Origin of the sequence: Tardiphaga sp., from assembly GCF_044336785.1 — a bacterium.
GTDB lineage: Bacteria > Pseudomonadota > Alphaproteobacteria > Rhizobiales > Xanthobacteraceae > Tardiphaga.
In genome coordinates, this window is sequence record NZ_JBIIOT010000019.1 from 1 (window position 1) to 57,378 (window position 57,378).

Here is a 57,378-nt window from a genome sequence, read left to right on the forward strand (position 1 = left end):
CGCGAGCCAGCCCTTGAGGCCGTTATGGTCGGGGACGTAGTTGTACTTTTTCACGAACTTTTCGCGGAAGGCCTTGATGAGATCCACCGGGGCATCAGTGGTGAGGCCGACATGGCCGCGGGCGCCGTTGGCCGCATCGCCGGCGAGCTCGACCACCTTCTGGCCGACCAGCGTGGTCTCGCCGACCAGCGGCACAGTGATGCCCTGGCGCTTCAGCTCTTTCAGGATACGCGCGCTCTCTTCCTCGTTGACATAGACGAAGACCGCATCGGGCGCCGCTGACTTGATCTTTGTGACGTCGGCAGCAAAGTCGGCCTGGCCCGCTTCGGTGGAGAGATCGGCCGCGACCTTGATATTGTACTTGGCGAATTCCTTGCTGATGGAATCGCGCCCGCCTTTGCCGAAGTCGTTGTTGACCCAGACGATGGCGACCGACTTCGCCTTCAGTTCATCGTTGATATACTTGGCGACCTTCGGCATCGACGACTGCTGGCCGAACGAGGTGCGGAACAGATACTTGTTGCCGGCCTGGGTTAGTTCGGCCGCTTCGCCGCCCATGATCTGCGCGATACCGGCTTCCGCTGCGAGCGGCGCCGTGACCTTCACCGAGCCGGAATAGCCGGGCCCGAGCAGGACATAGGGCTCGGCGTCGAGCGCCTTCTGCACCTGCGCGCGGGCGACGCCGGGATTGGACTGTGAGTCCGCATGGGTCACTTCCAGCTTGCGGCCGAGCACGCCGCCCTTGCCGTTGATCTCCTCGATGGCGAGGTCGATGCCGTTCTTCCAGTTATTGCCGACGGTGGCGCCGCCGCCGGAGAGTTCGGCGACATTGGCGAGCTTGATGCTTTGCGCGGATGCTGGGATGGCGAGAACGGTGGCGAGCAGGACGCTCGCCAAAAATACTGGCTTCATGATTTCCTCCTGTGTGTTTTGTTCGTTGCTGGTGCGGTCTTATGAATGACCGCTTGTTATTGGTCAGGCAGCGTTAGGCGCATACCTTTTCCTCATGACGTCGTCGAAAGCAATTCCCATTTCGGTGGCGGACGGCGCCATGCCGGTGAACAGCTCGAAGGCGTCCGCCGCCTGATAGATTGCGAGATCGCGCCCTGTCATCACCTGTGCGCCGCTGGCCTTGGCGGCATTAAGCAGCGGCGTCCACAGCGGCGAATAGACGGCGTCGGCAACCCACAATCCGGCATGGAGCAAGGCATCCGGCACCGGCGTGCCGCGGTCCGGCAGCATGCCGATGGGGGTGCCATTGACGAGGCCGGAGGCGCCGGTGAGCGCATCCTCGACGCTGTCGGCGCGACGGATGGATTGGCGATGCTGCAGTTGCGCGACGAGCTGGTCCGCCTTGGCGATATCGGTATCGACGAGGCGGATGTCGGAGACACCGAGATCGGCCAGCGCAAAAGCGATCGCCTTACCGACGCCGCCGGTGCCGATCACGGCGACGGGGCCGTGGTCCGAGCGGGAGACGAATTCTTTCGCAGCGCGGGCGAAGCCGGACGTGTCGGTGTTGTGGCCGGTGAGTTTGCCATGGCGCGCGACCACGGTGTTGACCGCGCCGATGGCGCGGGCGCCGGGGGACAGATCGTCGAGCAGTGCGACCACGGCTTCCTTGTAGGGGAAGGTGACATTGATGCCGGCAAAGCCGAGCCGGCGGATGCCGTCGAGGATGGCGTGCAGCTGGTCGTGCCCGGCGCCGGCCACTTCGATCAGGTGATAGTGGCAGCGCACGCCCAGCGCATCGGCCGCGCGCTCGTGCATCGCAGGCGATGCCGAGTGGGCGATGGGGGCGCCGAGCAGGCCGGTGAGAAAATGGCCGGCGATGGGCGAGGGCGTCAGGATGGCGGTCATGCGAGACGTCTTGAATGAGGGCTGGTTGATCAATCAACCGGCCTGAGGATAGCGCGGCAGCGATCTAACACAATTACCACTTTATGCCACAAACATATGATGATGTTACGTCTTGCGGGCGCGCCCTGAGGGCCTGGCGCCCGCATTGCGGGCCGGATTGATCCCCTGCATCTCGGAGCGCAGGCAGGCGATGAAGTGATCCACATGCAGCGACAGCGGCACGCCGCGCTTCACCGCGACATAGGTATCGAACTTGGTGGGCTCGACGATCTTGATAATGGACACGCCGGGATAGCCGCCATGGGCGACGGTGAACTGGTCGATCACGGCGATGCCGAGGCCGGCCTTCACCAGCGCGCAGACCGTGGTGCCGAAACGCGCGCGGATGGTGATGTCGTAGGTGAGTTTGTTGCGCGCAAAGATCTCGGCCATGATGCGGCCATAGGGATCGTTGGGATCGATGCCGATCAGCGGATAGTTGATGATCTCCTTCGCGGAGACCTGTTTGCGGCCGGCGAGCTCATGGCCCTCGGGCACGATGCAGAACAATTCGCCCGAGGCCAGCGGCAGGAAATCGAGGCCGGGATGTTCAAGCCGGTAGCTCATGGCGACGCATTCGCCGCGATCGAGCAGGAGATAGTCGATGGCTTCCTCGAGCTTGAGGATGTTGATGTCGATGCGCAGCTTGGGATAGCGCCGCCGTACCTGTTCGATGGCGCGGGGCACCATGATCTGCGAGATCGATGGCACCGAGCCGATGCGTAGCTCCGACAATGCGCCGCGCCCGATATTGGAGATGGTCTCGCTGAGATCGTCGACCTTCTTGTAGACGCCGTTGATCTGCTCAAAGATGTTCTGCGCTTCCGGCGTCGGAAAGTAGCGCCCGTTCTGGCGCTGGAAGAAGCGGATGCCGAGGGATTTTTCGGTATATTTCACCAGCCGGCTGATGCCCGGCGCAGAGACATTGAGCAGCTTTGCGGCGCCGCCGATGGTGCCTGTCACCATCACGGCGCGAATGACTTCAACCTGTCGCAGCGTCATCATGATGATCGGGCCCCGGCGCGAGGCATCCCTTATGCCGGAACATCTTCGCTCAGCGCAACTCCGCGAGGCTGTCGCGGTCGATCCAGACATGGGTGTCGTCGATACGCAGGCGGAACCGGCGCAGCGGGCGGCTCGGCCAGCCCGGCGAGATGTCGCCGGTCGTGAGGCTGAACGAGGCGCGGTGATGCGGGCAATGCAGCCGGCCTCCGGCGACATGGCCGCGGGAGAGATCCGCCTGCTCATGCGGGCAGGCGCGCTCGCAGGCGACGATCCCGTCGCCGTCTTGGATGATGAGGATGCCGATGCCGGCGACCTTGGCACAGACGATCGCTTGCTCCGCCAGCCGCGCGCGCGGACAGACGGCGATCCAGCGGTCGCCGCTATCCGCCGAGATAGGCGCGTCGCACATGTTCATTGGCAATCAGCTCGGCACCGCCGCCGGACAACACCACGCGACCGGATTCCAGCAGATAGGCATGGTCGCACATCTCCAATGCGGCGAAGGCATTCTGCTCGACGAGCAGCACCGTGGTGCCGGAGTCGCGGATGGCCCGGATGATCGCAAAGGTGCGCTCGACGATATTTGGCGCGAGGCCGAGGGAGGGTTCGTCGAACATCACAAGGCGCGGGCGCGACATCAGCGCGCGGCCGATGGCCAGCATCTGCTGTTCACCGCCGGAGAGGGTGCCCGCCGTCTGCTTGCGGCGTTCGGCGAGGCGCGGAAATTCAGTGTAGATGCGCTCGCGGTCGACCGCGACCTCGCCGGCGTCCTTGCGCAGATAGGCGCCCATGTCGAGATTTTCCGCCACTGTCATATGCGGGAAGACGCGGCGGCCCTCGGGGCAATGGGCGATGCCCTTGGTGAGCACGCGCTGGGTGCCGATGCCGGTGATGTCCTCGCCCTCGAACATCATCTGTCCGGAGCGCGCCGGGACCAGGCCGGAAATGGCGCGCAGCGTGGTGCTCTTGCCGGCGCCATTGGCGCCGATCAGCGCCACGAGCTGTCCGGCCTTGACCGACAGCGAGATGCCCTTGAGGGCAGTGACCTGCCCATAGGCGCAGACCATGTCGCGGATCTCAAGCATGGGCTGTGACTTCCTTGACGACGTCCTTGGCGCTCTGGCCGAGATAGGCTTCGATCACTGCGGGATTCCTGCGGATCTCGTCGGGCGGGCCTTCGGCGATGATGCGGCCGTAATTCAGCACGACGATGCGATCGGATACGCTCATCACCATCGGCATGTCGTGCTCGACGAGAAGAATGGTGATGCCGCTGTCGCGGATGCGGCGGATCAGTTGCACGAAGGTGTGCGTCTCCGAAGCATTCATGCCGGAAACGGGCTCGTCCATCAGCAGCATTTTTGGCTGTGCGGCGAGGGCAAGGGCCACGCCGACCAGGCGCTGCTCACCGTAGGACAGCGAGCCCGCCATTTCATTGGCGCGGGCCTCCAGCCCGACCAGGCGTACCAGTTCGCCCGCGCGCTCGCGCATGGCCTGCTCCGATGCGCGGGCGCGGGGCAGGCGGAGGATGGCTTCAAGCAGGCCGAGCTTGCCCTGACGGTGCAGGCCGATCAGCACATTGTCGAACACGGTGTCGTTGGGAAACACGCTGGTGCGCTGGAAGGTGCGGATCAGGCCGAGATCGGCGATCTCGTGGGGCTTCAAGCCGCGCAAATCCTGGCCGCAATATTTCACGGCGCCCTTGGTGGGCGTGAGAAAGCCGGTCATGACATTGAAGGCGGTGGTCTTGCCGGCGCCATTGGGGCCGATCAGGCTGACGATCTCGCCCTGGCCGACCTGGAAATTCATGTCGGAGATGGCGACAAGGCCGCCGAACTGCACGCCGACATGTTCGATGCTGAGAACGGTTTCGGTCATCAGGCATGCTCCTCGGCGGTCCGCTCGGTTATCGCTACCGGCCTGGGCTTGGCGGGCTTGCGGCCGAAGCCGAGCTTTGGCGCCAGCGCCGGCACGATGCCGCGCGGCAGCACGAACAGGATGGCGATCAGCACCAGGCCGTAGGTGATCCACTGCGCCTCCGGCGCCATGACCGGGCGCAGCAGCACCGGCAGCAGGCCGAAGATGACGCCGCCGACCACCGGGCCGGCCAGCGAGCCCTTGCCGCCCGAGACGACCATGATCACCATGGTGACCGTGGAGATGAAGGCAAACACTTCGGGATCGATGATGCGGATGTAATGCGCATAGAGGCTGCCGGCGGCACCGGCGATGGCGGCGGAGATCACGGCGGTGAGGGTGAGCGCCTTGGTGACGTCGATGCCGACGGAGACGGCGAGTGTTTCGTTCTCCATCAAGCCGCGCATGGCGCGGCCGTAGTGCGAATGGACGAGGCGCGAGATCAGGAAATAGGAGATCGCCGCCACCGTCAGCACCAGATAGTAATTCTGCAGTTTGGTCTTGAGGGTGAGATAGCCGAGATAGGGCAGGCCGATGGTGATCGAGGGAATGTTGGTGAGCGCCAGCGGGCCCTGGGTCAGTTCGACCCAGTTCAGCGCCACCAGCCGCACGACTTCCGCGAAGGAAATCGTGACGATCACGAAATAGGCGCCGCGCACGCGGAACGACAGTTTGCCGACCAGATAGCCGCAGAAGCCGGAGATCACGACAGCGAGCGCAAAGCCCGCGATCGGCGGCCATGGCGTGTGGACGATGTGAAAATCGCCGATGATCGGGACATCATAGCCGAGTGATGTCAGCGCGCTGACGTAGGCGCCGATGCCGAAGAAAGCGATATGGCCGAGGCTGAGCTGTCCGGTGAAGCCGAGCAGCAGGTTCATGCTCATGGCGCCGATGATGAAGATGCCGGTCGTGATCAGCGCATTGAGCAGATATGGATCCTTCAGCCACAGCGGAACGGAGATGAAGAAGGCCAGCGTGATGAGAGAAAAGACCCGGGTCATCCGACGCGCTCCGCACGGGCAAACAGGCCGGTGGGTTTGAACACCAGCACGGCGATGATGATGAGGAAGCCCATGGCGTCGCGATAGCCGGACGACACGTAGCCGGCGCCGAGCTCTTCAGCCAGCGCAAGGATGAAGCCGCCGATCACGGCGCCGGTGATGTTGCCGAGGCCCCCGAGAATCACGATGGCGAAAGCTTTCACCGCGGCGAGATCGCCCATTTGCGGGAATACGACATAGACGGGGCCGAGCAGCGCGCCGGCTGCAGCCGCGAGGCTGGAGCCGATGGCGAAAGTCGAGGTGTAGATCCAGCCGACATTGACACCCATCAGGGCGGCGGTGTCGTGATCCTGGAAGGTCGCACGCATCGCCTTGCCGAGCTTGGTGAGGTTGATCAGCGAATAGGCGATCACGATCAGGAGCGCCGCGGCGACCAGCACGAACAGGCGGAGCCAGGATACCGAGACAGGTCCGATCACCAGCGGCGCGTCGGGGAAGGGATTGTCGATGGATTTGGCGACGCCACCCCAGATCCACAACGCGCCGGACTGCATGGCGATCCAGGCGCCGATCATCACCAGCATGGTGGTGTCGATATCGGCGCCGCGGAGCGGGCGCAGCAGCGTGATCTCGATGGCGGCGCCAAGCAGCCAGCCGGCGAGAATGGCAATGGGCAGCGCGAGAAAGAAATTCACGCCGAGCTGATGCACGACGATGAACATCATATAGGCGCCGAATGTGTAGAGAATGCCGTGGGTGAAGTTCACCACATTCATGATGCCGAAGATCAGCGTCAGCCCGATGCCGAGCAGCGCATAGGTGCCGCCGAGCACGAGCATGTTGACGAGGTGTTGGAGGAGCTGGTCCACGGGTTCTTTCCGATTTCAGTTGGGTTGCTAACCTCTCCCCGCTTGCGGGGAGAGGTCGGATTGCGGAGCAATCCGGGTGAGGGGGCTATCCACGCGCTCCGAGCGTGCGGTGAGTCCCCTCACCCCGACCCTCTCCCCGTAAGAACGGGGAGAGGGCGACGCTCACAGATCCTTCATGTGGATTTTGCCGTCGGCGATCTCGACCAGGTAGACGTTCGGGAAGCTCTGGCCGCTTTCCGATCCGGCAGGGCCGGATTTCTTGAAGATGATGTCGCCGTTCAGACCCTTGACGTCGATCTTCCAGAGCGCGTCCTTGATCGCCGCCGGCTCGGCCTTGCCGGCCTTCTCGATGGCCGCCGCGATGGTGCGGATGCCGTCATAGCCACGGAAGCTCTCGGTGCAGCCGGCGAAGTCGAAGCCGCGCTTTTTCCACTCGCTGATGAAATAGGTCGTGGCTTCCGGATTTGGCGTCTTTTCCGGCATCCAGGGCAAGAAGGTGGTCAGATGCATCGTGTTGTTCGCAGCAGCGCCGGCCTGGGCGATGATTTGGTCCGGATTCTGCGAGCCGCCGGTGGTGATGATGCGCTTCTTCAGGCCGAGGGCTGCGGCCTGCTTGAAGATCAGCGTCAGCTGATCGACGGCAGCGGTGATGATCACGGTCTCGGAATCCGTGGCCTTGATCTTGGCGAGCTGGGCGCTCATGTCCTGCGCGGACTGGTCCATGGTCTCGGTAAGGCCGATGGTGATGCCCTTTTCCTTCATCATCTTGCTGAAGTCCTCGGCGGTGCCGCGGCCCCAGTCATTGTTGATGACGAGGAAATCCACCTTCTTCAGTGCCAGCTTGTCGACGATGCCCTTGAACGCCGCGGCTTCGACGAAAGACGGCGGCGAGATACGGAACACGTAGGGATTGCCCGACGTGGTGATCTTCGAGGCCGACGAGGTCTCAACGACCATCGCGGTTTCGTATTCCACCAGCTTCGGCATCACGGCCAGCGTAAGGCTCGACCCCCAGGCGCCGAGCAGAACCGGCGTCTTGTCGCGGGTGATCAGCTTCTCGGCAACGGCAGCCGCTTCGGTCGGGTTGCTCTTGTTGTCTTCGATGACGAGCTCGATCTTCTTGCCGAGCAGGCCGCCCTTGGCATTGATCTCGTCGGCGGCGATCTTGGCGCCGTTGACGACATAGGTGCCCGATGCGGCGAACGCGCCGGTCAGCGGCTCATTGACGCCGATCTTGATGGTTTGCGCGAAAGAAGCGCTGCCGAGCATGGCGAGCGCGAAGGCGGTCGCGGTGGCTGCCTTGAATGTCCGTATCATGTGGTCCTCCAGTGAAACGCTGATGAAACTTGCGCCGTCCAAACCTCGTCGCCGCGCGTGATGCGTGAGCGCCGATCCCTCATGTCGCGTCTCCGCGTCCGCTGATCCGGCGCAGCAATCGTGCCGCACGCGCGCGCAGAAGACCGAAGAGAAGCGAGATTCCGTTCAGGTCCGCAGCCGTGGACGGCGCGGATGTCGTATCGCCGGACAGGCGCCGGTCGAGATTGCCGGCGAACTCGGCCACCAGCCGTGCGGCCAGGTCGCGCACGAGACCGCTGCGTCCGACCTGCGCCAGCATGCCGGTGAGGCTGTAGCCGATGGCGAGTTCGACGCGTGTGGCCGTGCCGTCATGTTCGGGCAGCAGGCGATAGCGAATTTCGCCCTGGGTGGTGGAGCGGCTGCGCTGGTCGTTACCGATACCGATGATGCGGCCGGCAAGACTGGCGTCGTTGCGCTCGACGCGCGCGGCGCCGTTGAAGTTCGCAGAGATCGGTCCGATCTTGACCCGGATGGCTCCCTCGACGCGCTCCGGACGCGGGGTGCCAGTGAGTGCTGCACCGGGCAGGCAAGAGGCGACGGCAGCGATATCGTCGAACAGCGCGAACACCTTTGCGGGCGGATGCGCGACGGTGAAGTTCTGCTCCATCACGGTGGATGGCGTGAAGTCAGGAATGACGAGCGGCGCAATGGCCGCAGTTTCGGTGACGATCGCTGCCGCCGGCGCGAGCTTCTGCGACACGGTGCAGGATTTGTGGCCGGATCCCGCCGGGCCAAGCACGGTCCGCCCGGCATTCGGCTCCGATACGATGTCGCGCGCTCGCCGCGCCTCGATCACCGCCTTCACCGCGCGGACGATGCCGACATAGCCGGTGCAGCGGCACAGATTGCCGCTCATGCCGACACGGATGGCTTTGTCATCGGCTTCGGGCAGGCGCAGCACGAGGTCACGGGCCGAGACCAGCATGCCCGGCGTGCAGTAGCCGCATTGCAGGGCGTGTTCGCGCGTGAAGGCGGCGCGCAGCTCGGTGGCGATCTCGTCGTCGTCCAGGCCTTCGATGGTGGTGACAGCCGCGCCGTTGCAGGAGGTTGCGAAGGTGATGCAGGACCGGGTTGGCACGCCATCGACAAGAATGGTGCAGGCGCCACAGACGCCATGCTCGCAGCCGAGATGCGTGCCGGTGAGATCCAGCGTGTCGCGCATCATGTCGGCGAGGCTGGTGCGCGGCTCGATGGCACGCTGCACGCTGCGCTTGTTGACCGTGAGTTCGATCGTATTCATGCGGCCTCCGCGACGGCTTTGTGGAGCACGGCGACATGGATGTGCCGGTCGGCAGCATCGGCCATACCGCTATCGGCGAGCAGCCGGTCGGCGATGCGTGAATCGAAGCGCGATGCGAATGAGGAGTCGATTTTGCCGCCGAACAATTCGCTGGCGTCGTCCACGACAATGGGGGCCGCTTCCACGGCACCGATGACGACGCGTGCCTTGCCGGCATCCGGATCGATCAGCACCGCGCCGATCGCGTGGGCGAATTCGCCGGTCTTGCGGCAGCTCTTGACATAGCCCCAGCGCGCGGTCCCCGACATGACTGGCACATGCACGGCTTCCAGCATCTCGCCCGATGCAATCACGCTTTCCAGCGCGCCGAGGATGAAATCCTTCATGGCCACGCGACGCGTGCCGGTGACGCTGCGCAGCGACAGTGATGCGCCGAGCGCCGTGAGCGACGACACCCAGTCGGCCGAGGGATCGGCATGGCTGAGCGAGCCGCCAATGGTGCCGCGATTGCGCACGGCGCGATAGGCTATGTTCGCTGCCACGCGCTGCATGGCGCCGCGGGTAACGTCAGGCACGCGACCATCCTCGACGTCCGCATGAGTGACGCAGGCGCCGAGGGTGAGTTCGCCGCCGCTGACATCCGCGCGCTTGAGTTCGGTGATGGCGGTGATGTCGAGAATCGTGTCGGGCGCGACGAGACGCAGATTGAGCATCGGGCCGAGCGATTGTCCGCCGGCGATGATCTTCACCATGCCGTCTGCGCCGGTCATGACGGACAGCGCCGACGCAATGTCGCGTGGTCGTTCATAGCTGAAAGGTGCGGGCTTCATGCTGCTGGCCTTTCCGCTTCGCGCGCGGCGAGGAGGGCTTCGACGATGCGCTTCGGCGTGATCGGCGAATGCAGCATCTCGGCGCCGAGGCCGCGCAGCGCATCGTTGACGGCATTGCCGATGGCTGCCGGCGGCGCGATGGCGCCGCCTTCGCCGATGCCCTTGACGCCGAACTTGGTGTAAGGCGACGGCGTCTCCATGTGGTCGAGCCAGGGCTCGGGCACTTCGGTGGGGCCAGGCAGCAGATAGTCGGCAAGCGTCGTGTTGAGCGGCTGGCCGGCGCGATCAAACGGCATCTCTTCATAGAGCGCGGTGCCGATGCCCTGTGCGAGGCCACCGTAAATCTGGCCATCCACGATCATCGGATTGACCAGCACGCCGCCGTCCTCGACGATGACGTAGTCGAGGATTTCCACATCGCCGAGATAGGGATCGATGGCGACGGTCACCGCGTGGGCGGCATAGCTGAATGTGCCGGTGTCGCGTTTCGGCTTGTAGCCGGATGTCGCTTCCAGTCCGGCAGGATCGACATCGCCCGGCAGATCCTGCGGGCGACGATACCAGGTGTGGGCAATTTCCTTCAGCGTGACGCTGCCATTCGGTCCACGGATCTCGCCATCCACCAGCACGACGCTGGCCTCGTCCACCTGCAGCAGTTTGGCGCCGATCTTCTTGGCGCGTTCGGCGAGCTCGTGGCAGGCGGTCGCCACAGCGCCGCCAGCCATCACCATGGAGCGCGAACCCCAGGTGCCGGTGGAGTAGGGCGTCATCGCGGTATCGCCGTGAATGAGGCGGATCTTGCTGACGTCGATGCCGAGCAACTCGTTCGCGACCTGGGCCATGGTGGTTTCCATGCCCTGGCCATGCGAATGCACGCCGACGCGGAGTTCAAGACCGCCATCGGGCGTCATGCGCGCCGTGGCCTGTTCGTGGCCGGGCACCATGGGAATGCCCCAGCCGGAGTAGACCGAGGTGCCATGCGCGGCCTGCTCGCAATAGATGGACAGGCCGACGCCGATCAGGCGGCCATCGTCCTCGCCTTTGCGCTGGCGGGCGCGGATGCTGTCGATATCGATCTGCTTCAGCGCGCGGCGCATCGCTTCGGGATAGTCGCCGCTGTCGAAGTGCTTTTTGGTGATGTTGTCGAACGGCATCTGCTCCGGGCCGGGCAGGTTGCGCAGGCGAACCTCGCCGGGTTCGAGGCCGGCTTCCACGGCGACGAGATCGAGCATCAGTTCAAGCGCAAAGCAGACACCGGTGCGCGCGACGCCGCGATAGGGCAGGATCGGGCATTTGTTCGTCGCCACCGAAAAGGTGCGGCAGCGATAGGCCGGCATCTTGTAGGGGCCGGGCAGGATGCTGACGACTTGCGCGGCTTCGAGGCAGGCCGAGAACGGATAGGACGAGTAGGCGCCGGAATCGACCAGCGCTTCGCAATCGATGCCGCGCAGCGTGCCATCGCGATCGGCATAGACGGTGATCTTGTAAAAATGTTCGCGGCAGTTTGCGGCCGCGGTCAGGTGCTCGCGGCGATCCTCGATCCAGCGCACCGGAAATCCGCGCTTCATGGTCAGCCAAGACAGGCAGACTTCTTCCGGCAGCAGGATGCCCTTGTGGCCGAAGCCGCCGCCGACATCGGGCGAGACAATCCGGATCTGTCCTTGATCCATCTCAAGGCAGTCGGACAGGCCATTGCGCACGATGTGTGGCATCTGGCTGCCTGAATAGAGCGTGAGCTGATCAAGACGATGATCGTAACTGGCGACGACACCCCGACCTTCCAGCGGCGACATGCATTGGCGCGCGGTCGAGATTTCGCGTGTCACCTTGATCGGCGCATCAAGCGCGGCATCGATATTGGTCTCGAAGAAGCTTTCGAGAAAGACATTGTCGCCCCAGTGTTCATGGACGAGCGGCGCACCAGGCTCCAGCGCCTTGCGCATGTCATAGACGGCGGGCAGCTCTTCGAGATCGAGCGTGACGGCGGCCGCAATGTCCTCCGCCTCAGCACGCGTTGGCGCCACGCACATGGCGATGAGTTCGCCGACCTGGCGCACTTTGCCGGTGGCGAGGATCGGCTGGTCGGACACCTTGAACCCGACAAGCGAGGTCACCGCACGGATCGGCTTGATGCCGACGAGATCCTCGGCAGTGAAGACGACATCGCGATAGCGTTCGGGAATATGAATGCCCCGGATGCGCGCGTGCGCCAGCGGGCTGCGTACGAAGGCGACGTCCTGTAGGCCGGCTAGCCGGATATCGCCGACGAACTGGCCGCGCCCGCGCATCAGGCGATCGTCCTCCTTGCGCGGCACGCGCGCGCCGACGCCCTGCCGTGAGGCAGGGCTGGCTGGCGCGATGTCTCGCTCGTTACGCATCGACGAACTCCCGACGTCTTCAGATGAGACTTGCAAGCCTCAGGCCGCGACGGCCGCAGGCAGGATCGGGGCGACGGCGTCATAGCGGACGCCGCTGCGCAGGCAGAAGGCCGGCTGCAGCAGGCCGTCGGACACGGTTCGGGTGTCCTCGTTGTCGCGCAGGATGAACTTGCCGGGCACCTGCGAGATCACCGAGACATCGGCATCCATGCCGACCTTCATCGAGCCGATCTTGTCGGACAGGCCGACCATCTTGGCGGGGTTCGATGTCACCATGGGCACGACCTGTTCCAGCGTCAGGCCGAGCGCGATCATCGAGCTCATCGCCTGCACCAGGCTGAATTTGGCCTGGCCCTTGAACGGATGGTTCTCGTCATCCTCGTGCTCGTCGGGGGTGCCGGCGGGGACGGGGACGTCGGTGTTGTAGCCATGGATGTCGGCGCCGAGCGTGTTCGGCACGATGCCGGCGGCAATCGCCTTCTTGGCGAGGCGATAGGAGAAGTGGCTTCCGTGGCCGACATCGATCTTGAGGCCGCGATCGATCGCTGCCTGGATCACCGGATGCACTTCGCCTTCGCGATTGACGAAGCCGCCGGGATGCCGCGTGAAGGGATGTGCGAGGACATCGCCTTCCTTCAGCAGCGGAATGACGCGCTCGAGGATTGTGTCGACGTCCTCGCCATTGTTGCCGGATTCCGGCAGGCCCCAGAGCTGACCGAAATGCACATAGACCGGCAGTTCGGTGCGCTCGCCGATTTCCGCTGCCATCTCCATCACGCGGATGCCCCAGCGCGCAAAGCCGCCGATTTCCGCATGGGCCTTGATGCCGCGCACGAGATCGCGATTGGCGAGTGCCGATTTCACGGTCGCATCGATATCGACGCCGTCGGGGCTGTAGAGATTGGGATAGAAGTGGCCTTCGAGGCCGCCGACGAGATAGGCCGAGAGGAATGCGTAGACGCGCGATTTTGCGGGCTCGGCGATGAAATGACGGAAGGCCGGCAGCGTCATGCAGGACGGGCCGCCCTGATCGATCAGGGTCGTGACGCCCGACTGCACGCCGACCATGTCGGGATTCATGCCGAAGCGACCGGAGACATATTGAAAGACATGACCGTGCGTATCGATCAGGCCGGGCAGCACCAGCTTGCCCGTGACGTCGATCACCTCGCGTGCGCTGGTCGGCAGAATGTCCGACTGCACCGCGGCGATCTTGCCGTTGCGGATGGCGACATCCTTCATGCCGTCGATCCCGGCCGCAGGATCGATGACGCGGCCGCCGCGCAGCAGGATGTCGTATGAGGCAGTAACGGACATGATCGGTCTCCCAAATTCTTTGCGCTTACGTGCTCTCCGTCCGGCTTTCACACACCGGGAAAATACGAAGCATGCTTCGTATTTGACTAAAGCAAGGTGCGTGCCATGATTGACCGAAGGTAATTCACCGGCGTGAGTCGGGAGCAGGAGAGGCGTGTTGTCGAAGACGAATAAGCCGCGTGGTGTTGCTGCGCACAAACCCTGGCCGCTGGAGCAGCGGCCCGGTTACCTGATCCGCCGGTTGCACCAGATCCATGTCGCGCTTTTCCAGGAGGCGTGCGCAGGCTTCGACATGACACCGCTACAATACAGTTTGCTATCGGCACTCGCTGTGCGTGGAACGGCGGACCAAACCAGCTTAGCTGCTGATATTGCTCTGGATCGTACAACGACGACCGGCGCGCTGAAGCGGCTGGAAGCGCGCAAACTGGTCGAGCGGCCGGTGAGCGACGACGATCGCCGCGCGCGGATCTGCAAGCTCACGCCGGCTGGTGCCTCGATGCTGGGCAAGATTGAAAGTGCTGCGCGCGATGCCCATCGCAACACGCTGGATCCGCTCGGCAAGGCGGAGCAGGTGGCATTCATCGCCATGATGCAGCGCATTGTCGCAGCGCATGCCGGCGCCCCGGATGCCGTTCTGGCGGCGGACGGAGCCTGATCGACCTTAGAATGACTAAAAAGTCGCCGGGGATGTCGCGAATTCAGGCAATGGCCTGACGGCCCGATCGCAGCGTCGGTCATTCGTATCTGGAAGGTCGAAGCTCGCTCACCTGCGCCAAGGCGCCGCGTGTTGCGATTGAACCGCGTCGGCCCGCGCACCGACCGATCTGATGTGAACACGCATCATCAGCCGTCTCCCGAGCAACGGGACATCTGCAAACCTTATAAATTTACCTCTCCAGGCTTGAAAGCACCGAAATGGTGCTTTAATGGTCATTCCATGTCACCCCGATATAGCTCAGCTCTGTCGATGACCTTGAGCCCGTCCCAAGAGGACCGGGCGAAGCTGTTTGCAACCCTGGCGGCCTATCGTCAGGCGCTGCGGGTGCTCGATCAAACCCGGGGTGCCAATCTCGTGTCGCTGCATGAAGCGGCCTATGAGACCATTCGGGACACGACAGGCCTTCCGGCGCGGCTGGTCACGCTCGCACTACGCGATCACGGGCGTCACAAGGGCGAGGACAATGTCAGCGCCATCCCGCTCGATGCCAAGCTGTTCGCGATCAAGGGGCCCGACAGCGTCAGCATCGCGACCGTGCAGGGGCGTGTCATCCTCCCCTACACAATGAACGGCTATCACTTCGGCTGGAACGATTTCGCCGAGGCCCGTCTCGTTTTTCACGCGGACCACATCGAACTATGCGCCGGCATCCAGGCCGGCGTGCATTCACACAAGGAGGGATCAATGTCGAATGAAGGAATTCTCGCGCGTCTCGGGCGTGTGATTGCGGGCGTCGTCAACAATGCGGTCGATACGGCAGAGGCGTCCAATCCGATCGCCGTGGCGCAGCAGGCGTTGCGCGAGATCGACAAGATTTCCGACGAAGCGCGCGCGGCACTCAGCGTCGCCGTGGCTGCGGGGCATCGGTTGAAAGCCAAGGCGGATGATCTCGATGCCGAGATCCGCGATCTCGATGACAAGATCAAGGTCGGCCTCACAAACGGCCGCGAGGATCTCGCCCGCGCGGCCACGGGCGTGCAGATCGATCTCGAAGCGCAGCGCGAGGCGCTTGCCAAGGCGATCGCGGAGAATGCCGGCGAGATCGCCGAGGCCCAGGCGGCGTTGCGCTCCATCGCATCGGCACGCGATGATGCGAAGAAGCGGCTGGACGACGCGCAGCGCGCGCAGAAGGTCGTGCACGGCTCCGACGCGACGCCGTCGGAGCGCAACGATCGCAGGCTCGCCGATGCGTTGAGCGCGGTGGAGCGCGTCACGGGCGTGCCGGTCAAATCGATATCCGGGGCTGCCGAGGTGGAAGAGCTCGGGCAGATCCAGCGGCAGAATGCGATCGAAGCTCGGTTAAAGGCGTTTCGCGAAGGCGAGCGCTGATGCCTGCGATCGTTCAGCCTGGCACGGAGCCGTTCTGGCTGGCGCTCATGGTGGTCGCCGGGCTCGGTGTGGTCGAAGTCCTGTCGCTGCTGCTCGGCGCATCGATCTCCGGCCTTCTCGATGACGGCTTTGGCTTTCACAGCCCCGGCCATGCAGATGCCAGCGTGCTTGGCGGCTGGATGTCCTGGCTGAATGCGGGCGGCGTGCCAGTGCTGGTGTTGGTGGTCGTGTTCTTTTCCGCTTTCGCGGCGATCGGCTTCGCTCTGCAGTCGGTCGCGTCGAACATCGTGATGCCATTGCCGCTTCTGCTTGCCGTGCCGGCATCGATGGCATTGGCGCTGCCCGTGACGCGGTGGGCGAGCCGTGGTCTGGCGCGGATCATCCCGCGGGATGAAAGCAATGCCGTCAGCCAGTCCGAACTCATCGGCCTGCTCGGCACCGTCACGCTGGGGCCGCTCGATCAGGGCAATCCCGGCAGCGTCCGGGTCCGGGACCGCTACGGCAATATCCACGTCCTGCGTGCCACGGCCGCTCCCGGCCATGTCATCGAAACAGGGGCTCTGGTCGTCATCGCAGATGGCAGTGACGGTCTCTTTCAGGCAATTCCGGCGCCGCCCGAACTGGCGCCCCATCACGGAGGCTAGACGCCATGGATTTCTTTTCGCTCGGCCTGACCGCAGGCACCATTATCATCGGGCTTGTCGTCATCAGCGTCATCATGATGTCGCTCTATACCCGCGCCACGCGGGACAAGGCCTATGTGCGCACCGGTCTTGGCGGCAAGAAGGTCGTGCTCGATGGCGGCTCGGTGATCCTGCCGATCTTCCACTCCTATTCCTGGGTGTCGCTTTCGACGTTGCGTCTCGAAGTGAAGCGCGCCGAAAATGAATCGATGATCACCAAGGACCGCATGCGTGCGGACATCACCGCGGAATTCTATGTGCGCGTGAAGCCGGATGCGGAGAATATCGCGCTGGCAGCGCAGACCCTCGGCGACCGCACCAATGACGCGGATGCGCTGAAGACCCTGGTGGAAGCGAAGTTCGTCGATGGCCTGCGCTCGGTCGCCGCCACCATGTCGCTGCGCGACCTGCAGGAGCAGCGTGCGGAATTCGTCAAGTCGGTGCAGGCGGCCGTTGCGCATGACCTGCAGTCGAACGGTCTCGAACTGGAATCGGTGTCGCTGACCCGGCTCGACCAGACCGACATCAAGCACTTCAACCCCAATAACAGCTTTGACGCGGAAGGCCTGACGGCGCTCACCAAGATCACCGAGGAGCGCAAGCGCGAGCGAAACCAGATCGTCCGCGACAACGAAGTCGAGATCGCCACCAAGGATCGTGAAGCCAGCCTGCGCCGCCTGACCATCGAGCGCGAGCAACGCGATGCCGAGCTGTCGCAGGAACGCGACATCGCCAACAAGACCGCGGAAACGCGCGCCGAAGCCGCGCGGGCCGAACAGGCTGCGCGTCTCAGCGAGGAAACCTCGCGCCTCGATGCGGAACGCGGCATCGCCGAGCGCGATGCCCAGACGCGCCAGGCCCGTGAAAGCGCGCGCATCGAAGCCGAGCGCGGCATCGCCGAACGCGAGGCAGAGGCGCGCAAGGTGACGGAAACTGCTCGTATCGATGCGGCGATTGCGGTCGCGCAGAAGACCGAGGAAGAGCAGGCCGCACGCGCCCGCGCCGACGAAGCCAAGGCAGCCGCGACGACCGCGGAAGAGCAGGTCGTCACGGCACGCGAAGTCGAGATCGCCGAACGTGCGAAGCGCATCGCCGTGCTGGACGCGCGCAAGACCGCTGAGCGCGAAGCGACGGCCATCACAGTGAAAGCCGAAGCCGAGAAGGAAGCGGCTGCCAATCTGGCCGCCTCCGTCAAGATCCAGGCCGAAGCCGAGGCTGCTGCGGCCAAGATCCGTGCCCAGGGCGTGATCGAACTCGGCGAGGCCGAAGCGCGTGCCGAGCGGGCCAAGAACGAAGCGCGGAATGCACTGTCACCGGCGATCATCGAATTCGAACTGTCGCGCGCCCGCATCGATATCATCCCGGAAGCGCTCGAGCAGGCCATGAAGCCGATCGAGAAGATTTCGGACATCCGCATCTTCAATGCAGGTGGCTTCGGCGGGCTTGGTGGCACGAATGGACATCGCAGTGACGGCAATGCCGTGTCGGATCTGTCGAGCCAGCTGTTGAACTTCACCGCGCAGAAACCGATTCTCGACGAGATCCTGTCGCAGGCCGGTTTCAAGGGCGCTGATCCCACGCAGGCATTGCTGGCGGCGTCGGTCGGCAATCTGAAAGCGGAGCCGGCAAAGGTTGCGACACAGCCCGTCGCCGCTCATGTCCCGAAAAATGATCACCCTGTGAAAGGCGACGGGCTGGCGGGCTGATCCGCGCACCGCAAACGTCCTCACATCTCAAACGACAATCGGCCTGGAGCGGGAAGCTCCAGGCCGATTGCTTATTTAAACGGTGGTTCCGGTTCTGATCAGAACTGGTTCATCGTGTTATGTGCGCCGCCGGCCTTCAGAGCCGCTTCACCCGCAAAATATTCCTTGTGGTCGTCGCCGATGTCGGAGCCGGCCATGTTCTGATGCTTCACGCAGGCGATGCCCTGACGGATCTCCTCGCGCTGAACGTTCTTCACATAGCCCAGCATGCCCTGCTCGCCGAAATAGGCCTTGGCGAGCGTGTCGGTGGACAGCGCAGCGGTGTGATAGGTCGGCAGCGTGATCAGGTGGTGGAAGATGCCGGCGCGCTTGGCCGAGTCCGCCTGGAAAGTGCGGATCAGCTCGTCGGCCTGCTTCGCCAGCTCGGTCCCGTCATATTCTTCCTTCATCAGCTCGGCGCGGTTGTACTTGCTGACATCCTTGCCGGCGGCCTTCATCTCGTCGAACACCTGCCAACGGAAGTTCAGCGTCCAGTTGAACGACGGCGAGTTGTTGTAGGCGAGCTTCGCATTCGGCACGACTTCGCGGATACGATCGACCATCACCGCGATCTGCTCGATATTCGGCTTTTCGGTCTCGATCCAGAGCAGGTCGGAGCCATTCTGCAGCGAGGTGATGCAGTCGAGCACGACACGGTCCTGACCGGTACCTTCGCGGAACTGATAGAGATTGCTTGCCAGGCGCTTCGGACGCATCAGCTTGCCGTTGCGGGTGATGACGACGTCGCCATTGCCGATCTTGGACGCATCGACTTCCTCGCAATCCAGGAAGCTGTTGTACTGGTCGCCGAGATCGCCCGGTTTGTGGCTGACGGCGATCTGCTGGGTCAGGCCTGCGCCGAGCGAGTCGGTGCGGGTTACGACGACGCCGTCTTCGACACCGAGTTCGAGGAAGGCGTGACGGCACGCGCGGATCTTCGCCAGGAAGACCTCATGCGGCACGGTGACCTTGCCGTCCTGATGGCCGCACTGCTTCTCATCCGAGACCTGGTTCTCGATCTGCAGCGCGCAGGCGCCGGCTTCGATCATCTTCTTGGCGAGCAGATAGGTCGCTTCCGCATTGCCGAAGCCGGCATCGATATCGGCGATGACGGGAACGACATGGGTCTGGAAGTTGTCGATCGAGGCGATCAGCTCTTCTTCCTTGACCTTGTCACCGGCCTTGCGGGCGGCATCGAGCGCGCGGAACGTGTTGCTCAGCTCGCGGGAATCCGCCTGACGCAGGAAGGTGTAGAGTTCTTCGATCAGCGCCGGCACCGAAGTCTTCTCATGCATCGACTGATCCGGCAGCGGGCCGAATTCCGAACGCAGGGCGGCGATCATCCAGCCTGAGAGATAGAGATAGGTGCGGTCGGTGGTGCCGAAGTGCTTCTTGACCGAGATCAGCTTCTGCTGCGCGATGAAGCCGTGCCAGCAGCCGAGCGACTGGGTGTACTTGGTGGCATCATTGTCGTAGCGCGCCATGTCGGCGCGCATCTGCGCGGCGGTGAAGCGCGCAATGTCGAGGCCGGTCTTGAAACGGTTCTGCAGGCGCATGCGGGCGATGGCCTCGGCACCCACGCCGTTCCAGGTCGGCTTGGTCTTGAGCAGCGCAGCCGCGGCTTCCACTTCGCTCGCATAGGAGCCGGTGCGGGTGAACTGATCGATATCGCGCGGTTGGAAATTCATGGGTCCGATCCCTTCGTGTTCGACTGTGTGTCTAACGCCTGTTCTAAGCGCGGGATCGGCAGGAGCTAGACGGAACGCAGATAACTTGTCATACTTTACAAGCTACTCATGTAATGTTGTAAAGTATAACAAGTGGTATCGAGGTAGCGAGATGGCGCCCTCTGGTGGTCGTTCTGTTTTCATCGGCCCGCGCTTGCGGCGGCTGCGGCGCGATCTCGGCCTCACGCAGGCTGATATGGCCGCAGATCTGGAGATTTCGGCGCCCTATGTCGCTCTGCTGGAGCGCAACCAGCGGCCAATGACGGCCGACATGCTGCTCCGCCTGGCGCGCACCTACACGATCGATCTCGCCGATCTCGCGGGCGACGGCGGCGCCGACTCGACCGCGCGGCTGCAGTCGATTCTGAAGGAGCCGATGTTTTCGGACATCGATATTCCCCAACTCGAGATCAGCGATCTCGCGGTCTCCTATCCCGGCATGGCGGAGGCATTCCTGCGCCTCTACACGGCGTATCGCGAGGAGCAGCTTGCACTTGCCGAGCGACGCGGGCCTGCGCCTGCTGGCGTGGCATCGGAGGAGGGCGGTGGTTACGACGCCAATGATCCTGTCGCGGAAGTCCGCCGTTTCCTTGCGGCCCGCAAAAACAATTTCGCTGCGATCGATGATGCTGCCGAGCGGCTTGCGCAGGCGACGTCCGGTGCGAGCGGTTTCATCGAGCGCCTGAAGACGCGGCATAAATTGCAGGTGCGCTACATGCCGCCGGACGTCATGCTCGGCTCCGTGCGCCGTCTCGATCTGCATCGCAGGCAGTTGCTGCTGGAAGACTCGCTGGATACTGCGAGTCTGAACTTCCAGCTTGCGCAGCAGCTCGCTTATTTGGAGCTGGGGAGCGAAATCACCACGGCACTGGAAGACAGCCAGTTCACCAGCAAGAGTGCCGAGTTGCTCGCGCGCCGCGCGCTGGCAAGCTATGCCGCAGGCGCGATCGTGATGCCCTATGCGGTCTTCGCGCGCGCTGCTGAAACGCGCCGCTACGATCTGGAAGCGCTGGCGCGCCAGTTCGGCGTGAGTTTCGAGCAATGCGCACATCGCATCACCACGCTGCAGCGGCCGGGTTCGGAGAAAGTCCCGTTCTTTCTCATCCGCGTCGATCCCGCCGGCAATATCTCGAAACTGCTCGATGGCGCCGGCTTCCCGTTCGCAAAGCATGGCGGCGCCTGTCCGCTCTGGTCCGTGCACAATGTGTTCCGCACGCCGCGCGAACTCGTCACGCAGTGGCTGGAATTGCCCGATGGCCAGCGCTTCTTCTCCATCGCGCGCACGGTGACGGCGGGCGGCGGCTCGTTCGGCGCCCAGCGCATCGAGCGCGCCATCGCGGTCGGATGCGCGGCCGAGCATGCGAGTCAGTTGATCTATGCGCGTGACGGCGCCGGCCCGCGGGCGGATGCGCCGACGCCGGTGGGGGTGGCGTGCCGCGTGTGCCATCGCCCACGTTGTACAGCACGCTCGGCGCTTCCCATCGGTCGTGAACTCTTGCCCGACGATTTCAGAACGCTCAGCGTGCCGTTCGGATTTTCAGCCGAATGACGCCGCTTTGCGCTTGGCGTTGTGGGGGTGAATGAGGCAGCATCGCGCCGCTTCAATCGCAAACGTCAGTGAGACCCTCATGAGCCCGCGCACCCGCCTCGATGAACTGCATGCCGAAATGACCGAATGGCGCCGTGATTTCCACGCGCATCCGGAAATCGGCTTCGAGGAGGAGCGTACCAGCGAGATCGTCGCCAAGCGTCTCGCGGAATGGGGCATTGAAGTGCATCGCGGTTTTGGTGGCACCGGTCTTGTCGGCGTGATCCGCGGCAAGCATGGTGCCGCCGGCAGCAACCGCGCCATCGGCCTGCGCGCCGATATGGATGCGCTACCGATGGACGAGGGCAACGAGTTTGCCCATCGCTCGCAGAATCCCGGTCGCATGCACGCCTGCGGCCATGACGGCCACACCACCATGCTGCTCGGCGCCGCCAAATATCTCGCGGAGACGCGCAATTTTGCCGGCACGGTGCATCTGATTTTCCAGCCTGCCGAAGAAGGTCTCGCCGGCGCCAAGGCGATGATGGATGACGGGCTGTTCGAGCGCTTCCCCTGCGATTCCATCTACGGCATTCACAACAGCCCGGACCTGCCGCTTGGCACCGTGCGGGCGCTGACGGGCACCGCGCTGGCGGCGATCGATTATTTCACCATCACGCTGCGCGGCCGCTCGTCCCATGGCGCGCATCCGCAGCAAGGCATCGACACGGTGGCAATGGCGGCGCAGGTGATCAACGCACTCAACGCGATCCCGTCGCGCCAGATCGATGCGCTGGAATCGGCGATCATCTCCATCGGCCAGATCCATGGCGGCACCTCGAATATCGTGTTGCCGGAAACGGTGGAGCTGCGCGGCTCCGTGCGCACGCTGAAGCCCGAAGTGCGCGACCGCGTCGAAGAACTGTTCAAGCGTGCGGTGAAGCTGACCTGCGAAGCGCAGGGCGGCAGTGCCGAGATCGACTACAAGCGCGCTTATCCGCCGACCATCAACACGGCCGACGAAGCAGCGCGTGCGGCACAGGCCGCTGCAGCCGTGCCGGGGGTGACCGAGGTGCAGCGCGAGGGCAATCCGGTTCTGGCCGGCGAGGATTTTGCGTTCATGCTGGAGAAGAACCGCGGCGCCTATATCTTCTTCGGCCAGCGCGGCGCAGACAAAGGCGGGGTGCCCGTGCACAATCCCGGCTACGACTTCAACGATGATCTGCTGCCGATCGGCGCCAGCTATTTTGCGGCGCTTGTCGAGCAGGAGCTCGCATAAACGCGATCAGGCCGCGCCACTCTTCTCGATGGTGCGGCCGACCACGCGCAGGAGGTCGCTGCGCACGGCTTCAATATGTTGCTTGAGAAAGCTGCAGGCATCCGCGATCTGCCCTGCGCGGCAGAGGGCGATCAGCTGCGCATGTTCCTTTTCCGCGATCCCCATCGCTTCGGTATTCGATAGCTGCATCCGCGTATAGCGATCGCTGGTCTGCAGCAGCGCCGTCACGATGTTCTGGGTGCGCGGTTGTCGCGCATTCACATACATGGCCATGTGAAACTCGGCATTGATCTGGCCCCATTCGCTGACATTGCCCGCCGCGATCGCGCCCTCGAAGCGCCTCTGAATGGCATCCAGGGTCGCGAAATCGTCCGCCGAGAAATGCGGCGCGGACTGCGCCAGCATGCGTGGCTCCAGCATCACCCGCAGGTCGAACACGTCATTGATCTCGTCGAGCGACAGCTCCGACACCACAGCGCCCTTCTGCGGCACGATCCGCACCAGCCCTTCGGCTTCGAGCTGGAACAGCGCCTCGCGCACCGGGATCCGGCTCACCCCATAGGTCTCGCCGAGCGCGTCCTGGCGCAGCTGTGCGCCTGCCGGATAGGTCCCGTCCAGGATCGCCTGTCGCAGCTGATCAGTGATCATGGCCGAGAGCGTGCGGTGCTTCATCGGTTCGCTCATTGATATATCTAGCCTTTTCGCCGCCGATCCTGCCGATATCTCAGTCTTCTCGCTGCTGCACAAAACCGCCTCAAGCCGTGAATTTGTGCAGGTAATCGTTTGACTCGCAAAATGTATAAATTATACGATCTTAAAAATCACCTCACTTTTGTGACATGCGGGGGAGCATTCATGAGTGATCAGACGATGTCGTCGGCGCGCGAGGTCGGGTTCCGCCACATGGTGATGGCGGCGTCCCGCGGTCTGCTCGCCTTCGAGCGCCTCGCGATCATCGGCTTCATGTATCTGCTGACGGCGCTGATCCTGGTGAATGTCGTCACCCGCTATTCGCATATGCCGATCTACTGGATCGACGAATCCGCGGTCTATTCGGTGGTCTGGCTGACCTTTATCGGCGCGTCGGCGATGACGCGGCTGCGGCTCGATTTTGCGGTCACCATGATGACGGAGCGGCTGTCGGTGTCGAAGCAGCGCCTGTTCAAGATCATCGCCACCGGCATGGTGATCGTGTTCGGCATCAGCCTGATGATCACCTGTGTGCTGTGGATGGATCCGGTCGGCATCGCCAGCGCGGGTTTCGACGCCAAGAAGTTTGCCGGCCAGACCTTCAACTTCCTCTACACCGAGCGCACCCAGACGCTGAACTGGCCGACCTGGGTCCTGTATCTGACGCTGCCGATCTTCGCGGTGTCGATGACCATCCATGGCATCGCCAACCTGCTGGAAGATCTCGATCTCGTTCCGCGCGTGGCGCCAAAGGGCTTCCAGCTGTCCGAGCTGGACGGGGTGAACTGACATGATCACCTCCGCTGCTTTCGTGATCATCATGCTGGTCGGCGTGCCGATCGGCCTCTGTCTCTGCCTTGCCGGCTTCGTCTACATCATGGCGTCTGGCAATCCGGTGCTGTTCCAGTCCTATCCGCTGCAATTGTTCGGCGGCGTCGATAGCTATGGCCTGATCGCGATCCCGCTGTTCATCCTGATCGGCGAGATCATGAATGGCGGCGGCATCACCCAGCGCATCGTCGATATGGCCATGGCCTTTATCGGCTCGCTGCGCGGCGGCCTCGCTTATGTGAACGTGCTCGCCAACATGTTCATCTCCTCGATCCTCGGCTCGGCCACGGCACAGGTCGCCATCATGGCGCAGATCATGGTGCCGGAGATGGAGAAGAAGGGATACGACAAGACCTTCGCGGCCGGCCTCACGGCCTATGGCGGCATGCTCGGCCCCATCATCCCGCCCTCGGTGATGTTCGTGGTTTACAGCGTGCTGGCGCAGGTCTCGGTCAGCGACATGCTGATCGCCGGCATCATTCCGGGCGTCATTCTCACGGTGATGTTCTGCGTGATCATCGCCGTCATGGGCTATATCCATAACTATCCGCGCGCGGACTACCAGACGCCGAAGCAGCGCGTGATGACCATCCTGCGGACCTGTCCGACGCTGCTGATCCCTATCGTGATCGTCGGCTCAATTCTGACCGGCCTTGCTAATGCCACCGAGTCGGCGGCTGTCGGTGCCGTGGCCTCGGCATTGATCGGCAAATATTGGACGAAAGAATTCCGGTGGTCGCAGCTGCCGCAGATGATGCTGCGCTCGGGCATCTATTCGGCCATCGTGCTGTTTCTCGTCGCCGCGGCCGCCGTGTTTTCCTGGGTGCTCATCTTCGGGAAAGTGCCGCAGGAAACCGCGGCCTGGATCCAGACCGTGGCAAAGGATCCGATCAGCTTCATGCTGCTTTGTAACGTCATCCTGCTGGTCATCGGCACGGTGATCGACGGCGTGCCGGGTCTCATCATGACGGTGCCGATCCTGCTGCCGATCGCCACCGAGATCTATCACATCGATCCCCGCCAGTTCGGCGTCGTTGTCGTCATCAATCTCGTGCTCGGCCTGCTGTCGCCGCCCGTCGGGCTCTGCTTCTTCGTCGCTGCGGCCGTGACCGGCGCCAAGCCCGGCAAGATGTTCATGGTGACGCTGCCGTTTTTCTTCATCTCTTGCATCCTCCTGATTTTACTCTCGCTGTTTCCGTATCTGTCTCTCGCTCTCATCAAGTAACGCATCACTAAGGAGCTCTCGTCATGACCATCTCACGTCGTCGCTTCCTCGCAGCATCGGCTGCGGCCTCTGTCTTCGCGCCGTCGCTGTCGCTCGCGCAGGCCAAGGAAATGCGCCTCGGCCTGATCACGCCGAACGGCCATTCCTGGAACAAGGCCGCTTTGAAGCTGGCCGATCAACTCAAGGAAGAGACAAAAGGCCGTCTGACCATGACGGTGTTTCATTCCGGCCAGCTCGGCAATGAAGCGGCCATGATGCAGCAGTTGCAGACCGGCGCGCTTGATATGGGGTTCATTCAGGCTGCCGAGCTCGGCTCGCGCGTGCCGCATATCGCTGCGATCAATGCGCCTTATATCGTGCGCTCGACGCCGTCGGTGGCGAAATTCGTGCGGCATCCGGTGGCGGTGAAGCTGTTCGACGTGCTGCCCGCGGAAACCGGCACCATCGGTCTTGGCTGGGGCATCACCGGCATGCGCGCGGTATTCTCGGTGCGCGATCTCAAGACCCTCGACGACATCAAGGGCATGAAGCTGCGTATCAATCCGACGCCGGTCTACCGCGACTTCTACTCGTCCCTCGGTGCCGCGCCGACGCCGATCCCGACACCGCAGGTGTTCGATGCCATGTCGAACGGCCAGGTCGATGGGCTCGAAGCGGATCTCGAATTCTCCTGGAACCAGCGCTTCGACAAGGTGTCGAAATCGATCCTGCAGATGAATGCCGTCTTCATGCCGATGGCCGCCGTCGTCTCCGGCCGCGTCTGGCAATCGCTGCCGGCCGCCGACAAGGAGCTGATCACCAAGGCGGTGAAGTCCACGCTCGATGCGCAGATCGATGATCTGGCGGGCGCCGAGCCGGCCTTGATCGAGAATTTCAAGGGCACGTCGGTGCCGGTGCGTCAGGTTGCAGCGAAGGATACCGAAGCCGTCATCGCCGAATTCGACAAGCTCTGGCTGCCCAAGGCGCCGGTGCTGGCCGAACTGCGCAAGGTCGGTGCCACGCTGTAGACGAAAACCTCTCCGTCATTGCGAGCGCAGCGAAGCAATCCAGAAGCCAAGTGAAGAAAGACTGGGTTGCTTCGTGGCTTCGCTCCTCGCAATGGCGGCATTTTCCTCTGCCATCGTTCTCACAAGCCGGCGCGCACCACGCGCCGGCACATAACGGAGTTTTGCCATGAGTCCCCGCATCTCCTGGGAAGGTGTCTTCCCGGCTGTCACCACCCAGTTTCACGACGATCTCTCGCTCGATATCGATGCCACCGCCAAAGTGATGGACGGCCTGATCCGCGATGGCGTGTCGGGTCTGATCATCTGCGGCTCGGTCGGGGAGAACACCTCGCTGGAGCGCAAGGAGAAGATCGCGATCATGGAAACGGCCAAATCGGTCGCCAAGGGCCGCGTGCCGGTGTTGTGCGGGATCGCTGAATTCACCACGGCTTTTGCCGTCGAGACCGCCAAGGAGGCCGCGCGTGTCGGTATCGACGGCATCATGGTGATGCCGGCGCTGGTCTATTCGTCGAAGCCACACGAGACGGCAGCGCATTTCCGCTCGGTGGCGACGGCGACCGATCTGCCGGTCATGCTCTACAACAATCCGCCGATCTACAAGAACGACGTCACGCCGGACATTCTGGCGACGCTCGCCGATGTCGAGACGGTGGTTTGCTTCAAGGACTCCTCCGGCGACACCCGCCGCTTCATCGACACCCGCAACATGGTCGGCGATCGCTTCGTGCTGTTCGCCGGCCTTGATGATGTCATCGTCGAAAGCGTCGCCATGGGCGCCGTCGGTTGGGTGTCCGGGATGTCCAATGCCTTCCCGCGCGAGGGCGAGACGTTGTTCCGTCTCGCGAAGGCCGGCCGCTATGCCGAGGCGATGAAGATCTATGAGTGGTTCATGCCGCTGCTGCATCTCGATGCGCGGCCGGATCTCGTCCAGTGCATCAAGCTTTGCGAGAACATCATGGGGCGCGGCACAGCGCTGACGCGCCCGCCGCGTCTCGCCTTGCTGCCGCATGAGAAAGCGGACGTCGAAGCCATGATGGCCAAGGCGCTGCGCACACGCCCGACTCTGCCAGAAGTCGGGTTGAAGGCGGCCTGAGCGACCAGGCTCCTTCATGCAAAACGGCGCGCCAGCAATGGCGCGCCGTTTTCATGTCTCGTTGTCGCGTTTCTCGAACATCTCGGCTTCGTCGTCGCGATCGCGCTTCGGAGAGGCGATATCGCCGTCCTCTTCGTCGTCATCGACAGGTGGTCGAGGTGTCGGCTTATCCGACGTGTCCTTTGGCTCGCGGCCGGATCGTGGTGTCATCGCGTTCCCCGCATTCGCGTCATGCGGGTGATTGAAGCAGATTTCGCGGCGATGAGGCAATCCACTCTTGTCGTCGCCCCACTTGATCGGGCGATCCAGTACACTCGGACAGAGCGGTGTATACTGGGCCACCCGGTCAGGCCGGGTGGCGACATCCGATCGTTACGTCCGAAACCCGCCCTTACGCTGCTCGGCGAGCCATGCAGCGAGAGCGACCGACTTCTCGGCCGGTTTTCCGGCTGAACTCTTCCCGGGTGACGTCTTGCCGGTCGTGCTCCGGCCGGACTTGGCCGCAACCTTCTTCTTCGGCGCCGCTTGTGGCATCGCTGCCTCGCGGGCGAGCCGCATCTCTTTCAGGCGCGCCATATTGTCGAGCACCGCCTTTTGGGCGGCATCGCGCTCGGCTTTGGTGGATTTGTCGTTATCTGCGGACATCAATTCAGCTTCGTTCTGGAATTTGGGGTGTCAGCGCCACGGGCATCGGAGCAAGCGTCGCGCGATCGTTGCGTGGCTATATAAATGCCCGTACCCGTTCAGCCAACAGCCGATCACGCCGGTGGGCCATTTCTGAGGCACATGCGCGGGATTTCATGCGAAATCGCCGCAGTTGCGTCACTATCGCCGGTCTGAGACAATCGCTCCCGTCAATCGGACCGATTTTTCCCCATGCTTCGTACGCTTTTCAACGATGGCGCCGACAATCTGCGCGGCCGCATCATCGCCATCTACGCCATTCTCATTCCGGCCAATGTGCTGGCCTGGATCTGGGCTCTGGTCGCGTTTCGCGATCAGCCGGTGCTGCTGGGTACCGCTGTTCTGGCTTACACATTCGGTCTGCGCCACGCCTTCGATGCCGATCACATCGCGGCCATCGACAATATCACGCGCAAACTGATGCAGTCGGGCAAGCGCCCGATCTCGGTCGGTATGTTCTTCTCGCTCGGCCATTCCACCGTGGTGATCGTGGCCTCGATCTTCGTGGCGCTGGCAGTGTCCGCGCTGCAGGAGCGGTTCGACAATTTCAAGGAAGTGGGCGGGCTGATCGGCACCGGCGTCTCGGCATTCTTCCTGCTGGTGGTCGGCATCGCCAATCTTTTCATTCTCATCGCCGTCTATCGCGTGTTCCGGTCGGTGAAACGCGGCGAGCGATTCATCGAAGAGGATCTCAATGCCGTGCTGGCCCAGCGCGGCATTATCGGCCGCGCGCTGCGCCGTCTGTTCGGGGCGATCACCAAGAGCTGGCACATGTATCCGCTCGGCATCCTGTTCGGCCTCGGCTTCGACACCGCCAGCGAAATCGCACTGCTCGGCATCGCTGCCTCACAGAGCGCCGAGGGCATGTCGATGCTGTCGATCCTGATTTTCCCGGCACTGTTCACGGCCGGCATGTCGTTGGTGGATGCGACGGATTCGATCCTGATGGTGCGCGCCTATGGCTGGGCCTTCGTGAAGCCGATCCGCAAGCTCTATTACAACATGATGATCACGGCGGTGTCGGTGATTGTCGCGCTGGTGATCGGCGGTATCGAAGCGCTCGGCCTGATCGGCCGCAAGCTCGATCTCTCAGGCAGTTTCTGGGAAGCCATCGAGGGGCTGAACGAGAATCTCGGTGCGATGGGCTATCTGATCGTCGCGATCTTCCTCGTCAGCTGGCTGGTCTCCGTCGCCATCTATCGCATCAAGGGCTATGACGATATCGAGGTGCGCGAGGCGTGAGCCTCGCGGTCATTTGCCCGGCATCTTCTCCAGCGCGGCACGCTTCCAGAGGTCCCAGGCGCGGCCGTGGATCTGGTCGATCACCGCCAGCGTCTTCGCGCTTTCATCGTTCTGCAGATAGGTGACGGTGCCGCCCAGCGCGAGCGCCTGCGATTGCAGTTGCGCATTGACGTTGCTGTAATGCGCACGGAACACCGCCATCGGAATGGCGGCGGCGACCACCACGCTGCCGTGGCCGCGCATCAGCGCGACGTTGCGGCCACCCAGTGTTTCCGCCAGTGCCTTGCCGAGCTGCGGCGTGCTCACCAGCATGTTGCTGGCGCCCGCGGTGTCGCGGATGTCGAAGATCGGCACATCAGGTGCGAGAAACGCACCGAGATGAAAGATCGGCCGCAGCGGCACATTGCTCGCGCCGAACGGGATGATGCCCGGCGAGTGCGTATGCACGACGGCTTTCACGTCCGGTCGCGCCTTGTAGATCTCGCCATGGATGAAGCGCTCGAGAAAGCTCGCACGTCCGCGCGCATCGACCGGATTGGAATCGAGATCGTATTCCAGGATGTCGTCCGCCGTGACCAGCGCCGGCGCCAGCGAGCGGCCCATCAGATAGCGATTGGGATCGGTCGGGTGCCGCATGCTGACATGGCCGAAGCCATCGATGACATTGAGATCGGTGAGGACGCGGTTGGCGACCACGAGATCCTGCATCAGCGCGGGATCGAAGGGACCGGCAGACGCTGGCGCTGCAGTCTGCGCGCTGGCGGGGTGGATTGCGAAAATGAGCGATGCGGTCAGCAACAGCCGTGCGGCCAGGCGCATGGACATGATCGGAATCCTCCCGGATGGCGCGGGCGATTGATTCCGCCTTACGCGCTTGATCTATGCAGCTAATACCGGCCCGCCGGCCTTCTTCCAAGCATCAATGCCGCCATCGAGGTGCGCGGCATGCGCAATGCCGGCATCTTTCGCCGCGTTGACCGCCATTGCCGAGCGCTCGCCATACGCACAGAAGAATACCAGGCGGCGACGCGTCGCGCTGGCGACTTCGCGCAGCATGCCGCCGGGCTTGAGGTTGTCGGCAATCGACGGATAGGGCGCATGCAGCGCGCCGGACAGCGTGCCGAATTTCGCGCGTTCGCCACTTTCGCGGAGATCCACCAGAAGCATGTCGGGATCGCCGAGATGGGCAATGGCTTCCTGCGGCGACAGCGCGAGGCCCTGTTTCACCAGCTCGTCCGGCTTGAGGCCGACTTTCATATTGGCGGGGATCACCACGTCCATGAGCTTGGGGTTCGGCAGGTTCAGTCTACCCATCAGTTCGATATATTCATCGACGGAGTTCACCTGCAGCCGCGGATTGAAGCGCTTTTCCTCGCCGATGGTGGAGACGGTGTCGCCTTTGTAGTCGTGTGCGGGGAAGACCATGGTCTCGTCCGGCAGTTTCAGCAGGCGATTGAACAGCGAGTCATATTGGGCGCGTGCGCTGCCATTCTGGAAGTCGGTGCGGCCGGTGCCGCGAATGAGGAGCGTGTCGCCGGTGAAGACGCGATCCTTCATCATATAGCTGTAGGAATCGTCCGTATGGCCGGGCGTGTACATCACGTCGAGGCTGACGCCCTCGATCATCACCTTGTCGCCATCGCTCACGCGCATCGCGACAACGTCGGCCTTGCTCTGGTCGCCCATCACCGTGACGCATTGCGTGCGCTCACGCAGTTCGGCGAGGCCGGTAACGTGATCGGCATGGAGATGTGTATCGACGGCTTTCACCAGCCGCAGATCGAGTTCGCGCAGCAACTGGCAGTAGCGATCGACCTTTTCCAGCACGGGATCGAGGATCAGCGCCTCGCCGCCGGGGCGGCTGGCGAGGAGATAGCTGTAGGTGCCAGAAACGCTGTCGAAGAGCTGTCGGAAGATCATGCCGCTCACCGTCAATCTTGGTCGAATATTCCATGCAGTCAGTGTTAGGAAGAATAATAGCCCAAGATATAGCCTTTGTGCGAATGCTTTCTGCTGTGAGAATTGATTTTGCGCAACGCTCCGCCTAAAGCTCCGGGGCGGAGGCCGATATGGCGGAATATGTGGTTCAGTTTGGCAAGGATGGCGGAAAAGTCGAATCCGACGGCCGCCTGGATGCGGCGGCTTTTCATCGAAATCACACCGCGATCTGGACAATTCTCGCGGCATCCTTGCGGCATCACAGCGGCGACGTTGTGGAGGTCGGCAGCGGCACCGGCCAGCATGTCATGCACTTTGCCGAGCACTCGCCCGACATCACTTGGTGGCCGAGCGATCTCAACGATGCGCATCTGATCAGTATCGAGGCATGGCGCAATTTCACCCAGCGCGCGAATGTCCGCCCGCCGCTGCGGATTGATCTCACTGATCCCGATTGGTGCCCCGAATTGCGCGATGGCAGTGCGCGCGAGCTGCTTGCGGTGTTCTGCGCCAATGTCGTCCACATCGCGCCGTGGCCCGTGGCGGAGGGGTTGATAGCAGGCGCGGCACGTTATCTTCGGCCGGATGGCAAGCTCTTCATCTATGGCCCGTTCAAGCGCGGCGGCGCGCATACGGCTGTGAGCAATGCGGCCTTCGATACCAGCCTGCGCAATAACAATCCTGCATGGGGCGTGCGCGATGTGGAGGAGCTGGAGAAAGTGGCTGAGAGCGTCGGGCTGAAGCTCAACGAGATCGTCGAGATGCCGGCCAATAATCTGATTCTGATTTTTGCACGCGTGGCTACGTAGTCATTTCATAACAAAAGGCTTGGCCAAACCGAGCCGATGCCCGGGCGGAATTCCCATGAGTGATACGACGACTCCAGACAATTTCGACGATGCACGCGCGCGTGCCACCGTATGGCGGCTTGCGGCGGCACAGGCGCTGGGCGGCGCCAATTCTGCGGTGATCTTTGCGACTGGCGCGATCATCGGCGCAACGCTGGCGCCAAGCGCGTCGCTCGCGACGGTGCCGATCTCGGTCTATGTGGTCGGGCTTGCTGCGGCGACGCTGCCGGTCGGCATCATCTCGCGGCGCTATGGTCGGCGTGTGGCGTTCATGATCGGCAGTGGGGCAGGGGCGTTGTGCGGATTGCTCGGCGCTATCGCCATTCTGCAGGCATCTTTTGCGCTGTTCTGTGTCGCGACGTTTTTCGGCGGGCTCTATGGTGCAGTCGCGCAGTCCTATCGCTTTGCGGCCGCCGATGGCGCGAGCCCGGCTTACAGGCCGAAAGCCGTGTCATGGGTAATGGCCGGCGGCGTGTTTGCCGGCGTGCTTGGGCCGCAGCTCGTGCAGTGGACCATGAATATCTGGTCGCCTTATCTGTTCGCGTTCAGCTTCCTCGCGCAGGCGGTGGTGGCGCTTATCGCGATGGCGCTGCTGTCCACTGTGGACGCGCCAAAACCTGCGCCGGCAGATATGCACGGTGGCAGGCCGCTGGTTGAGATCATCAAGCAGCCGCGCTTCGTGGCTGCCGCGATCTGTGGCGTGGTGTCATATGCCATGATGAATCTGGTGATGACCTCAGCGCCGCTGGCCATGAAGCTGTGCGGGCTCAGTCTCAGCGATTCCAATTTCGGAATTCAGTGGCATGTGGTTGCCATGTATGGGCCGAGCTTCTTTACCGGCGCGCTGATCACGCGCTTTGGCGCACCGAAAGTCGTCGCAGTTGGCCTCATACTCGAAGCGCTCGCGGCGATCATCGGCATGTCGGGCATTACCGCGATGCATTTTTGGATTGGACTGGTCGTGCTCGGCGTCGGCTGGAATTTCGGCTTTGTCGGCGCGTCCGCCCTGGTGCTTGAAACGCATCGGCCGCAGGAGCGTAACAAGGTGCAGGCCTTCAACGATTTCCTCGTCTTCGGCCTGATGGCGGTGGGCTCGTTCTCGTCGGGGCAGTTGCTTGCCAGCTACGGCTGGAATGCCGTGAATGCGGTGGTGTTTCCGCCGGTGGTGCTGGGGCTTGTGGTGCTGATGATTGCAGGCTTCGCGAAGCGGCGAGCGCTGAAGCAGGCTGAGGCGTTTCCGGACCCGGCGATCTAGTTCGGGACGCGTAGGCTGCATGGAGCGAAGCGTAATGCAGGTACCGGCGAGGTGATGAAGCGCCGTAGCCCGGATGGCGCTGCGCTCCATCCGGGCTACGGCCGAGAGATTAATCCACTTCCATCAATTGCCCCGCCGTCTCAAACGCCTCGCGCGGCCAGGCGATCTGCACCACGGCGCCGTGGTCGGGGAAGATGCGGTTGCTGAACGTCACCTTGGCGCCGGTGCGCTCCAGCAATGTGCGGGCGATGAAGACGCCGAGGCCAAGGCCGCGGCGGGGGCCGTCTTCGGTGTTGCGACGGCGCGACAGATAGGGTTCGCCGATGCGCTTCAGGAGATCGGGCGGAATGCCGGGGCCGTCGTCGGAAATCGACAGCACGATGGCGTCGGCATTCCACCAGGCATTCACCTCGACCTGCTCGCGGGCGAAATCGACGGCGTTTTCCAGAATATTGCCGACGCCATAAAGGATCGCGGGATTGCGCATGCCGACCGGCTCGGGCGCCGTGGAGACGGCGATCCGTACCTTGATCGATACGCCGAAATCGCGATGCGGCGAGACGGATTCCTCGATCAGCTGCGAGATGCGCATGCGATCGAATGGCGCGCCGCTGGAATTCAGCTGGGTGATTTTCGACAGGATTTCGCGGCAGCGCTGCGCCTGCTCCGCCATGGTGCGGAGATCGCCAGCGAGTTCCGGATTTTTGTCGACGCTCTTCACCAGTTCGCGCGAGATCAGGAAGATGGTGGCCAGCGGCGTTCCGAGTTCATGGGCGGCAGCCGCAGCGAGGCCGTCGATCTGGGTGAGGTGTTGCTCGCGTGTCAGCACCAGCTCGGTGGCGGCAAGGGCGTCGGAAAGCTTGCGCGCTTCCTCGGTGACCTGGAAAGCATAGAGGCTGGTGACGCCGATGGCGGTCATGATCGAGAACCAGACGCCGAGCAGATAGATCTGCGGCAGCACCAGCGGATCGGCGGTGTCCCATGGTAGCGGCAGGTGGAAGAAAGCGAGCACGCTGGTGCAGGTGCCGGCGAGGACGCCGAGCGCAATCGTGTAGTTGGTCGGCAGCGCGGTGGCCGAGATCAGCACCGGCGCGAGGAACAGGAACGAGAACGGGTTCTGCAGGCCCCCGGTGCAATAAAGGAGGCCTGCGAGTTCTATGATGTTGAGCGCCAGCAGGGCTGCGGCGCTGACCGCTTCCAGGCGATGCACGGGATTGAAGAGCGTCTGCAGGACCAGATTCAAAGCCGCCGACAGGCCGATGATCGTCACGCAGGGGATGATCGCCATGTCATATTCGAGGCCCTGCACCACCACGAAAATAGCGGCGAGCTGCCCGAGCGCTGCCAGCCAGCGCAGCCGCAGGATCGTGTCGAGGCGCACATAGCGGCGGGGATGACGGAAGTCGGAAACGGAAATGTCGGTCATATCAGCGTTTTAGCGGGTTGGCGGGGGAGGCACAAACGAACGGTGATGCGGCAAACTCGCCCGTGGCGGCTTGTCGTCCCCGCGAAGGCGGGGACCCATAGCCTCCGAAAGTGTGTGGCGAAGAATCTCTCCGTGTGGTGTTCCACTTACTCCGTCGGAGGTTATGGATCCCCGCCTTCGCGGGGATGACAGGAGAGCGTGGGGCCGCCCCAACTGCTCAACTTGCGTTCAGCGTCCCGATGCCGCAGAGAACGGCCTCAATGACCGCCGATGACATCACGCACACAAACCCCGCGCCGCTGCGCCCGGACACTCCGGCTGCGATCGAGGTCGCGCATCTGGTCAAGATCTATAAGACCGAGCGCGCCGTGGACGATATCTCCTTCTCCATCGCGCGCGGTAGCATTACGGGCCTGCTTGGTGGCAATGGTGCCGGCAAGACCACGACCATTGCCATGATCATGGGTCTGGTGCTGCCGACCTCCGGCAAGGTGTCGGTGCTCGGCCATGCGATGCCGGAGCAGGCCGCAAGCGTGCTCGGGCGGATGAATTTCGAAAGCCCGTATGTCGATATGCCGATGCGCCTCACGGTGCGGCAGAATCTGACCGTGTTCGGCAAGCTCTATGCCGTGCGGAACCTGCGCGAGCGCATCGCGCAACTGGCGTCCGATCTCGACCTCACCGATTTCATCGATCGCGCCAGCGGCAAGCTCTCGGCGGGCCAGAAGACGCGCGTGGCGCTGGCCAAGGCGCTGATCAACGAGCCGGAACTGCTGCTGCTCGACGAGCCCACCGCCTCGCTCGATCCCGATACGGCGGACTGGATCCGCGGGCATCTGGAAACCTACTGCCGCAGTCACAATGCGACCATCCTGCTGGCCTCGCACAACATGCTGGAGGTCGAGCGGCTGTGTGATCGCGTCATCATCATGAAGAAGGGGCGCGTCGAGGACGATGACAGTCCGACGGGCATCCTGCAGCGCTATAACCGTACCACGCTGGAGGACGTGTTCCTCGATGTGGCGCGCGGCCGCAACAGGGAGGCGGCGCAATGAGCATCATGAAGCATACGAGCGGCCTCGCGATGCATCGCATCAATGCGATGGTGCTGCGCTACTGGTATCTGCTGCGCTCGTCCTGGCCGCGGATGCTGGAGCTGATCTATTGGCCGGCGCTGCAGATCATCACCTGGGGCTTCCTGCAGAGCTATATCTCGCAGAATGCCGGCTTCTTCGCGCAGGCGGGCGGCACACTGATTGGCGCCGTGATCCTGTGGGACATCCTGTTTCGCGGCCAGCTCGGCTTCTCCATCTCGTTCCTCGAGGAGATGTGGGCGCGGAACCTCGGCAATCTGATGATGAGCCCGCTGAAGCCGATCGAGTTCCTGATCGCGCTGATGATCATGAGCCTTGTTCGTCTGGCGATCGGCATCATCCCGATGGTGATCCTGGCGGCGGTGTTCTTTCACTTCAATCTCTTGAGCTTCGGTCTGCCGCTGATCCTGTTCTTCTGCAATCTGATCTTCACCAGCTGGTCGCTCGGCATCTTTGTATCGGGCCTCGTGCTGCGGAACGGGCTGGGTGCGGAGAGCATCGTCTGGACGCTGATGTTCGGCTTGATGCCGCTGGTCTGCGTCTATTATCCGGTGGCCGTGCTGCCGGCCTGGCTGCAGCCCGTCGCGTGGTGCCTGCCGCCGACCTATGTGTTCGAGGGCATGCGGGCGCTGCTGTTCGATCAGGTGTTTCGCGGCGACCTGATGCTGGCGGCGCTGGCCATGAATGCGGTGCTGTTCGTGGCGTCGTTTGCGTCGTTTCTCTGGCTGCTGAACAGCGCCAAGCGCGCGGGATCGTTGATTTCCGGCGGGGAGTGAGGCTACTCCGTCCCTCATCTTGAGGAGCCGCGCAGCGGCGTCTCGAAGGATGGCCGCGAACTTCGAGCCCGGCCAACTCATGGTTCGAGACGCGGCCTGCGGCCGCTCCTCACCATGAGGGGGAGCAACTACTCTGTCCTCATCCTGAGGTGCCGCAAGGCGGCGTCTCGAAGGATGGCCGCGAACTTCGAGCCGGCCAACTCATGGTTCGAGACGCGGCCTGCGGCCGCTCCTCACCATGAGGGGGAGCAACTACTCTGTCCTCATCCTGAGCAGCCGCAAGGCGGCGTCTCGAAGGATGGCCGCACGCTCCGAGTCCAGCCAGCTCATGGTTCGAGACGCGACCTGCGGTCACTCCTCACCATGAGGGACAGAGCCAAATTCGACCAATGGCCTGCCGGAAAAGGGTTGATTTTACCTTGTTCCTCACCTGCCCATGGCACAGGCGCATTGACGCTTTCTAAGTCAGTCTTCACTATAGTGCGCTGCAACACGCTCATCAACGGATGTGAGGACAGATGCCGATAGGTGAATTTGGCAGGCCGCCGGCGCTGCCGACGGAAACCAGCCCCGGTATGACCGCGCCGATGTACTGGATGTATGAGATGGCCTATGCCTCTCTTGGTCCGGCACGAGCGATGTCCGATGCCACCAAGATGATGCTGCAGAATCCGCTCAATCCGTTCGGACAGACGGATTTCGCCAAGCAGATCACTGCCGGCTGCGAATTGTTCGAGCGCACCACGCGCCGCTACGGCAAGCCCGAATGGGGCCTCAAGGACACCGAAGTGAACGGCGTTCGCACGCCCATCGAGATCCGCTCGGTGTGGGAAAAACCGTTTTGCCGTTTGCTCTATTTCGATCGCAAACACCCGCGCCCGCTGCGCCATCCGCAGCCGCGCGTGCTGATCGTGGCACCGATGTCCGGCCACTATGCCACGCTGCTGCGCGGCACCGTGGAAGCGTTCCTGCCGACCCATGAGGTCTACATCACCGACTGGTCCGATGCGCGCCAGGTGCCGCTCGCAGCCGGCCGCTTCGATCTCGACGACTACATCGACTATGTGATCGAGATGTTCCACGTGCTCGGCGGCAATGTGCATGTGCTGGCGGTGTGCCAGCCGGCGGTGCCGGTGCTTGCGGCCGTGTCGGTGATGGAAGCCGATAACGACCCCTATGTGCCGCTGTCGATGACGCTGATGGGGGGCCCCATCGATACGCGCAAGAATCCGACTGCGGTGAACGATCTCGCCGGCGAGAAGGGCATCGACTGGTTCCGCAACAATGTCATCACCAAGGTGCCGTTCCCGCATCCGGGCGTGATGCGCGATGTCTATCCGGGTTTCTTGCAGCTGAACGGCTTCATCAGCATGAATCTCGACCGCCACATGGACGCGCACAAGAAGCTGTTCGAGAACCTGGTGAAGGGCGACGGCGATCTCGTCGACAAGCACCGGGAATTCTACGACGAATATCTCGCGGTGATGGACCTGACGGCCGATTATTACCTGCAGACCGTCGATACCGTGTTCATCAAGCACGCGCTGCCGAAGGGCGAGATGCTCCATCGCGGCAAGCTGGTCGAGCCTGCGAAGATCGTGAACGTTGCGCTGATGACGGTGGAAGGCGAGAAGGACGACATCTCCGGCATCGGCCAGACGCAAGCAACACACACGCTGTGCACATCGATCCCCGATGATCGTCGTGTGCATTACATGCAGCCCGGTGTTGGACACTACGGTGTCTTCAATGGATCGCGATTCAAATCCGAGATCGTTCCGCGCATCTGCGACTTCCATGCAAGCGCTGCGCATGCACGTCGTAACGCCGCTGCAGAGTGATTCATTTTCGCAGCGTTGCGCATCAATGCGCAGCGCTGCAGAGACGCTTTGAATCGCGCGCAAAAGATGCGCGCGGTTGCAGGATGAAATCGGTTAAACCCTTGAAAATTAGCGGTAAACCGGATTTTTCACCTATCCCCAAAGGGTGATGCGCGATTCAATTCTAAACTCGGTTCTTGAGCTTACCTTTGAATCAAGATTCGGGTTTCCTGCTACATTCCGTAGGGGACAAATCGGCCCAAGACCCCTTATCTTGGGCAAATGATTTGTTTTTGCGCCGAGCCCTTTTCCTGGCGGCGGTTATGGCAGTCTCCGGTCGATCTCTTGACGACCGGAACTCCTGACATGGCCTTTCGCGCACTACTTTATCGCCGCCCCACGGAACCAGACACCATTGCGGTCAAGCATGGCTCGCAAATCTTCGCCATTCGGCTGCGCAGGCACCGCCGCGCGACGAGATATACACTCCGGATTCATCCAAGCGATCGCGAAGCCATTCTGACCATGCCACCGCGCGGCACCTTGGTCGATGCAAAGGACTTCGCGCAACGTCATGGCGCGTGGATCGCCGCGCGTCTTGGTCGTTTGCCGAAAGCAGCACCCTTCCAGCATGGCACTGTCGTGCCTCTGCGCGGCGTGGATCATAAGATCGTTCACCGTTCCGGTCGCGGAACCGTGTGGACGGAGGTGCGCGACAGCGGGGAGAAGATCATCTGCGTCGCCGGCGATGTCGAGCACATTGATCGACGTGTCCACGATTTCCTCAAGCGCGAAGCGAAGGCTGATTTGACCAAGGCGTCGGCGAAATATGCTGCGCAACTGGGTGTGAAGGTGAAGCGCATCCAGATTCGCGACCAGTCGAGCCGCTGGGGTTCGTGCACGACGGAAGGCTCGCTGTCGTTTTCATGGCGGCTGATCCTGGCGCCCGCCTTCGTGCTGGATTATCTCGCCGCCCATGAAGTCGGGCATCTGGTGGAGATGAACCATTCGGCGAAGTTCTGGCGCGTGGTGGGGAAGATCTGTCCGGCCACCGAGCGGGCCAAGACCTGGCTCGATACCCACGGCAATGATCTGCACCGGTTCGGGGTGAGCGAGTAGCGCTCTCGTCCCTCATGGTGAGGAGCGCGCCCTGCGCGCGTCTCGAACCATGAGATGGCCTGGCTCCGAGCGTGCAGCCATCCTTCGAGACGCGCGCGAAGAGCGCGCTCCTCAGGATGAGGGTGGAGTGCTGGGAAGCGCCGCCCTCTAGCGGCCGAACAACCGCTCCGACAGCCATCCATCGATCCCGCTTCCCGCCTCCGGCCGCACATTCTGCTGCTGCGGGCGGGCGCGTTGTTGCGCGGGATAGTTCGCCTGGGTCGGTGGCGCATCATTCGGCTGGGCGCGATAGCCGTTATAAACCGGTGCGCTCGGCACATAGCCGCGCTCGGGGGGCAGTGACGGCGGGAGCGGCGGCGGGGGCTGCTGCGGCGTGGTCGAACCCGGCAGCAGGCTCGACAGCGCCTGGCCGATCGGATTGTTGCTGAACGCGCTGGATGGCGCCAAGCCCGGCACTGGTTCGGGCGTCAGGCCCTGATGGGCGACCTTCATGAAGCGCGACCAGATATCGACCGGCAGACCGCCGCCGGTCGCCTTCTTGGTCGGCGAATTGTCGTCATTGCCGAGCCAGACGCCGGTGACGAGCTGGGAGGTGTAGCCGATGAACCAGGCATCGCGGAAATCCTGGCTGGTGCCGGTCTTGCCGGCCGCATACCAGCCCGGCAGCTCCGCCTTCTTGGCGCTGCCGGTGAGGATGGTCTGCTGCATCATCGTGTTCATGGCGGCAACGGCACGCGCGTCGATCACAGCGCTCGGGGCGTCGTTGCGGCGGGCATAGAGCGTCTTCTTGCCTTCGACGGTGCGGATCCGCGTCACCACATAGGGCGTCGTTCCATAACCGCCATTGGCGAAGGGCGTATAGGCGCCGACCAGCTCCATCATCGACACTTCCGACGTGCCGAGTGCGATGGAGGCATTGGCCTCAAGCTTGGAGGAGATGCCCATGCGATGCGCCGTGCGCACCACGCTGGCGGGGCTGACTTCCATGCCCAGCCTGACGGCGACCGTGTTCAGCGACATCGACAGCGCCTGGGTCAGCGTGACCGAGCCGAAATATTCGTGGGTGTAGTTTTCCGGCTTCCAGCCCTTGATATCGAGGGGCGCGTCCTGCCGGATCGTCTCCGGCGTCATCCCGGACTCGATGGCGGTGAGATAGACGAACGGCTTGAAGCTCGATCCCGGCTGGCGCTTGGCGGTGACCGCGCGGTTGAACTGGCTGTCGGTGTAATTGCGGCCGCCGACCATGGCGCGTACCGCGCCCTGCGGCGTCATCGCCACCAGCGCGCCCTGGGTCACGTTGAACTTGACGCTCTTGGCGGCGAGTTCGTCGATGATGGCGGCTTCGGCCGTGCTCTGCAGCTTGGGATCGATGGTGGTTTCTACAACGATGCTCTCATCGACCTGGCCGACGAGATCGTCCAGCACTTCGCCGATCCAGTCGGCGACATAGTTCACCGTTCCGGCGCCGACCGGCTTCACATTGTATTGCGGCGCGCCCACCGAGCCCCTGGCCTGGGCGGCGGTGATGAATTCCGCATCCTGCATCGCTGCCAGCACCACCTTGGCGCGGGCTTCGGCGCCTTCGGGATTGCGGTTGGGCGCGAGGCGCGAGGGCGACTTGACGAGACCGGCCAGCATCGCGGCTTCGGCGATGGTGACGTTCTTGGCGCTCTTGCCGAAATATTTTTGTGCGGCGGCTTCGACGCCGTAAGCGCCGGAGCCGAAATAGACGCGGTTCAGATAGAGTTCGAGGATCTGGTTCTTCGAGTGCTTGCGCTCCAGCCAGAATGCCAGCTCCACTTCCTGCAGCTTGCGCTGCATGGTGCGTTCCTGCGTGAGGAACAGGTTCTTGGCGAGCTGCTGGGTCAGCGTCGAGCCGCCCTGGGAGACGCCGCGATGCATCACATTGGTCACGGCCGCCCGCGCCACGCCGATGGGATCGACGCCCCAATGCGAATAGAAGCGGCGGTCTTCGATGGCAATGAAGGCCTTCGGCAGATAGGGCGGCAGGTCCTTGATCAAAACATTGTCGCCGGCCTGTTCGCCGCGGGTGGTCAGCACCGTGCCGTCCATGCCGACGATCTGGATGGTGGGCGGGCGCTTTGGAATTTCCAGCGACTGGATCGGCGGTAGGTGCGCGCCGACATAGACGATGGCGCCGCCGATGAGGATTGCGGCCCATAGACCAAGCACGGCGCTCCAGTAGAACATCCGCTTGATGCTGCGGCCAAAACCGCCGCGGCTCTTGCTGCGCGCCTTGCTGGAGGTGCGGGACTTGCGCGGCTTCTCGGCCGGCTCACGTTTCTGTGCCTTCTTCGGCCGCTCTTCATCGCCGCCGGGCACGCGATCGGCAGCAGACAGGCGCAGATCGGACAATGCGGCAGAGATGCCGAATGTCGGCTCCTTGCGTCCGCCGCCCTTTTTCTTGCCCCATGCCATACGCAAACACCACGCTCCGTTCCCGGCAGGGTACCGGTCGCGGTTTAAGGCGCCGTAAAGCGAAGATTAATGGTTAGGAAACGGAGTTCCATCTTGCGCGTTAGTGTCGCGCGATGTGAATGCCATGCATGAAGTCATTGAACTCGTGCGCGGAATTCGATGAAGTGAAATGGCGCGCAGACCATCCGCGCATGGGGAAGGCGATCCAAGGTTGAGTATCGATCCGGCGCTTACCGGCCAAATCCCCGCAGCGGTCATGGATCCGCAGCGCCGTGCGGTGCTGCACAGCTATGGCATGCTTGATACCGGGCCGGAGCCGGAATTCGACGACATCGTCATGCTCGCCCGCCAGGTCTGCGGTGCGCCCGTTGCGCTGATCTCGCTCGTCGATGCCGATCGGCAATGGTTCAAGGCGGTGTCGGGCTTCGATGTCTGCGAGACCTCCATTGAGCAGTCGGTCTGTGCGCATGCGCTGGCGGTGCCCGAGACGCTAAACATTCCCGATCTCACCCTCGATCCGCGGACAAAAGACAATCCGCATGTCACCGGCGAACCGCATCTGCGCTTCTATGCCGGTGCGCCGTTGATCGCGGCCGAGGGCGTCGCCATCGGCACCGTATGCGTGGTCGATACGGTGGCGCGGCCCGGGGGCTTGCGGTCGGATCAGCTCGCGGCGCTGGAAGCGCTGGCGCGGCAGGTCATGACGCAGTTCGAACTCCGTCGTGATCTCGTGCGCGCTTATGGGCAATCGCGCGGCCATGTCGCTGCGCCTTCGGTGGTTGCCGGTGATCGCCACGGCGATCTGGAGGCGCGCTACTATACGCTGTTCAATTCGCTCGATGCCGGCTTTTGCGTGATCGAACTCGCTTTCGATGCCGAGGGTACGCCGACCGACTACAAATTCGTCGAGGTCAACGCGGCTTTTGCCGACCAGACGGGATTGCAGGACGCCGCCGGCAAATGGATGCGCGATCTCGCGCCAGAGCACGAGCAGCACTGGTTCGATCTCTATGGCAAGGTTGCGCTGACCGGCCAGCCTGTGCGGTTCGAGCAGCATGCCGGGCAGCTTGGTGATCGCTGGTACGACGTCCATGCGTTCCGCATCGGGGCGCCGGAAGCGCATCAGGTGGCGATCCTGTTCAACGACGTGACCGTGCGTCGCGCCGCCGACCAGCAGATGCGATTGCTCAACGAGGAGCTCGGCCATCGCATGAACAATGCGATGGCGCTGGTGCAGGCGATCGCCTCGCAGACGCTGCGCAGCGTTCAGGAGCGCGACGCGGTGGAGGCGTTTGAGCGCCGCCTCGATGCACTCAGTCGTGCGCATCATGTACTGGAACAGCAGAGCTGGGCGTCGGCCGCATTGCGCACGGTGATCGCCGGCGTGCTCGCCGCCCATGCGGACAAGGCGCGTGTCAAACTCGACGGGCCGGAGATCGCGCTCGATCCGAAAGCGGCGCTGTCGCTGTCGATGCTGCTGCACGAACTCGCGACCAATGCAGTGAAATATGGTGCGCTCGGCGATAACAGTGGCCATGTCGCGGTGTCGTGGAGGACGGAGAATGGCACGCTGGTGCTGGACTGGCGCGAGAGCGGCGGGCCCGCAGTGACAGCGCCGACGCGAAAAGGGCTTGGCACGCGCTTGATCGATCTCGGGATCGCCGGGAGCGGCGGCGTGACCAAGAGCTATGATGCGGACGGTTTTCACGCGACGTTTCGGGCGCCGCTGGAAAAGGTGGAGTATGGTTCTTAATCCCTCCCCCAAGCGCAGCGTAGCTGCGCGCCGTGGGGAGGGTGGATCGAACGCGTAGCGTTCGAGACGGGTGGGGTGTTTCCGCAGGCTCCGACGACGTCACGTGGGAGAGTCCCCACCCCCGCCTATCGGCGGACCCTCCCCACTGCGCAGCTGCGCTGCTTGGGGGAGGGAAGCCATTCGCTTCGCCGTTTTACTCCAATCCCTGCACCACAGCGGGCTTATCCCCCGTCGGTGCAGGCGTCTCCGGTCTCGCTTCCGTTGCGGGCGGAGCCACCGTCGGCGGTGTTTCAGCCTTCTCAGCCGGAGCAGGCGTCACAGCCGCTGCTTCCGGTGCCTTCACTTCCGCCGGCTTCGTCTCTGTCACCGCCGACTGCTGCACCGGCGCCGGTGCTGGCACGGCAGCCGGTTCAGCAGGCTTCTCCGCGATCGGCTTGTCGATCACCGGGGGCTTCTCCACCGCAACAGGCTTCGCGGGTGTCGCAACGGCCTTGGGCGGTGGCGCTTTTGGCAGCGGCACGGTTGCGGTTTGGCTTGCCACTTTCTGCTTGGGCGCGGGCGTAGTCGCCGACGGCGGATTCCCTGCCGTGGTCGCTGCCGCCTTCGGATCGAATGGCGGCCGACGATATTGCGGGAGTTCCGGCATGGCGGCTTCCGGGCCGTAGCGCGCCACGACTTCCTGATTCATCCGATCGCCCATCTGATAGGCCGGCATGAAACGCAGGATTCTGCCACTGCGGGCGTCGATCACCATGCGACCGTCCTCGCCGCGGCGGTCGACGGCGGCGATCGTGTAGAACAACCCGCGTTGCTGCGGAGCGCCGAGGGGCGAGAAGCCGGCCTCGCGCAGGATCGCATAAATTTCTTGCGGCGGAAGAACCGCAGGCGCGTAGCTGTCGCCATAACGCGGTCCGGGCACGTAAACCCGCGGCGGTGGCATGGACGCATAAGGGCCGGGTTCCTCGAAATCCGATACCCGCACGTCGCCCCGCATCGGCGGCAGGACTTGCGCCTGCGCGGCCGTCGCCAGCATCAGGCCAGCCGCGGTCAGACAACCTACAGTGAATTTCATTGCACGCTCCATCGACGCCCCCGCGCCCGGAGATGAGCCCAGTCCTGAGCCCGAATTGACTTATGTCCACGCCTCGCGAAGTTCCCCGTCTCAGGCGTTAACGAACGGCGCCAACCTTGCTTTGGATTTCGGCAGGGAAAGGGCCGGATCGCGGCACCTTTAGGTTTGCCGTTGCGGTTTGGTTACACACCGAAACAAGCGATTTGCCATGCGCTGTTGCATTGCGGCGGCGGACTCCCTTGCGCTTGTGTGCTAGATAAAAGTTTGGCAAGGTGATGGTTAGGACAGCATCACTGTCGCAATTTTTTGTGGCAGAACCCGCATTGGGTCTGCGACATAAGCGAGCGCTCCCGATAAAGAGGCGCTTGTTAAGGCAGGATATGGGGTGGTCACCGGATACGGCGGGCTGCCACCAGTCTTAATTCTGAAAACCAGGCTCGCTGAAGGCGCGAGCGGTAGCCCGTACGGGTTCCGCGAGCGTCAAAGGTGCGCCGACAAGGGTGGCAGAGCCCCGATGTGGGGGCTGAGAGGACGAAGATGAGCGGATCAGAGCACGAGCGCCAATTGATCGAAACCGGCATGCATGCGGCGGCCCCGGCTATCAAATCGGCTCACGTGAAAGATTCGGCCATCAAACCTGAACTGCACACGTATCGTCCGCCGGCGTTGGGCATGTATGACCCCTCGCAGGAAAAGGACGCCTGCGGCGTCGGTTTCATCGCCAATATCAAGGGCGTGAAGTCGCATCAGATCGTCTCTGACGCGATCAACATCCTGTGCAATCTCGAGCATCGCGGCGCCACCGGCGCAGATCCGCGCTTCGGCGACGGCGCGGGCATTCTCGTGCAGATTCCGCACAAGTTCTTCAGTCGCAAGGCGACCGAGCTCGGCTTCGAACTGCCGGAACCCGGCCAGTATGCCGTCGGCGCGCTGTTCATGCCGCGCGACGTGCCGTGGCGGAAGGTGCTGCAGGGCATCATCGCCGACCAGATCAAGGCCGAAGGCCTGAAGCTGCTCGGCTGGCGCGAAGTGCCGACCGACAACGCCTCGCTCGGCGAAAGCGTGAAGCCGACCGAGCCGACCAACATGCAGGTCTTCATCGGCATCGGCAAAGCCAAGGTCGTCGATGCGACGGATTTCGAGCGCCGCCTCTATGTCCTGCGTAAGTCGATCTCGCAGGCGATCTATTCGCGCCGTGAGCGCGGCCTGTCGGGCTATTACGCCTGTTCGATCTCGTGCCGGACCATCATCTACAAGGGCATGTTCCTCGCCGACCAGCTCGGCAGCTATTATGCCGACCTGCACGAAGCGGACTTCGAGTCCGCGCTCGCCCTCGTGCATCAGCGCTTCTCGACCAACACCTTCCCGACCTGGTCGCTGGCGCATCCGTTCCGCATGGTCGCCCATAACGGCGAAATCAACACGCTGCGCGGCAACACCAACTGGATGGCGGCGCGCCAGGCGTCGGTGGAATCCGATCTGTTCGGCAAGGACATCAGCCGCCTCTGGCCGATTTCCTATGAAGGCCAGTCAGACACCGCCTGTTTCGACAACGCGCTCGAATTCCTCGTGCAGGGCGGTTATTCGCTCGCGCATGCGGTGATGATGATGATTCCGGAAGCGTGGGCCGGCAATCCCCTGATGGATGAGCAGCGCCGCGCCTTCTACGAATATCATGCAGCCCTGATGGAGCCGTGGGACGGCCCGGCGGCGCTGGCCTTCACTGACGGCCGCCAGATCGGCGCGACGCTGGACCGCAACGGCCTGCGTCCGGCACGCTATCTCGTCACCAAGGACGATCGCATCGTCATGGCGTCGGAAATGGGCGTGCTGGATATTCCGGAAGAAGACATCATCACCAAGTGGCGTCTGCAGCCCGGCAAGATGCTGCTGGTCGATCTCGAGGAAGGTCGCCTGATCCCGGACGAAGAGATCAAGGCCCAGCTCGCTGCCAGCCATCCCTATGCGCAGTGGCTGCAGAACACTCAGATGCGCCTGGAAACGCTGCCCGATGCGCCGTCCACCGGCCAGCGTTCCAACCTGCCGCTGCTCGCGCGCCAGCAGGCGTTTGGCTATACCCAGGAAGACATCACCATCCTGATGACGCCGATGGCGTCGCAGGGCGAGGAGGCGGCGGGCTCCATGGGCACCGACACGCCGATCTCGGCGCTGTCGAACAAGCCGAAGCCGCTCTACACCTATTTCAAGCAGAACTTCGCGCAGGTGACCAACCCGCCGATCGACCCGATCCGCGAGGAGCTCGTCATGAGCCTCGTCTCGATCATCGGGCCGCGGCCGAACCTGCTCGACCATGAAGGCGTCGCCACCACCAAGCGCCTCGAAGTCCGTCAGCCGATCCTGACCGACCAGGATCTCGAAAAGATCCGCTCGATTTCGGATGTGGCCGACTCGCACTTCGTGTCGCGCACCCTCGACACCACCTTCCATGCCGGCCTTGGTGCTGCAGGCATGGAGCAGGTGCTGGATGAACTCTGCGCGCGTGCCGAAGGCGCGGTGCGCGAGGGCGTCAACATCATCATCCTGTCGGACCGCATGGCCGGTTCCGATCGCATTCCGATCCCGGCGCTGCTGGCCTGCGCCGCCGTGCATCACCATCTGATCCGCACCGGCCTTCGTACCTCCGTCGGTCTTGTTGTCGAATCCGGCGAGCCGCGCGAAGTGCATCACTTCGCCTGTCTCGCGGGCTATGGCGCCGAAGCGATCAACCCGTATCTGGCTTTCGAATCCATCATCGCGATGAAGGACAAGCTGCCGACGGCGCTCGACGACTACGAGATCGTCAAGCGCTACATCAAGTCGATCGGCAAGGGCCTGCTGAAGGTGATGTCCAAGATGGGCATCTCCACCTACCAGTCCTATTGCGGCGCGCAGATCTTCGACGCTGTCGGCTTGCGGACCGAATTCATCAACAAGTACTTCGCCGGCACCCACGGCAAGATCGAGGGCGTCGGTCTGCCGGAGATCGCCGAGGAAACCGTACGTCGCCACACCGAGGCATTCGGCGAGATCCAGATCTTCAAGAACGCCCTCGATATCGGCGGTGAATACGCCTATCGCAGCCGTGGCGAAGATCACGCCTGGAGCGCCGAGACGGTGTCGCTGCTGCAGCATGCGGCGCGCGGCAATTCGCAGGAGCGCTACCGCGCTTTCGCCAAGATGCTCAACGACCAGGCCGAGCGCCTGCTGACGCTTCGCGGGTTGTTCAAGATCAAGACCGCCGAGGACGAGAAGCGCAAGCCGGTGCCGATCGAGGAAGTCGAGTCGGCGGCCGACATCGTCAAGCGTTTCGCCACCGGCGCCATGTCCTATGGCTCGATCTCGCGCGAGGCGCACACCACGCTCGCCATCGCCATGAACCGGATCGGCGGCAAGTCGAACACCGGTGAGGGCGGCGAAGAGTCGGATCGCTTCAAGCCGATGCCGAATGGCGACTCGATGCGCTCTGCCATCAAGCAGATCGCGTCCGGCCGCTTCGGCGTGACGACGGAATATCTCGTCAATTCGGACATGATGCAGATCAAGATGGCGCAGGGTGCCAAGCCCGGCGAAGGCGGTCAGCTGCCCGGCCACAAGGTCGATGCGACGATCGCTGCCGTGCGCCACTCGACCCCGGGTGTCGGCCTGATCTCGCCGCCGCCGCATCACGACATCTATTCGATCGAAGACATCGCGCAGCTGATCTACGACCTGAAGAACGTCAATCCGACGGGGCAGGTCTCGGTCAAGCTGGTGTCGGAAATCGGCGTCGGCACGGTGGCCGCGGGCGTCGCCAAGGCGCGTGCCGACCATGTGACCATCGCCGGCTTCGAAGGCGGCACCGGCGCGTCGCCGCTGACCTCGATCAAGCATGCGGGTAGCCCGTGGGAAATCGGCCTCGCCGAAACCCACCAGACGCTGGTGCGTGAACGCCTGCGCTCGCGCATTGTCGTCCAGGTGGACGGTGGCTTCCGCACCGGCCGTGACGTCGTCATCGGTGCTCTCCTGGGCGCTGACGAATTCGGCTTCGCGACTGCGCCGCTGATCGCCGCCGGCTGCATCATGATGCGCAAGTGCCATCTCAACACCTGCCCGGTTGGCGTCGCCACCCAGGATCCGGTGCTGCGCAAGCGCTTCACCGGCCAGCCCGAGCATGTGATCAACTACTTCTTCTTCGTTGCCGAGGAAGTCCGCGAGATCATGGCCCAGCTCGGCTATCGCAATTTCAGCGAGATGGTCGGCCAGGTTCAGATGCTCGACCAGGGGGCGCTCGTCTCGCACTGGAAGGCCAAGGGTCTCGACTTCTCCAAGCTTTTCGTGCGCCAGCCCGAACTGCCCGGCCAGAAGATCTATCACTCGGAAGAGCAGAACCATCACCTGGAGAAGGTGCTGGACCGCGAACTCATCGCCAACGCGCAGCCGGCACTCGACCGCGGCGCGCCGGTGAAGTTCGATGCCAAGATCAACTCCACCAACCGTTCCGCCGGTGCGATGCTGTCGGGCGCGGTAGCCAAGATCTACGGCCATGCCGGTCTGCCTGAAGATACCATCAAGGTGTCGTTGAAGGGCACCGCCGGTCAGGCCTTCGGCGCTTGGCTGTGCAACGGCATCACCTTCGATCTCGAAGGCGAAGCCAATGACTATGTCGGCAAGGGCCTGTCGGGCGGCAAGATCATCGTCCGCCCGCCCGCCCATTCCAGCATCGTGCCGGAAGAGTCGATCATCGTCGGCAACACCGTGATGTATGGCGCGATCGAGGGCGAGTGCTACTTCCGCGGCGTCGCCGGCGAACGTTTCGCCGTGCGTAACTCGGGTGCGGTCGCGGTCGTCGAAGGCGCCGGCGATCACTGCTGCGAATACATGACCGGCGGCATCGTCGTGGTGCTCGGCAAGACCGGGCGCAACTTCGCAGCCGGCATGTCCGGCGGCATCGCCTATGTCCTCGACGAGGCCGGCGATTTCGAGAAGCTGTGCAACATGGCGATGGTCGAACTGGAGCCGGTCCTCTCCGAGGAGCTGGTCGCGCAGAACACCTATCACCACACCGGCGATCTCGAGGCCCATGGCAAGGTGGACGTGTTCGCCAACCTGCTGGAATCGGACATCGAGCGTCTGCACATCCTGATCTCGCGCCACGCAAAGTATGCCGGCTCGAAGAAGGCGCAGATGATCCTCGCCGACTGGAAGACCTGGCTGCCGAAATTCCGCAAGGTCATGCCGGTCGAATATCGGCGCGCGCTGAAAGAGCTGAAAGCGAAAGCCGCCGAAGCCGAACCGCAGATCGCGATCGGCGCGTAAGGTACGGACGAGCAACACACTCGCCGTCATTGCGAGCGAAGCGAAGCAATCCAGTAGGCCACGGGCACAAGAAGACTGGATTGCTTCGTCGCTTCGCTCCTCGCAATGACGAGCTGATAGAGACGGGTTAGAGGCGGTAAGCTGAAATGGGCAAGATCACCGGTTTTCTCGAAATCGAACGTCACGATCGCAAGTATGCGCCGGTCGCGGAGCGGCTGAAGAACTACAATGAGTTCGTGATTCCGCTCGGCGACAAGGACACGCAGAGCCAGGCCGCGCGCTGCATGAATTGCGGCATCCCTTATTGTCACGGCACCGGCTCGGTGCAGCCCGGCACGCCCGGCTGCCCGGTCAACAACCAGATTCCGGACTGGAACGATCTGGTTTACGCCGGCAACTGGGAAGAAGCCTCGCGCAACCTGCATTCCACCAACAACTTCCCGGAATTCACCGGCCGCATCTGTCCGGCGCCGTGCGAAGCGTCCTGCACGCTGAACATCGACGACAATCCGGTGACCATCAAGACGATCGAATGTGCCATCGTCGACAAGGCATGGGACAATGGCTGGCTGAAGCCGCAGGTCGCAGCCGTGAAGACCGGTTACAAGGTCGCCGTGATCGGCGCCGGCCCGGCCGGCATGGCCTGCGCGCAGCAGCTCGCCCGCGCCGGCCACGAAGTCCATGTCTATGAGAAATTCGCCAAGGCCGGCGGGTTGATGCGTTACGGCATTCCTGACTTCAAGATGGAAAAGACCGTGATCGATCGCCGCGTCGAGCAGATGGTCGGCGAAGGCATCATCTTCCATTACAACACGCCGGTGGGCGGCACCGCGCTGAACGCCGTCGATCCGGTCGAGCTGGCAAAGACCTATGACGCCATCGCGCTCACCGGCGGCGCCGAGCACGGCCGCGATCTGCCGATCCCGGGCCGTGAATTCGACGGCATCCATTTCGCGATGGATTTCCTGCCGCAGCAGAACCGTCGCGTCGGCAATGAGCCGCTCGGCGACATCAAGGAGATCCTGGCCGGCGGCAAGCATGTCGTCGTCATCGGCGGCGGCGACACCGGTTCGGACTGCATCGGCACCTCGCTGCGCCAGGGCGCGCTGTCGGTGACCCAGCTCGAAATCATGCCGGCTCCGCCGGAGAAGGAAAACAAGGGTCTCACCTGGCCGAACTGGCCGCTGAAGATGCGCACCTCGTCCAGCCAGGCCGAAGGCGCCGAGCGCGAATTCGCCGTGCTGACCCAGAGCTTTGAAGGCAAGGACGGCAAGGTCACACAGCTCAATTGCGTGCGCGTCGACGACAAGTTCAAGCCGATCCCGGGCAGCGAGTTTGCGCTGAAAGCCGATCTCGTCCTGCTCGCCATGGGCTTCGTGCATCCCGTGCACGAAGGCATGCTGAAGACCCTCGGCGTCGAACTCGACCAGCGCGGCAATGTGCAGGCCGGCCTCAACGACTTCGCGACCTCGCTGCCGAAAGTGTACTCCGCCGGCGACATGCGCCGCGGCCAGTCGCTCGTGGTATGGGCGATCCGCGAAGGCCGTCTGTGTGCACGCTCGATCGATACCGCGTTGATGGGCACGACGACGCTGCCAAGGTAAAACGCGGCCGTAGGGCGGATAAGCGAAGCGTAATCCGCCATTCTTCGCCACATGCACTCGGCCGGCGGATGACGGCTTCGCCTCATCCGCCCTACGGCCAAACGCCAAAACGACCCGGCCTGCTCAGCAGCGCCGGGTCGTTTCGCCTTCAGCGACGCTCTTACTTCTTCATCGCCGTCTTGTTCGCAGGCGTGGTGACACCAGCCGCCTGCAGGATCAGGTTTGCGACGTCGCGGGCATGCGACACCATGATGAGATGGCCGCCATCGACTTCGACGGTGGTGGCGTTCATGCGCTTGGCGAGGAAGCGCTCGAGATCGGGATTGATGGTGCGGTCCTGCTTGGCCACGGCATAGAAGGATGGCTTGTCGTGCCAGGCCGCAGCACTCGTACGGTCCGCGAAGATGCTGGCTGCCGTATCGCCCTGTTCGGCGAACAGCACCTTTGCTTTCGTCGGCTCGACGCCATTGGCGAAATCCTTGAGGAAGGCCGGCTCCGACAGCAGCGTATAGCCATCATGGGTCTGGATGCCTGCGCGCACAGGGCCCGTCGGGAATTTGCCGGACAGCGCGACGAAATCCTCATTGGCATCGGGTGCGCGCGCCGCGACATAGACCACGGCGGAAACCTTGGGATCGGTGCCGACATCGCTGACCACGGTGCCGCCCCAGGAATGGCCGACCAATACCGTGGGGCCATCCTGTAGCGCGAGCGCGCGCTTGGCTGCGGCATTGGAATCGGCGAGCGACGACAGCGGATTCTGCACGGCGGTGACATGCAGGCCGGCCTTTTGCAGCAGCGGGATCACCTCGCCCCAGCTCGATCCATCGGCCCAGGCGCCGTGGATCAGCACGACATTCTTGGCCTTTACGGGGGCAGTCTGCGCATCGGCTGTGGTGGCGGTGAAGATGGCGGAAAGGGCGCTCAACGCGAGCGCGGCAAGTATCCGGGTGGTGGTCATTGCATGAACTCCTGATGGGTTGAGACAGTGGCGCTGTCTTGCCGAGGTTCGATGCGGGGGTCTTGGACGTTACGCAGCCGCAGCTTTGTGATCGATCACGGATGTTCACGAGAATGCGAGAAAAAAGCGCCCCGGATGGTTCCGGGGCGCTCACAACGCACAGCTACACTTACTTCACGTAACAGTCGCTATTACGCAGCGACTTTCTCGGCCGAGCCGTCAACCACCTTGGGTGCGCTCACGGCGCTGGTGGAAATCGGAATGCTGCGCGGCTTCGCAGCTTCGGGAATCTCGCGCACGAGATCCACATGGAGCAGGCCGTTCTCGAGCGAGGCATTCTTCACCTGCACGAAGTCGGCAAGCTGGAAGGCGCGCTCGAAGGCGCGGGCGGCGATGCCGCGATAGAGCACTTCGGACGAGTTGCCATTCTGGTTGGCAGCTTTCTCGCCCTTGATCGTCAGCGTGTTTTCCTTCGCGACGATAGAGAGCTCGTTCGGCGCAAAGCCGGACACGGCGACGCTGATACGGTAGTCGTTCTCGCCGAGGCGCTCGATATTGTAGGGCGGATAGCCCGACGCGGTTTCAGCCGTGGTCTGGTCCAGCAGGTTGAACAGGCGATCGAAGCCGACGGTGGAACGATAAAACGGGGTGAGATCATAGGTACGCATAGGGTAGTCCTCCATTGAGCGACTGTTGAGTTACCCGCCCGCCAATCGGGCCGGGCTTTCGTCACATGCAGCCTAGAGAGGCCTGCATGAAGGTGATATGGGAGGGGTGTTGCGGCCTGCAAGGGGAGGCGAAAGAATCTCGCCGGCGCCTCTCAGGCTCTTGAAAACCCGTCTTTTTCACCTAGCCGGTCCCGCATGACGCTTGTCTCGATCCCCGCCAATCCGGTCCCCGAAGGCGCCACGTCCGGCACGATCAAGACATCCGATGGTGTCGAGCTGCGCTTCGCGCGCTGGGCACCGCCTGCCGGCCACAAGGGCACGGTGTGCGTTTTCACCGGTCGCGGCGAATTCATCGAGAAGTATTTCGAGACGGTGCGCGATCTGCGCGATCGCGGTTTTGCCGTGGCGATGATCGACTGGCGCGGCCAGGGTCATTCGGCGCGGCGGCTGCGCGATGCGCGCAAGGGCTATGTGCGGAATTTCTCGGATTTCGAAATCGATGTGGAAGCCTTCGTGCAGCAGGTGGTGATGCCGGATTGTCCGCCACCTTATTATGCGTTGGCCCATTCCATGGGTGGTGCCGTGATGCTGCGGGTGGCGCATTCCGGGAAGCGCTGGTTCGATCGCATGGTGCTGTCGGCGCCGATGATCGATCTGCCAGGCCGCGCCACCTCGCTGCCGGCGCGGCTGTTGCTGCGCTTCCTGCGCTGGACCGGGCAGGGCGGCAACTATGTTCCCGGTGGCAATGGTGAGCTGGTGGGCTCGTCGTCATTTCCCGACAACAAACTGACCAGCGATGCCGTTCGCTATGCGCGCAACGCCGCGATCCTGCAGGAAGATCCGACGCTCGGCATCGGCGCGCCGACCATCGCCTGGGCGGATACCGCGATCCGCGCCATGCACGGGTTTCGCGCGACAAGGTATCCCGTCGATATCCGTCAGCCCATCCTTATGCTGGCTGCGAGCCATGATCAGGTGGTCTCGACGGCGGCGATCGAGGAATTCGCCTATCATCTGCGGGCGGGATCGCATCTCGTCATTGCGGGGGCAAAGCACGAGATCCTGCAGGAGCAGGATCGCTACCGGCAGCAATTCTGGGCGGCGTTCGATGCGTTTGTGCCAGGGACGCCGTTGTTTAAGTAACACTCACACTGTCATCGCCCGCGAAAGCGGGCGATCCAGTAAACACCGCTGCCCGTGTTTACTGGGTCGCCCCGTCAAGCGGGGCGATGACAATGAGACGATGAGGAAGACTAACCATGCTCGGCATTCACGATCTCTGGCTGTTCGTTCTTTCCGGCCTGCTGCTCAACATCACACCGGGGCCGGATACAGCTTACATCATTGGCCGTAGCGTGCAGATCGGATGGCGCGGTGGCGTCGCAGCTGCGTTGGGTATCTGTGCTGGGTGTCTCGTCCACGTCTTCGCAGCCGCTATCGGCCTATCTGCATTGCTTGCAGCGTCATCGACGGCCTTCACCGTCGTGAAATGGGTCGGTGCGGCCTATCTGCTCTATAGTGGCATTCAGATGCTGCGCTGGAAGGCGCCGGACGATCTGCTGGCGTCGTCCATCGACAGACCGGCGATCAGGCTCAGCCAGGTGTTCTGGCAGGGCGCGCTTACCAACGCGCTGAATCCGAAGGTCGCGCTGTTCTTCCTAGCCTTCCTGCCGCAATTCGTCGATGCGGATGCGCCGCACAAGGCGCTGGCCTTCATGGTGCTCGGGATGATGTTCATCGGCACGGGCGGAGCGTGGTGCCTGCTCGTCGCGGTGTTTGCGGCACGCGCAGCGCGGCGTGTGCGTCAGTCCGGCCGGGCGCTGGTCTGGATCAACCGTGCGCTTGGTGGCGTGTTTGTTTATCTCGGGATTCGTGTGGCGCTGCTGGAAGCGAAATAAAGCGCGGAGCCGTAGGATGGGTAAGAGCGAAGCGAAACCCATCGGCGGAATGATGGGTTATCGCACCGGCCTTCGGCCTCTGCTCAACCCGTCCTACAAACGTCACTTCATCACAGCGATCGTTGCGCTCACCGCGAGATAAATTCCGAGCAGCAGCATCGCGATCAGGAACCAGCGGCGGAATTGCTCCGGCGCCATGCGGTCGCGTACGGCCTGGCCGAGGAACATGCCGGCGAAAGCGGTGATCATGGCAATGACACCCGGCACGGCGGTCGCCGCATTGAGCAGGCCGGCGCTGGTGAGATTGAACGCCTGCGCCAAGGTTGCCACGGTGAAGTAGAGCCCGAGCGCCTGTACCAGTTCGTTCTTCTCCATGCCGATCGACTGCATGAAGGGCATCGACGGAATGACCTGCACGCCGGTGGCCGCCGAGACCACGCCGGTGATGGCGCCGACGATGCCGCCGACCCATTTTTCATCCTTTGGCGCGGTCCTGAACTGGAATTTCACCAGCGTCACCACGGCATAGACCACGAGCAGCACGCCGAGAATCACGGCGCAATATTTGGCGTAAGGGCCTGTCATCAGGCCGCCTCCGAGCCAGATCGCAATCGCGGTGGTGAGCAGCAGCGGCCACAGCCGGCGGATGATGTCGCGCAGATAGGGGCCGGCGAAAGTCTGCCAGATATTGGTGACGACGGCGGGCACGATGACGATGGTCAGCGCCTGAACCGGGGTCATGGTGGTGGCGAGCAGGCCCATCGCAACGGTGGGAAGGCCGAGGCCGATGACGCCTTTGACGAAGCCTGCGAGTGCGAAAACGAAGGCGATCAGAATGAGCATTGTGTCGGTCATGGTGCGACACATTGACCGATCCTCGCGAGGGGCACAATCTGGAGGTTATGGAGAGTGCCTTCGCCTGATCCGAAGGCTGGAGGATGCGCGATGCATTTCGATCTGGTCGATCTCAGGCTGTTCGCGGCCGTGGCCGAGGCGCGCAGCATCACGGGCGGCGCTGCAGCAGCGAATTTGGCGTTGGCCTCGGCAAGCGCGCGCATTCAGGGGCTGGAGGCAGCCGTCGGCGTCGCGCTCCTCAAACGCGGGCGGCGTGGGGTGACACTGACGGCGGCGGGCGAAAGCCTGCTCGGCCATGCCCGCGTGGTGCTGCATGATGTGGAAGCGCTCCGCAGCGATATGGCGGCCTATGCCAGCGGGACCAAAGCGAGCATCGTTCTGCTGGCGAACACTGTTGGTCTCTCCGAGCATCTTCCAAAGGCGCTGGCCGCGTTTCTGCGCGAGCATCCGCAGGTCAGCCTTGAGGCAGAAGAGCGCGAAAGCGCCGATATCGCGCAGGCGATTGCGGCAGGCAGTGCTGATATCGGCTTTGCGGCCGAGCATACGCTGCCGGAAACGCTCGATCGCTTCATCTTCAGCGAGGATCGACTCGTGCTGGTGACGGCTCCGCGCAGCGATCTGGCGTCGCGCCGGGTGATCGATTTTCGCGAGGTCGCCGATCGCGATTTCATCGGGCTGACCAATGCGACGGCGCTGCAGAACCACATCGGCAAATATGCGGCCCGCCTCGGCGCGCGGCTGCGCTATCGCGCCCAGATGCGCGATTTCGATGCCATGTGCCAGATGGTGGCGGCACATGTGGGCGTCGCCATTGTGCCGGAAGTGGCGGCGCGTCGTTGCGCGCGCTCGATGCCGATTGCGCTGGTGCGGATCCGGGACAGCTGGGCCAACCGCAAGCTGGCGATTTGCTTTCGCGATCTGAAGGCGATGTCGCGCCCGGCACAGCAACTGGTCGAGC

The 57,378-nt window shown here is 63.1% G+C and carries 48 protein-coding genes (1 of these 48 only partly in view); 23 read left to right on the top strand and 25 right to left on the bottom strand.

Annotation, left to right across the window (positions count from 1 at the left end):
• From ACIQ2A_RS08225 to ACIQ2A_RS08285, 13 genes are all read right to left on the bottom strand, one after another.
• A partial coding sequence (locus ACIQ2A_RS08225) for an ABC transporter substrate-binding protein (protein WP_398477736.1) occupies positions 1-912 on the bottom strand: 912 nt, incomplete at its 3' end.
• A gap of 63 nt (positions 913-975) precedes the next feature.
• Complete coding sequence (locus tag ACIQ2A_RS08230) at positions 976-1,860, bottom strand: shikimate dehydrogenase (protein ID WP_398477738.1); 885 nt, start codon at positions 1,858-1,860, stop codon at positions 976-978.
• Positions 1,861-1,965: 105 nt separating this feature from the next.
• Positions 1,966-2,904 (bottom strand): LysR family transcriptional regulator, encoded by a 939-nt coding sequence (locus ACIQ2A_RS08235; RefSeq protein WP_398477740.1) that lies wholly within the window; start codon positions 2,902-2,904, stop codon positions 1,966-1,968.
• A 49-nt stretch (positions 2,905-2,953) separates the two neighbouring features.
• A complete protein-coding gene (locus ACIQ2A_RS08240) occupies positions 2,954-3,313 on the bottom strand; it encodes a Rieske (2Fe-2S) protein (protein ID WP_398477742.1) in 360 nt (119 codons plus the stop codon).
• Positions 3,285-3,989 (bottom strand): ABC transporter ATP-binding protein, encoded by a 705-nt coding sequence (locus tag ACIQ2A_RS08245; RefSeq protein WP_398477744.1) that lies wholly within the window; start codon positions 3,987-3,989, stop codon positions 3,285-3,287. Before ACIQ2A_RS08245 ends, ACIQ2A_RS08240 begins: the two co-directional genes overlap by 29 nt.
• A complete protein-coding gene (locus ACIQ2A_RS08250; RefSeq protein WP_398477747.1) occupies positions 3,982-4,782 on the bottom strand; it encodes an ABC transporter ATP-binding protein in 801 nt (266 codons plus the stop codon). Before ACIQ2A_RS08250 ends, ACIQ2A_RS08245 begins: the two co-directional genes overlap by 8 nt.
• Positions 4,782-5,825, bottom strand: a complete 1,044-nt coding sequence (locus ACIQ2A_RS08255) for a branched-chain amino acid ABC transporter permease (protein WP_398477749.1) — start codon at positions 5,823-5,825, stop codon at positions 4,782-4,784. The genes ACIQ2A_RS08250 and ACIQ2A_RS08255 overlap by 1 nt, the downstream gene beginning before the upstream one ends.
• Entirely contained in the window at positions 5,822-6,694 is an 873-nt protein-coding gene (locus ACIQ2A_RS08260; RefSeq protein ID WP_398477751.1) for a branched-chain amino acid ABC transporter permease, read from the bottom strand. Before ACIQ2A_RS08260 ends, ACIQ2A_RS08255 begins: the two co-directional genes overlap by 4 nt.
• 162 nt (positions 6,695-6,856) lie before the next feature.
• Positions 6,857-8,011 carry an ABC transporter substrate-binding protein gene (locus ACIQ2A_RS08265; RefSeq protein WP_398477753.1) on the bottom strand — a complete coding sequence of 385 codons (1,155 nt, stop codon included), beginning with the start codon at positions 8,009-8,011 and terminating at the stop codon, positions 6,857-6,859.
• A gap of 79 nt (positions 8,012-8,090) precedes the next feature.
• Positions 8,091-9,290, bottom strand: coding sequence for a 2Fe-2S iron-sulfur cluster-binding protein (locus ACIQ2A_RS08270; RefSeq protein WP_398477755.1), 1,200 nt, complete (start codon positions 9,288-9,290; stop codon positions 8,091-8,093).
• On the bottom strand, positions 9,287-10,120 hold the full coding sequence (locus ACIQ2A_RS08275) for an FAD binding domain-containing protein (protein ID WP_398477758.1): 834 nt from the start codon (positions 10,118-10,120) through the stop codon (positions 9,287-9,289). Before ACIQ2A_RS08275 ends, ACIQ2A_RS08270 begins: the two co-directional genes overlap by 4 nt.
• Entirely contained in the window at positions 10,117-12,498 is a 2,382-nt protein-coding gene (locus ACIQ2A_RS08280) for a xanthine dehydrogenase family protein molybdopterin-binding subunit (protein WP_398477760.1), read from the bottom strand. The genes ACIQ2A_RS08275 and ACIQ2A_RS08280 overlap by 4 nt, the downstream gene beginning before the upstream one ends.
• A 39-nt stretch (positions 12,499-12,537) precedes the next feature.
• Positions 12,538-13,815 carry an amidohydrolase/deacetylase family metallohydrolase gene (locus ACIQ2A_RS08285; protein WP_398477762.1) on the bottom strand — a complete coding sequence of 426 codons (1,278 nt, stop codon included), beginning with the start codon at positions 13,813-13,815 and terminating at the stop codon, positions 12,538-12,540.
• Positions 13,816-13,972: 157 nt separating this feature from the next.
• On the opposite strand from ACIQ2A_RS08285, the gene ACIQ2A_RS08290 reads away from it, so the two are divergent.
• From ACIQ2A_RS08290 to ACIQ2A_RS08305, 4 genes are all read left to right on the top strand, one after another.
• On the top strand, positions 13,973-14,473 hold the full coding sequence (locus tag ACIQ2A_RS08290; RefSeq protein ID WP_398477764.1) for a MarR family winged helix-turn-helix transcriptional regulator: 501 nt from the start codon (positions 13,973-13,975) through the stop codon (positions 14,471-14,473).
• A gap of 318 nt (positions 14,474-14,791) precedes the next feature.
• Positions 14,792-15,865, top strand: a complete 1,074-nt coding sequence (locus ACIQ2A_RS08295) for a PspA/IM30 family protein (protein WP_398477766.1) — start codon at positions 14,792-14,794, stop codon at positions 15,863-15,865.
• Positions 15,865-16,509 carry an OB-fold-containig protein gene (locus ACIQ2A_RS08300; protein WP_398477768.1) on the top strand — a complete coding sequence of 215 codons (645 nt, stop codon included), beginning with the start codon at positions 15,865-15,867 and terminating at the stop codon, positions 16,507-16,509. The genes ACIQ2A_RS08295 and ACIQ2A_RS08300 overlap by 1 nt, the downstream gene beginning before the upstream one ends.
• 5 nt (positions 16,510-16,514) lie before the next feature.
• On the top strand, positions 16,515-18,254 hold the full coding sequence (locus ACIQ2A_RS08305; protein ID WP_398477770.1) for a flotillin family protein: 1,740 nt from the start codon (positions 16,515-16,517) through the stop codon (positions 18,252-18,254).
• Positions 18,255-18,352: 98 nt separating this feature from the next.
• On the opposite strand, the gene ACIQ2A_RS08310 is transcribed toward ACIQ2A_RS08305, so the two are convergent.
• The gene (locus ACIQ2A_RS08310) at positions 18,353-19,981 is read right to left on the bottom strand and encodes an isocitrate lyase (RefSeq protein ID WP_398477772.1); all 1,629 of its coding nucleotides are present in this window, start codon (positions 19,979-19,981) and stop codon (positions 18,353-18,355) included.
• Between the two features lie 151 nt (positions 19,982-20,132).
• Between ACIQ2A_RS08310 and ACIQ2A_RS08315 the strand changes: the two genes are divergently transcribed.
• Positions 20,133-21,569 carry a short-chain fatty acyl-CoA regulator family protein gene (locus tag ACIQ2A_RS08315; RefSeq protein ID WP_398477774.1) on the top strand — a complete coding sequence of 479 codons (1,437 nt, stop codon included), beginning with the start codon at positions 20,133-20,135 and terminating at the stop codon, positions 21,567-21,569.
• Between the two features lie 79 nt (positions 21,570-21,648).
• The gene (locus tag ACIQ2A_RS08320; RefSeq protein ID WP_398477777.1) at positions 21,649-22,827 is read left to right on the top strand and encodes a M20 aminoacylase family protein; all 1,179 of its coding nucleotides are present in this window, start codon (positions 21,649-21,651) and stop codon (positions 22,825-22,827) included.
• Between the two features lie 6 nt (positions 22,828-22,833).
• On the opposite strand, the gene ACIQ2A_RS08325 is transcribed toward ACIQ2A_RS08320, so the two are convergent.
• Positions 22,834-23,511, bottom strand: a complete 678-nt coding sequence (locus ACIQ2A_RS08325) for a GntR family transcriptional regulator (protein WP_398477779.1) — start codon at positions 23,509-23,511, stop codon at positions 22,834-22,836.
• Positions 23,512-23,682: 171 nt separating this feature from the next.
• On the opposite strand from ACIQ2A_RS08325, the gene ACIQ2A_RS08330 reads away from it, so the two are divergent.
• The 4 genes from ACIQ2A_RS08330 to ACIQ2A_RS08345 all read left to right on the top strand — a co-directional run bounded on the left by ACIQ2A_RS08330 (position 23,683) and on the right by ACIQ2A_RS08345 (position 27,673).
• Complete coding sequence (locus tag ACIQ2A_RS08330) at positions 23,683-24,306, top strand: TRAP transporter small permease (RefSeq protein WP_398477781.1); 624 nt, start codon at positions 23,683-23,685, stop codon at positions 24,304-24,306.
• A 1-nt stretch (position 24,307) separates the two neighbouring features.
• The gene (locus ACIQ2A_RS08335; protein ID WP_398477783.1) at positions 24,308-25,573 is read left to right on the top strand and encodes a TRAP transporter large permease; all 1,266 of its coding nucleotides are present in this window, start codon (positions 24,308-24,310) and stop codon (positions 25,571-25,573) included.
• A 23-nt stretch (positions 25,574-25,596) separates the two neighbouring features.
• Positions 25,597-26,580: a TRAP transporter substrate-binding protein gene (locus ACIQ2A_RS08340; RefSeq protein WP_398477785.1), complete on the top strand. Its 984-nt coding sequence runs from the start codon at positions 25,597-25,599 to the stop codon at positions 26,578-26,580.
• A gap of 166 nt (positions 26,581-26,746) precedes the next feature.
• Positions 26,747-27,673 (top strand): dihydrodipicolinate synthase family protein, encoded by a 927-nt coding sequence (locus tag ACIQ2A_RS08345; protein WP_398477787.1) that lies wholly within the window; start codon positions 26,747-26,749, stop codon positions 27,671-27,673.
• Between the two features lie 51 nt (positions 27,674-27,724).
• Here ACIQ2A_RS08345 and ACIQ2A_RS08350 read toward each other — a convergent pair whose 3' ends face one another.
• Together ACIQ2A_RS08350 and ACIQ2A_RS08355 are read right to left on the bottom strand one after the other, a co-directional pair.
• Positions 27,725-27,883: a hypothetical protein gene (locus ACIQ2A_RS08350; protein WP_398477789.1), complete on the bottom strand. Its 159-nt coding sequence runs from the start codon at positions 27,881-27,883 to the stop codon at positions 27,725-27,727.
• A gap of 162 nt (positions 27,884-28,045) precedes the next feature.
• Positions 28,046-28,318, bottom strand: a complete 273-nt coding sequence (locus ACIQ2A_RS08355) for a hypothetical protein (protein ID WP_398477791.1) — start codon at positions 28,316-28,318, stop codon at positions 28,046-28,048.
• A gap of 231 nt (positions 28,319-28,549) precedes the next feature.
• Here ACIQ2A_RS08355 and ACIQ2A_RS08360 point away from each other — a divergent pair, with 231 nt between their 5' ends.
• Positions 28,550-29,599, top strand: coding sequence for a HoxN/HupN/NixA family nickel/cobalt transporter (locus ACIQ2A_RS08360; RefSeq protein ID WP_398477793.1), 1,050 nt, complete (start codon positions 28,550-28,552; stop codon positions 29,597-29,599).
• A gap of 9 nt (positions 29,600-29,608) precedes the next feature.
• Here the strand turns inward: ACIQ2A_RS08360 and ACIQ2A_RS08365 are convergent, their stop codons facing one another.
• A complete protein-coding gene (locus ACIQ2A_RS08365; protein ID WP_398477795.1) occupies positions 29,609-30,424 on the bottom strand; it encodes a class II aldolase/adducin family protein in 816 nt (271 codons plus the stop codon).
• A gap of 54 nt (positions 30,425-30,478) precedes the next feature.
• Positions 30,479-31,519, bottom strand: coding sequence for an MBL fold metallo-hydrolase (locus ACIQ2A_RS08370; RefSeq protein ID WP_398477798.1), 1,041 nt, complete (start codon positions 31,517-31,519; stop codon positions 30,479-30,481).
• Between the two features lie 149 nt (positions 31,520-31,668).
• Between ACIQ2A_RS08370 and ACIQ2A_RS08375 the strand changes: the two genes are divergently transcribed.
• Together ACIQ2A_RS08375 and ACIQ2A_RS08380 are read left to right on the top strand one after the other, a co-directional pair.
• Positions 31,669-32,346, top strand: coding sequence for a DUF938 domain-containing protein (locus tag ACIQ2A_RS08375; RefSeq protein WP_398477800.1), 678 nt, complete (start codon positions 31,669-31,671; stop codon positions 32,344-32,346).
• Between the two features lie 55 nt (positions 32,347-32,401).
• A complete protein-coding gene (locus tag ACIQ2A_RS08380) occupies positions 32,402-33,640 on the top strand; it encodes an MFS transporter (RefSeq protein ID WP_398477802.1) in 1,239 nt (412 codons plus the stop codon).
• Positions 33,641-33,749: 109 nt separating this feature from the next.
• Here ACIQ2A_RS08380 and ACIQ2A_RS08385 read toward each other — a convergent pair whose 3' ends face one another.
• Complete coding sequence (locus tag ACIQ2A_RS08385; protein WP_398477805.1) at positions 33,750-35,066, bottom strand: ActS/PrrB/RegB family redox-sensitive histidine kinase; 1,317 nt, start codon at positions 35,064-35,066, stop codon at positions 33,750-33,752.
• A gap of 260 nt (positions 35,067-35,326) precedes the next feature.
• Between ACIQ2A_RS08385 and ACIQ2A_RS08390 the strand changes: the two genes are divergently transcribed.
• The 4 genes from ACIQ2A_RS08390 (at position 35,327) to ACIQ2A_RS08405 (ending at position 39,875) form a co-directional block, all read left to right on the top strand.
• Positions 35,327-36,121, top strand: coding sequence for an ABC transporter ATP-binding protein (locus ACIQ2A_RS08390; RefSeq protein ID WP_398477807.1), 795 nt, complete (start codon positions 35,327-35,329; stop codon positions 36,119-36,121).
• A gap of 5 nt (positions 36,122-36,126) precedes the next feature.
• Positions 36,127-36,936 (top strand): ABC transporter permease, encoded by an 810-nt coding sequence (locus ACIQ2A_RS08395; protein ID WP_398477855.1) that lies wholly within the window; start codon positions 36,127-36,129, stop codon positions 36,934-36,936.
• A 518-nt stretch (positions 36,937-37,454) separates the two neighbouring features.
• On the top strand, positions 37,455-38,777 hold the full coding sequence (locus ACIQ2A_RS08400; protein ID WP_398477809.1) for a polyhydroxyalkanoate depolymerase: 1,323 nt from the start codon (positions 37,455-37,457) through the stop codon (positions 38,775-38,777).
• Between the two features lie 261 nt (positions 38,778-39,038).
• The gene (locus ACIQ2A_RS08405; RefSeq protein ID WP_398477811.1) at positions 39,039-39,875 is read left to right on the top strand and encodes a M48 family metallopeptidase; all 837 of its coding nucleotides are present in this window, start codon (positions 39,039-39,041) and stop codon (positions 39,873-39,875) included.
• Between the two features lie 147 nt (positions 39,876-40,022).
• Here ACIQ2A_RS08405 and ACIQ2A_RS08410 read toward each other — a convergent pair whose 3' ends face one another.
• Positions 40,023-42,314, bottom strand: a complete 2,292-nt coding sequence (locus ACIQ2A_RS08410) for a transglycosylase domain-containing protein (RefSeq protein ID WP_398477857.1) — start codon at positions 42,312-42,314, stop codon at positions 40,023-40,025.
• A 211-nt stretch (positions 42,315-42,525) separates the two neighbouring features.
• Here ACIQ2A_RS08410 and ACIQ2A_RS08415 point away from each other — a divergent pair, with 211 nt between their 5' ends.
• Complete coding sequence (locus tag ACIQ2A_RS08415; protein WP_398477813.1) at positions 42,526-44,067, top strand: sensor histidine kinase; 1,542 nt, start codon at positions 42,526-42,528, stop codon at positions 44,065-44,067.
• A gap of 193 nt (positions 44,068-44,260) precedes the next feature.
• Here the strand turns inward: ACIQ2A_RS08415 and ACIQ2A_RS08420 are convergent, their stop codons facing one another.
• A complete protein-coding gene (locus ACIQ2A_RS08420) occupies positions 44,261-45,139 on the bottom strand; it encodes a hypothetical protein (protein WP_398477816.1) in 879 nt (292 codons plus the stop codon).
• Positions 45,140-45,676: 537 nt separating this feature from the next.
• Here ACIQ2A_RS08420 and gltB point away from each other — a divergent pair.
• Together gltB and ACIQ2A_RS08430 are read left to right on the top strand one after the other, a co-directional pair.
• Positions 45,677-50,434: a glutamate synthase large subunit gene (gltB, locus tag ACIQ2A_RS08425; protein ID WP_398477818.1), complete on the top strand. Its 4,758-nt coding sequence runs from the start codon at positions 45,677-45,679 to the stop codon at positions 50,432-50,434.
• A 146-nt stretch (positions 50,435-50,580) separates the two neighbouring features.
• Positions 50,581-52,038, top strand: a complete 1,458-nt coding sequence (locus ACIQ2A_RS08430) for a glutamate synthase subunit beta (RefSeq protein WP_398477821.1) — start codon at positions 50,581-50,583, stop codon at positions 52,036-52,038.
• Positions 52,039-52,198: 160 nt separating this feature from the next.
• Here the strand turns inward: ACIQ2A_RS08430 and ACIQ2A_RS08435 are convergent, their stop codons facing one another.
• Together ACIQ2A_RS08435 and ACIQ2A_RS08440 are read right to left on the bottom strand one after the other, a co-directional pair.
• Positions 52,199-52,999: an alpha/beta fold hydrolase gene (locus ACIQ2A_RS08435; RefSeq protein WP_398477823.1), complete on the bottom strand. Its 801-nt coding sequence runs from the start codon at positions 52,997-52,999 to the stop codon at positions 52,199-52,201.
• 191 nt (positions 53,000-53,190) lie between these two features.
• Positions 53,191-53,667, bottom strand: a complete 477-nt coding sequence (locus tag ACIQ2A_RS08440) for an Hsp20 family protein (protein WP_398477825.1) — start codon at positions 53,665-53,667, stop codon at positions 53,191-53,193.
• A 195-nt stretch (positions 53,668-53,862) separates the two neighbouring features.
• On the opposite strand from ACIQ2A_RS08440, the gene ACIQ2A_RS08445 reads away from it, so the two are divergent.
• Both ACIQ2A_RS08445 and ACIQ2A_RS08450 read left to right on the top strand, forming a co-directional pair.
• Positions 53,863-54,810, top strand: coding sequence for an alpha/beta fold hydrolase (locus tag ACIQ2A_RS08445; RefSeq protein WP_398477827.1), 948 nt, complete (start codon positions 53,863-53,865; stop codon positions 54,808-54,810).
• A gap of 116 nt (positions 54,811-54,926) precedes the next feature.
• Positions 54,927-55,565, top strand: a complete 639-nt coding sequence (locus ACIQ2A_RS08450) for a LysE family translocator (RefSeq protein ID WP_398477829.1) — start codon at positions 54,927-54,929, stop codon at positions 55,563-55,565.
• 102 nt (positions 55,566-55,667) lie between these two features.
• Here the strand turns inward: ACIQ2A_RS08450 and ACIQ2A_RS08455 are convergent, their stop codons facing one another.
• Positions 55,668-56,420 (bottom strand): sulfite exporter TauE/SafE family protein, encoded by a 753-nt coding sequence (locus ACIQ2A_RS08455; protein WP_398477832.1) that lies wholly within the window; start codon positions 56,418-56,420, stop codon positions 55,668-55,670.
• A gap of 90 nt (positions 56,421-56,510) precedes the next feature.
• On the opposite strand from ACIQ2A_RS08455, the gene ACIQ2A_RS08460 reads away from it, so the two are divergent.
• Positions 56,511-57,378: the 5' portion of a LysR substrate-binding domain-containing protein gene (locus ACIQ2A_RS08460; protein ID WP_398477834.1), read on the top strand. It continues 26 nt past the right edge of the window; 868 of the gene's 894 nt are visible here — the first part of the coding sequence; its start codon is at positions 56,511-56,513; its stop codon lies off the right edge, out of view.

Excerpts from the sequence above, each read along its gene's own strand:
- ACIQ2A_RS08230 (WP_398477738.1), bottom strand. The coding sequence starts at position 1,860 with ATGACCGCCATCCTGACGCCCTCGCCCATCGCCGGCCATTTTCTCACC.
- ACIQ2A_RS08235 (WP_398477740.1), bottom strand. The coding sequence starts at position 2,904 with ATGATGACGCTGCGACAGGTTGAAGTCATTCGCGCCGTGATGGTGACA.
- ACIQ2A_RS08240 (WP_398477742.1), bottom strand. The coding sequence starts at position 3,313 with ATGTGCGACGCGCCTATCTCGGCGGATAGCGGCGACCGCTGGATCGCC.
- ACIQ2A_RS08245 (WP_398477744.1), bottom strand. The coding sequence starts at position 3,989 with ATGCTTGAGATCCGCGACATGGTCTGCGCCTATGGGCAGGTCACTGCC.
- ACIQ2A_RS08250 (WP_398477747.1), bottom strand. The coding sequence starts at position 4,782 with ATGACCGAAACCGTTCTCAGCATCGAACATGTCGGCGTGCAGTTCGGC.
- ACIQ2A_RS08255 (WP_398477749.1), bottom strand. The coding sequence starts at position 5,825 with ATGACCCGGGTCTTTTCTCTCATCACGCTGGCCTTCTTCATCTCCGTT.
- ACIQ2A_RS08265 (WP_398477753.1), bottom strand. The coding sequence starts at position 8,011 with ATGATACGGACATTCAAGGCAGCCACCGCGACCGCCTTCGCGCTCGCC.
- ACIQ2A_RS08270 (WP_398477755.1), bottom strand. The coding sequence starts at position 9,290 with ATGAATACGATCGAACTCACGGTCAACAAGCGCAGCGTGCAGCGTGCC.
- ACIQ2A_RS08275 (WP_398477758.1), bottom strand. The coding sequence starts at position 10,120 with ATGAAGCCCGCACCTTTCAGCTATGAACGACCACGCGACATTGCGTCG.
- ACIQ2A_RS08280 (WP_398477760.1), bottom strand. The coding sequence starts at position 12,498 with ATGCGTAACGAGCGAGACATCGCGCCAGCCAGCCCTGCCTCACGGCAG.
- ACIQ2A_RS08285 (WP_398477762.1), bottom strand. The coding sequence starts at position 13,815 with ATGTCCGTTACTGCCTCATACGACATCCTGCTGCGCGGCGGCCGCGTC.
- ACIQ2A_RS08300 (WP_398477768.1), top strand. The coding sequence starts at position 15,865 with ATGCCTGCGATCGTTCAGCCTGGCACGGAGCCGTTCTGGCTGGCGCTC.
- ACIQ2A_RS08305 (WP_398477770.1), top strand. The coding sequence starts at position 16,515 with ATGGATTTCTTTTCGCTCGGCCTGACCGCAGGCACCATTATCATCGGG.
- ACIQ2A_RS08310 (WP_398477772.1), bottom strand. The coding sequence starts at position 19,981 with ATGAATTTCCAACCGCGCGATATCGATCAGTTCACCCGCACCGGCTCC.
- ACIQ2A_RS08315 (WP_398477774.1), top strand. The coding sequence starts at position 20,133 with ATGGCGCCCTCTGGTGGTCGTTCTGTTTTCATCGGCCCGCGCTTGCGG.
- ACIQ2A_RS08320 (WP_398477777.1), top strand. The coding sequence starts at position 21,649 with ATGAGCCCGCGCACCCGCCTCGATGAACTGCATGCCGAAATGACCGAA.
- ACIQ2A_RS08325 (WP_398477779.1), bottom strand. The coding sequence starts at position 23,511 with ATGAGCGAACCGATGAAGCACCGCACGCTCTCGGCCATGATCACTGAT.
- ACIQ2A_RS08330 (WP_398477781.1), top strand. The coding sequence starts at position 23,683 with ATGAGTGATCAGACGATGTCGTCGGCGCGCGAGGTCGGGTTCCGCCAC.
- ACIQ2A_RS08335 (WP_398477783.1), top strand. The coding sequence starts at position 24,308 with ATGATCACCTCCGCTGCTTTCGTGATCATCATGCTGGTCGGCGTGCCG.
- ACIQ2A_RS08340 (WP_398477785.1), top strand. The coding sequence starts at position 25,597 with ATGACCATCTCACGTCGTCGCTTCCTCGCAGCATCGGCTGCGGCCTCT.
- ACIQ2A_RS08345 (WP_398477787.1), top strand. The coding sequence starts at position 26,747 with ATGAGTCCCCGCATCTCCTGGGAAGGTGTCTTCCCGGCTGTCACCACC.
- ACIQ2A_RS08350 (WP_398477789.1), bottom strand. The coding sequence starts at position 27,883 with ATGACACCACGATCCGGCCGCGAGCCAAAGGACACGTCGGATAAGCCG.
- ACIQ2A_RS08355 (WP_398477791.1), bottom strand. The coding sequence starts at position 28,318 with ATGTCCGCAGATAACGACAAATCCACCAAAGCCGAGCGCGATGCCGCC.
- ACIQ2A_RS08360 (WP_398477793.1), top strand. The coding sequence starts at position 28,550 with ATGCTTCGTACGCTTTTCAACGATGGCGCCGACAATCTGCGCGGCCGC.
- ACIQ2A_RS08365 (WP_398477795.1), bottom strand. The coding sequence starts at position 30,424 with ATGTCCATGCGCCTGGCCGCACGGCTGTTGCTGACCGCATCGCTCATT.
- ACIQ2A_RS08370 (WP_398477798.1), bottom strand. The coding sequence starts at position 31,519 with ATGATCTTCCGACAGCTCTTCGACAGCGTTTCTGGCACCTACAGCTAT.
- ACIQ2A_RS08375 (WP_398477800.1), top strand. The coding sequence starts at position 31,669 with ATGGCGGAATATGTGGTTCAGTTTGGCAAGGATGGCGGAAAAGTCGAA.
- ACIQ2A_RS08380 (WP_398477802.1), top strand. The coding sequence starts at position 32,402 with ATGAGTGATACGACGACTCCAGACAATTTCGACGATGCACGCGCGCGT.
- ACIQ2A_RS08385 (WP_398477805.1), bottom strand. The coding sequence starts at position 35,066 with ATGACCGACATTTCCGTTTCCGACTTCCGTCATCCCCGCCGCTATGTG.
- ACIQ2A_RS08390 (WP_398477807.1), top strand. The coding sequence starts at position 35,327 with ATGACCGCCGATGACATCACGCACACAAACCCCGCGCCGCTGCGCCCG.
- ACIQ2A_RS08395 (WP_398477855.1), top strand. The coding sequence starts at position 36,127 with ATGAAGCATACGAGCGGCCTCGCGATGCATCGCATCAATGCGATGGTG.
- ACIQ2A_RS08400 (WP_398477809.1), top strand. The coding sequence starts at position 37,455 with ATGCCGATAGGTGAATTTGGCAGGCCGCCGGCGCTGCCGACGGAAACC.
- ACIQ2A_RS08405 (WP_398477811.1), top strand. The coding sequence starts at position 39,039 with ATGATTTGTTTTTGCGCCGAGCCCTTTTCCTGGCGGCGGTTATGGCAG.
- ACIQ2A_RS08410 (WP_398477857.1), bottom strand. The coding sequence starts at position 42,314 with ATGGCATGGGGCAAGAAAAAGGGCGGCGGACGCAAGGAGCCGACATTC.
- ACIQ2A_RS08420 (WP_398477816.1), bottom strand. The coding sequence starts at position 45,139 with ATGAAATTCACTGTAGGTTGTCTGACCGCGGCTGGCCTGATGCTGGCG.
- gltB (WP_398477818.1), top strand. The coding sequence starts at position 45,677 with ATGAGCGGATCAGAGCACGAGCGCCAATTGATCGAAACCGGCATGCAT.
- ACIQ2A_RS08430 (WP_398477821.1), top strand. The coding sequence starts at position 50,581 with ATGGGCAAGATCACCGGTTTTCTCGAAATCGAACGTCACGATCGCAAG.
- ACIQ2A_RS08435 (WP_398477823.1), bottom strand. The coding sequence starts at position 52,999 with ATGACCACCACCCGGATACTTGCCGCGCTCGCGTTGAGCGCCCTTTCC.
- ACIQ2A_RS08440 (WP_398477825.1), bottom strand. The coding sequence starts at position 53,667 with ATGCGTACCTATGATCTCACCCCGTTTTATCGTTCCACCGTCGGCTTC.
- ACIQ2A_RS08445 (WP_398477827.1), top strand. The coding sequence starts at position 53,863 with ATGACGCTTGTCTCGATCCCCGCCAATCCGGTCCCCGAAGGCGCCACG.
- ACIQ2A_RS08450 (WP_398477829.1), top strand. The coding sequence starts at position 54,927 with ATGCTCGGCATTCACGATCTCTGGCTGTTCGTTCTTTCCGGCCTGCTG.
- ACIQ2A_RS08455 (WP_398477832.1), bottom strand. The coding sequence starts at position 56,420 with ATGACCGACACAATGCTCATTCTGATCGCCTTCGTTTTCGCACTCGCA.